Genomic DNA, 49,511 nt, shown 5'->3' with positions numbered 1-49,511 from the left:
TCGTCCGCGCCGTGAAGGCGATGCGCGTCCAAGCTTCGGCGACCGTGATCGTGATCGCAAACCGTTCGGTGATCGTCCGCGCCGTGAAGGCGATGCGCGTCCAAGCTTCGGCGACCGTGATCGTGATCGCAAACCGTTCGGTGATCGTCCGCGCCGTGAAGGCGATGGGGAGCGGCGCAGCTTCGGCGATCGCCCCGAGCGCGGTCCCCGCAAGTTCGATGGTCCACGTACCGAGCGGCGCAGCTTCGGCGGCGGATCTCGGGAGGATCGTCCCGCCCGGGTTCCGAACGCCGCGGATCTGCGCAGCGCCAACCGCCCGGACCGCGAGCGTTCTCCGGAGATCGACGACGACGTTACGGGCCAGGAGCTTGACCGGGCCACCAAGCACCAGATCAAGACCCTTGAGGGCACGAATGCCGATTGGGTTTCCAAACACCTCGTGATGGCGGGCCGCCTCATCGATATCGACCCCGAGATGTCCTTCCAGCATGCCTTGGCTGCCAGCCGAAGGGGCGGTCGCCTGGCAGCCGTCCGCGAAGCAGTGGGCCTGACCGCCTATGCCGCCGGCCACTACGGTGAGGCGCTTCGCGAATTCCGCACGTACCGCCGGATCAGCGGCTCCAACGTCCATTTGCCGCTCATGGCCGACTGCGAACGCGGCCTGGGGCGGCCGGACCGCGCGCTGGACGTTGTCCGCTCGCCTGAAGCACAGGACCTCGATGCTCCTGGCAAGGTTGAGTTGGCAATTGTGGCATCGGGAGCCAGGACCGACCTTGGCCAGTTGGACGCCGCGGTAGCCGAACTGGAGATCATTCAGCTCGACATCAACCGCGCCTTCTCCTACAGCCCGCGGCTGTTCCGTGCCTACGCAGACGCCCTCACCGCAGTGGGTCGCACGGAGGAAGCCGGCAAGTGGCAGCGCCAGGCAGTCGTGGCTGAAAATGCCCTCGGCGTAGGAGAGTTCGAAGACCCGGACATCATCGACCTCGGCGAGGACGATGAAAACGAAACCCGCAAACCTCGTTTCCGGGACTTCGACGAGACAGGGGAGCGGGCCGAAGAGAGCAAGCCCGAGGAAGCGCCCGCAATGGCGGAGTCCGTCGCCGCCGCCGAGCCCTCCGAACACGACGAGGTCGAACTGGACGACGTCGAGTCGGACTACTTTGAGTCCGACGACGCCGAGTCCGACCTCGATTCCGTAGAGGAAGACGAGGACGCAGGAAAAGACGGAGAAGAGGCTTCCGAGGACGGCGAAGAGACCAGGAATGACTGAGGCCTCGCTGGTTTCCCGTTTCGACGCCGTTCTGGCCGATCTGGACGGCGTCGTCTACACAGGTCCGCACGCCATTCCGGGCGCTGTGGAGGCCCTGAAGCGGCTCGAGTCTGTCGGCGTGCGCCTGGGATATGTCACCAACAACGCCTCGCGTACTCCGGCGCAGGTGGCCGCGCATCTTCGTGAGCTTGGTGCGCCTGCTGAGGATGACCAAGTGGTCAGTTCCTCGCAGGCGGCCGGCGATCTTTTGGCCGGGCTCTTGGCTCCGGGTTCACGTGTGATGATCACTGGAAGCGCGGCGCTGGCCCACGAAATCGAACTCGTGGGCCTCACTCCCGTGCACAGCGCCGAAGAGAAGCCTGTGGCTGTGGTCCAGGGCTTCAATCCGGAAATCGCGTGGAAGGATCTGGCCGAGGCGTCCTACGTTGTTGCGGCCGGCGCCCTCTGGGTGGCTACCAATACGGACATGTCCATTCCCCAGGCCCGGGGGATTGCTCCCGGGAACGGAGCCCTCGTGGCCGCCGTCGCGTCCGCCACCGGCAAAGAGCCGCGGGTCGCAGGCAAGCCGGAAGCCCCGCTTTTCCACTCTGCGGCCCGCCGGCTGAAGTCCCAGCGGCCGATCGTTGTCGGAGACCGCCTGGACACCGACATTTTGGGCGGCAACCGTGCGGGATTCGCGACGGCGGCCGTCCTCACGGGCGTCGACACGCCCGCGTCAATCCTGGCTGCGCGGAGTTCGGAACGCCCCGGCTACTTGCTGGCTGATCTGACGGAACTGTACGAGCCCTACCCCGAGATCGTCGAAGAGGACAGCGCATTCCGCTGCGGAAAGGCAACCGCGGAAGTCCAGGATGGCCTGATCACCGTGACCGGGTCCGAGAAGGACCTGGACGGCTGGCGTGCAGCATGCGCCGCCTGGTGGGCCGCAAATCCCGACGCGGCAGAGGCTACATCGCCGCGCCTTGAATGGCTGGAAAACTAGACTGGTCCAATGAGCGAGTTGAACGATCAGCCCGACGCCCCAGCGCCCGACGCCCCAGAGCCCGACGCCATCGAACCGCACGATGCGCCGTGGCCGGACGGCATGGCCACCACAGGTGACGCAGCGGTGGACTCCGCCTTGGCGCGATTGCAAGGGGTCTCGGCTGTACCAGTCGCCGAGCACAGCGCGATCTACGCCGACATCCACGACTCCTTGTTGGCGGCCCTCGACGCCGACGAACGCTGAGCATGGCCAGACTCGACCAGGAACTCGTCAACCGTGGATTGGCGAGATCGCGGACCCATGCCGCCAAGCTCATTGCGGACGGAAAAGTCAGTTCCGGGGGCAGCATTCTCGCCAAGGCAGCGCAGCAGGTCTCCGGGGAGACTGAAATTGATGTTCAAGCCCACGCCGAGGACGTTTACGTCAGCCGCGCCGGACACAAACTCGCCGGGGCGCTGGCAGCGTTCCCTTCCGTTGTTGTAGAAGGGAAGCGGTGCCTCGACGCCGGAGCCTCCACCGGAGGCTTTACTGACGTGCTGCTCCGGCACGGCGCCGCGCAGGTGGTGGCGGTCGACGTCGGGCATGACCAGCTCGTGCCGTCCCTGCGGAACGATCCCCGCGTCGAAGTCCATGAGGGCCTCAACGTGCGCTACATGACTCCGGAGCAGGTCGGCGGCCCGGCCGCGCTGACGGTGGCGGACCTGTCCTTCATTTCCCTGACCCTTGTCCTGGAGCCGCTCGCGGAATGCACCAAAGCAGGGGGAGACCTGGTGCTCATGGTGAAGCCTCAATTCGAGGTCGGCAAGGAGCGGCTGAGCCGCACCGGTGTTGTCACCTCGGACCATGAAAGGCGCCGCGCGGTGGCCCAAGTTGCCGCAGCGGCCGTGGACGCAGGGCTTGAACTCTGCGGCCTGGCACCGAGCCCGTTGCCCGGGCAGGACGGAAATGTGGAGTACTTCCTGTGGATAAAACGCAGGATGCAGGCGGACTTGCCTAAGATCGAAGAGCGGGACGAGCAAGTTACTGCACTGTTGGAACGAATCTGGACCACCCACTAGAAAGCAGAACACCATGAGCAGGCGCGTTTTGGTCCTTGCCCATACCGGGCGTGAGGACTCCCTTCGCGCGGCCTGGGATGCCTGCGGGCAGCTCCACTACTCCGGCTTGATCCCGGTGATGCAGAAGTCTGAACTGGACGATATCGAACGGTTCTATGGCGTGGTGGACAAACCGATCGAGATACTCCACGAGGATGTCCGCCTGGAGGACGTCGAACTTGTCATGGTTCTCGGCGGCGACGGCACCATCCTGCGCGCGGCCGAGCTGGTCCGCAACGTCGACGTTCCGCTGTTGGGCGTCAACCTCGGGCACGTCGGCTTCCTCGCCGAGAGCGAGCGTGCCGATCTTGCCCAGACGGTCGAATGGATTGCCAGCCGTGAATACACGGTGGAAGAGCGCATGACCATCGACGTCCAGGTGTGGGTCCGGGGCCAGAAGATCTGGCACACCTGGGCCCTCAACGAGGCTGCCATTGAAAAGGCCGACCGGGAGCGCATGATCGAAGTGGTGACCGAAGTGGATGAACGTCCGCTGACGTCGTTTGGCTGCGATGGAGTGGTGCTTGCCACGCCTACGGGCTCCACGGCCTATGCCTTCTCATCCGGCGGGCCGGTGGTGTGGCCCGAGGTGGAGGCGCTGGTGATTGTTCCCATTAGCGCCCATGCACTCTTCGCCAAGCCCCTCGTGGTTTCGCCGCGGTCCAGGCTGGCCGTGGAGATCCTCACCCGGACCGACGCCCAGGGCGTGCTTTGGTGCGATGGCCGACGTTCCGTGGACCTCCCGCCGGGCGCCCGGATCGAAGTTACCCGCTCCACCCGGCCTGTGCGGCTTGCCCGCACCCACCAGACCCCGTTTTCAGCGCGGCTCGTCCGGAAGTTTGAGCTCCCCATCCACGGCTGGAGGGGTCCGGCGCCCCGTTCGGCTGATATCCACACCGGTCCCACCCCCGTGATCAGGACCTTCAAGCCGAGCCCTTTGCCGACGCCCCAGGACGTGCGGACGGGCAGAGTGGCTGATCCCACGAAGGAGATGTAAACCATGATCGAGGAACTTCGGATCCGTGATCTCGGCGTCATCACCGACGCCACGTTGCCGTTGGGGCCCGGCCTGAGCGTCGTCACGGGCGAAACCGGTGCCGGCAAGACCATGGTGGTCACCGCCGTCGGCCTTCTTCTGGGGGCGCGGTCCGACGCCGGTGCTGTCCGCTCCGGTGCCAAGTCGGCTTCCGCGGAGGCCACCCTCTTGCTTGATCCGGCGCACGCCGCCGTGGAACGGGCCGTGGAGGCCGGCGGCGACGCGGAAGAGTACGACGGCGGCACACAGCTCCTGCTCGCCCGCACCGTCGGCGCAGACGGCCGCAGCCGTGCTTTCGTGGGCGGCCGGTCGGCGCCTGTGGGCGTGCTGGCCGAACTTGGCGAGAGCCTCGTGGTGGTGCACGGCCAGTCGGACCAGATACGCCTCAAGGGTGCCGCGGCGCAGCGGCACGCACTGGACCGCTTCGCCGGGGCCGACCTTGCGGCGACGCTCGCGGAATACCAGGAGCTTTACGGCCACTGGAAGTCCAGCCAAGCGGAGCTGGATACCCTCCGCAGCGAGGCCCGGGAACGGCTGCGCGAGGCGGAATCGCTCGCGGCCGCCCTCCGCGAAATCGACGACGTCGATCCCCAACCGGGCGAGGATGAATCCCTCAAAGCCGAGGCCATGAAGCTGGCGAACGTGGAAGAGCTCCGGGTTGCCGCCGCGGCAGCACACGAAGCGCTCATCTCGGAGGAATTCGGCGAGACAGCCGATGCCACGACGCTGATTGACTCGGCCAAACGGGCCCTGGAGCAGGTTTCCGAGCATGACGAAGCGTTGGCGGGAGCCGCCACACGGCTCGCCGAAATCGGCTTCCTCATCAACGACATCGCGGGGGAGCTGTCCAGCTACCAAGCCTCGTTGGACTCCGAGGGACCCGAACGCCTTTCGGAGATCGAGGAGCGGCGCGCGGCTCTGGCAAAACTCATCCGGAAATACGCTCCGAGCATCGACGAGGTCCTGGAATGGGCAGCGGTTTCGAGGACCCGGCTGGACGAACTGCAGGATGACTCGAGCCGGATCGAAGCCCTTGACGCCGAGGTGACGGCTGCGGAGGCCACGTTGCGGAAGCAAGCCGCGCGCATCTCGAAGTCGCGATCAAAGGCAGCCAAAGAGCTCTCCGCCCGCGTGAGCGCGGAACTTACCGCCCTTGCGATGGCCGACGCGACCTTGGTGATCCAGGTGGATAGCCAGGGAGAGTTGGGGCCGCACGGCGTCGATGACATCTCCTTCCTCCTGCAACCGCACTCAGGTGCCCCTGCCCGTCCCCTCGGCAAGGGCGCGTCCGGCGGTGAATTGTCCCGGGTCATGCTCGCCATCGAGGTGGTCCTCGCCGCCGTGGATCCGGTGCCGACCTTCGTCTTTGACGAAGTGGATGCCGGAGTAGGCGGGCGTGCGGCTGTCGAGATCGGACGCCGGCTCGCCATGCTGGCCCGCCATGTCCAGGTGCTGGTGGTGACGCACCTGCCGCAGGTGGCCGCCTTCGCCGACCAACACGTCCGGGTCACCAAGACCTCTGTCCGCGGAAGCGACGGCAAGACCGCCACTGGCTTCACGTCCAGCGACGTGCAGCTTCTCGATGACGAAGAACGGGTGAAGGAGCTTGCCAGGATGCTGGCGGGGCAGGAAGACTCCGAGTCCGCCCGTGCGCACGCCCAGGAATTGCTGGACGACGCGAAGCTTCTGCCGCAGCAGGCGTAGCAAACCCGCTGCCGGCCGGCCCACCGGTGACCTACGCCCACCCGGTCCGGCCGGTCCGGGTGGGCTTTACTCTTGATCCTTGCCCGATGGCAGGGGACTATTGAGCATTTGGGAAAACGGCTAGCGGATCCTTTGGAGGCGCAATTGATGATAGGCTCGAATTCCGTGGTGCAGCGATCAAATTCCCGTATAAATTCCCGGTTCCCGGGCTCGTCCAAGACGACCAAACACATCTTTGTCACCGGCGGTGTGGCGTCCTCGCTCGGTAAGGGACTGACGGCTTCGAGCCTCGGCCACCTGCTGCGGGCACGCGGTTTGTCTGTAACTATGCAGAAGCTCGATCCCTATCTCAATGTGGATCCGGGCACGATGAACCCCTTCCAGCACGGCGAAGTCTTCGTCACTGACGACGGCGCCGAAACCGACCTCGACATCGGACACTACGAGCGTTTCCTCGATGAGAACCTTGAAGGTTCGGCCAACGTCACGACCGGCCAGATCTACTCGACGGTCATCGCCAAGGAACGGCGTGGTGAGTACCTCGGCGACACCGTCCAGGTCATCCCGCACATCACGGATGAGATCAAGCGCCGCATGCGCCTCCCCGCTGAAGGCAAGAACGCTCCTGATGTCATCATCACGGAAATCGGCGGCACGGTTGGCGACATCGAGTCCCAGCCTTTCCTCGAGTCCGCCCGCCAGGTCCGCCAGGACATCGGCCGGAACAACGTCTTTTTCCTCCACGTCTCCTTGGTGCCTTACATCGGCCCTTCGCAGGAACTGAAGACCAAACCGACGCAGCACTCCGTTGCCGCCTTGCGTTCCATCGGCATCCAGCCGGAAGCGATCGTGATCCGCTCGGACCGCGAAGTGCCTGACGCCATGCGCGAGAAGATCGGCCGCATGTGCGACGTCGATATCGACGCCGTGGTCAACGCCGCCGATGCACCCAGCATCTACGACATCCCCAAGACGCTGCACTCCCAGGGTCTTGATTCCTACATCGTCCGCGCCTTGGACCTGCCGTTCAAGGACGTCGACTGGACCAGCTGGGACAAGCTCCTCGAAGCAGTCCACAATCCCAAGCACCAGGTTGAAGTTGCCCTCGTGGGCAAGTACATCGACCTCCCGGACGCTTACCTGTCCGTGACCGAGGCGTTGCGTGCCGGCGGTTTCGCGAACGAAACCAAGGTCAAGATCCGCTGGGTCCCGTCCGACGAATGCGAAACACTCGAAGGCGCCACCAAGTCCTTGGCCGGCGTCGACGCCATTTGTGTTCCCGGCGGCTTCGGTATCCGTGGCCTGGAAGGCAAGCTCGGCGCGCTTAAGTTCGCCCGCGAGACGAGGCTTCCGGTGCTGGGCCTTTGCCTCGGTCTTCAGTGCATGGTCATCGAATACGCCCGCAATGTGGTCGGCCTTGAGGGTGCATCCTCCAGCGAGTTCGAGCCTGACTCCAAGTACCCGGTCATTGCCACCATGGAAGAACAGCTGGACATCGTGGACGGCAAGGGCGACCTTGGCGGCACGATGCGCCTTGGCCTCTACGAGGCAAAATTGGACGAAGGCTCCGTCGTTGCGGAGACCTACGGTGCGACAACCGTTAGCGAGCGCCACCGCCATCGCTACGAGGTCAACAACAAGTACCGTGAGCAGATCGCAGCCGAGGGACTCGTGTTCTCCGGAACGTCTCCCGACGGCAAGCTGGTCGAGTTCGTGGAACTGCCGCGCGAAGTACACCCGTACTACGTCGCAACGCAGGCCCACCCCGAGCTCAGCTCCCGGCCGACGCGCCCCCACCCGCTGTTTGCCGGCCTCGTGAAGGCTGCGCTGGAGCGCCAGTCAGGCGTGGATTCGGTAGCAAAGTCAGCCCGCAAGGTCGCTGCGAAGTAATCGCTCACACAAACGAAGGACGGCGCGATGCCCGGTATTTCTGAAACCCCCAGCACTTTTCGGAAGGTTTCGGACATGCCGAGCCCGCGCCGTCTTTTGTCGTCCAACAAGGTCTATGAAGGCCGCATTTGGGATGTCGTCAGTGATGCCTTCGAGCTGGGCGAAGACACGGGGACCTTGGTCCGTGACTACATCGACCATCCTGGCGCAGTTGCGGTGCTGCCGATGAACGTTGACGGCGAAATCCTGTTGCTCAAGCAATATCGCCACCCCGTGGGGATGGATCTTTGGGAGATTCCTGCCGGTCTTCTTGATGTCGCCGGCGAAGACTTCGTGGTTGGCGCGGCCCGGGAACTCGCGGAAGAGGCCGACCTTACGGCGGCTACGTGGAATGTCCTCGCGGACTTCTTCAACTCGCCCGGGTCCTCGAGCGAGGCGGTTCGAATCTACCTGGCGCGCGGACTGGGAAGCGTTCCCGAGGCGGAACGGCACGTCCGCACGGATGAAGAAGCCGAAATCGAACTGGTGTGGGTCACCCTCGACGACGCTGTTTCGGCAGTGCTCGAAGGCCGTCTGCACAACCCGTCCGCCGTCGTCGGGATCCTCGCGGCGGCGGCCGCGCGCGCCGACGGCTTCAGGAACCTGCGCCCCGCCAACGCTCCCTGGCCTGCCCACCCGAGCCAGCGCTGACCGTGCCCCGGCTCGCGGAGACCCGGGTCCCGACCGCCATTGATCGGGCCGTTACGGACTACTTGCAGCACCTCGGCGTCGAACGGGGTCTCGCAAGCAACACCTTGTCCGCTTACCGCCGGGATCTGAACCGCTATTCGAACTTTCTGGCCGCGTCCGGAGTCGACAAGCCGGGCAACATCTCCCGCCGCGATGTCACTGCCTTCGTCCAGGCCTTGGCCGAGGGCTCCGATGGCGGGGCCGCACTCGGCGTCCGCTCTGCGGCGCGCACTGTGGTCGCCGTCCGGGGGCTCCACAAGTTCTGGGCCCTGGAGGGGACGACGACGACGGACCCCGCGAGCGATGTCCACCCGCCAATGCCAGGCAAACGCCTGCCGAAGGCCATCAGCGTCGGCGAAGTGACCCGGATCCTCGAAGCCGCCGGTGCCGATACCGCCACCGGCTTGCGGGACCGGGCTCTTTTGGAGTTCCTTTACTCCACGGGCGCCCGCATCAGCGAAGCCGTGGGGCTCGACGTCGACGATGTCTCGCTCGAAGCTGAAGCCGATGGCCCCGCGATCGTACGGCTTTTCGGAAAGGGCTCCAAGGAGCGCTTGGTGCCACTGGGGTCCTACGGTGCACGCGCCGTCGGCTCCTATGTGGTTCGCGGACGGCCCGCGTTGGCTGCCAAAGGAAAAGGGACCCCGGCGCTGTTCCTGAATGCCCGCGGGGGACGGATCAGCCGGCAGAGCGCGTGGACGATCCTGAAGACCGCGGCGGAGAAGGCCAACATCGCGAGGGACGTCTCCCCTCACACCCTCCGGCATTCGTTCGCCACGCACCTGCTTGAGGGCGGCGCCGATGTCCGGGTTGTGCAGGAGCTCCTTGGCCATGCCTCGGTGACAACCACGCAGGTGTACACCTTGGTCACTGCCGACACCTTGCGGGAAGTGTACGCGGCGGCCCATCCGCGGGCGCTCGGCTGACGCCTGCAGGGTTAGGCTTGGTCAATGACTGCAGCCCACGTCACCCTGTGCTTCCTGCTCCGCGACGGCGACGCTGGCCAGGAGGTGCTCCTGGGCCGGAAGAAGACCGGCTTCGGCACAGGGAAAATTGTGGGTATCGGCGGACATGTGGAGCCGGGAGAGACAGCGGCCGAAGCAGTATGCCGGGAAGTACAAGAGGAAATCTTCGTGGACGTGCAGGAACATCACCTCATTCCTGCCGGGACGGTGGATTTCGTCTTCCCTGCCAAGCCCGAGTGGAACATGTTCACCACCGTCTATCTGACTGGGACATGGACCGGCGAGCCAGCCGAAAGCGATGAGATCGCTCCACAGTGGTACCGGGTGGCGGGCCTTCCTGTGGAGAGGATGTGGGCCGACGCCGAGCACTGGTTGCCTGCCATGATTTCCGGCCAACGCATCGCGGTCGAGGTGGTGCTCGCCGAGGACAACGAAAGCGTCGCTGAAGTGCGCACCGCCGAGTGGTTGGATTCGGGAGCAACCCGCTAAATCACGGAAAGCAACAGCGACGAGAACGACGTCGGGCCGCTCACCTTATGAAGGCGAGCGGCCCGACGTCGTACTTTGGGAAGAACTACGGCAGGTGCCGTTCGTCAACGCCGTTGTATTCGCTGAGCGGACGGATCAGGGAATTCGATCCGAGCTGCTCCATGATGTGCGCGGTCCAGCCGGTGATGCGGCTTGCGACGAACAATGGGGTGAAGGTCGGAGTGTCGAAGCCCATCAGGTGGTAGGTAGGTCCCGCGGGGTAGTCGAGGTTGGGCTTGATGGCCTTGGCCTCGTCCATGGCCTGTTCAAGACCGTTGTACAGGCCCAGGATCTCTGGCCGGCCGTAGTGGGCGATCATCTTGTCCAGTGCGGCCTTCATGGTGGGCACCCTGGAGTCGCCGTGCTTGTAGACCCGGTGCCCGAATCCCATGACTTTCTTCTTTTCCGCGAGGGCACGCTCCATCCAGGTCTTCGCCCGGGCGGCCGCTTCCTCGAGGGATTCCTCGGTGCGGATGCCGATTTCCTCGAAGGTGTGCATGACGGCCTCGTTGGCGCCCCCATGAAGCGGACCCTTGAGGGCGCCGATCGCGGCGGTGACCGCGGAGTGCAGGTCCGAGAGGGTGGAGGTGACAACCCGGGCCGTGAACGTGGATGCGTTGAAGGAGTGCTCGGCGTAAAGGATCATCGAGACGTTGAAAGCCTTCACGACCTCTTCCACCGGGTCTTCGCCGAAGGTCATCCACAGGAAATTCGCGGAGTAGCCAAGCTCATCCCTGGGTTCGATGACTCCCTGGCCGCGCCGGCGGCGCTGGTCGTAGGCGACCACCGCGGGCATGGCTGCGAACAGGTCAATTGCCTTGGTCATGTTGGCTTCGGGCGTGGAATCCTCGGCCAACGGGTGCCGTGCTCCCAGGACGGAAGCGGCCGTCCGGCAGACATCCATGGGATGGGAGGTCGTCGGGAGCGCATCAATGACCTGCTTCACAATAGGGTCAAGGGCGCGGCCCGCGCGCTCGCGGGCTGTGAACTCCTCAAGTTCCTCCGGCGTGGGCAGCTCGCCGTTCCACAGCAGGTAGGCGACTTCTTCGAAGCTGCACTTGGCGGCGAGTTCCTGCACGGGGTAGCCGCGGTACAGCAGCGAGTTGGTGTCCGGGTTGACCTTGGAGATCGCGGTGTAGTCAACAATGACGCCGGCCAGGCCCTTCTTGATCTCAACAGCTACCATGCTGTCCTCCTTCGTTCATCGGCAGGCACTCCGGACTAGCCGGCGTGCCTGCATCCCTTGGTTGATCCAGTTACCGGCTGAGCCCAGGAATCTGGAAGTTGAAAACGCTTGTGTCGAAGTGGTTGTAAGCCTCGTAGTCCACCAGGTCATAGAGCCGCGCACGGGTGAGCATGCTCTCCACCTGTGCTTCCTGCGTTCCTGTGGCCTTGATCGTTTCCAGCGTACGCTCTGCAGCCCCCATGGCAATGCGGAGCAGGGTGACGGGGTAGATGACCATGTTCACACCGACGCCCTGGAGCTGTTCGGTGGTGAAGAGTTCGCTTTTGCCGAACTCGGTCATGTTGGCCAGGATGGGCACGTCCACTGCGTCCCGGATGGCTTGGAACTCGGACAGATCTTTCATGGCTTCGGGGAAGATCGCGTCGGCGCCGGCTTCGACGAGTGCCTGGGCGCGTTCCTGGGCTGCTTCGATGCCGTCGACGGCGCGGATGTCGGTGCGGGCCATGATGAGGAAGTTCGGGTCCCGTCGTGCGTCTGCTGCGGCGCGGATGCGTTTGGCGGCCGTGTCGGTGTCGACGACGTTCTTGCCGTCCAGGTGCCCGCAGCGTTTGGGGTTGAACTGGTCCTCGATGTGGCAACCGGCGAGCCCGGCGTTTTCGAGTTCCTGGATGGTGCGGGCTACGTTCATCGGTTCACCGAATCCGGTGTCGGCGTCAACGAGGGCCGGCAGTTCGGTCATGCGGGCGATCTGCCCTGCGCGGGTGGCGACCTCGGTGAGTGTCGTGAGCCCGATGTCCGGCAGGCCGAGGTCGTTGGCGAGGACGGCGCCGGAGATGTAGACGCCGGGGAAGCCTTTCTCCTCGATCAGCCTCGCCGAGAGCGGGTTGAACGCGCCGGGGAACTGGACGATGGTTCCGGAAGCGAGCATCTCGCGCAGGGCGAGGCGCTTCTGTTCCGGTGTGGTCTTGGAGTACAGCATTTAGAACAGCCCTTTCGGTGCTGCGGCGAGGTCGATGACGCCGGGTGCGGCCTGGATGTTGAGTTGGTCCAGTTCGCCCGCGCCGAGTTCGGGGAGGCGTTCGACGGCGGCGAGGAACCTTTCGATCTCGGCCTCCTCGACCAGACCGGACGCGAGCGTGCGGAACTTGTTGATGTATTGTTCGCGGGCGAACGGCCGGGCGCCGAGGGGGTGCGCGTCGGCGACGGCGATCTCGTCGGTGATGACGGTGCCGTCGTTGAGGGTGATTTCAACGCTGCCGCCGAAGGCTTTCTCGGCGATGTCCAGGGAGTGGTAGCGGCGGGTCCATTCCGGGTCTTCCACTGTGGTTACCTTGTGCCAGAGTTCCACGGTGTCCGGACGGGCGGCCCGTTCGGGGGCGTAGGAGTCCATGTGGTGCCAGGCGCCGTCCTGGAGGGCGACGGTGAAGATGTAGGGGATGGAGTGGTCCAGGGTTTCGCGGGAGGCGGTCGGGGAGTATTTCTGCGGATCGTTGGCGCCGGAGCCGATCACGTAGTGGGTGTGGTGGCTGGTCTTGATGAGGACGGAGGCCACGTTGGCCGGGTCCGTGGCCTCGGGGTGCTCTTTGTTCAGCTTGCGGGCGAGGTCGATCCAGGCCTGGGCCTGGTATTCGGCGGAGTGTTCCTTGGTGTAGGTGTCCAGGATGGCGCGCTTGGCTTCCCCGGCCTCGGGCAGCGGGACTTCGTAGGAGGCGTCCGGGCCGTCGAGCATCCAGGCGATGACGCCGTCTTCGCCTTCGTAGATCGGCACGGGGGAGGTCTGGCCGCGCATGGAGCGGTCGACGGCTTCGACGGCCATCTTGCCGGCGAACGCGGGGGCGTGGGCCTTCCAGGTGGAGATTTCGCCCTTGCGGGATTGCCGGGTGGCGGTGGTGGTGTGCAGGGCCTGCCCGACGGACTGGAAGATCGTTTCCACGTCCAGGCCCAGGAGGGTGCCGATACCGGCGGCGGCGGAGGGGCCGAGGTGGGCCACGTGGTCGATCTTGTGCTTGTGCAGGCAGATGGCCTTGACCAGGTTCACCTGGATTTCGTAGCCGGTGGCGATGCCGCGGATCAGGTCACGGCCGCTGGAGCCGACGTGCTGGGCCACGGCGAGGATCGGCGGGATGTTGTCGCCCGGGTGTGAGTAGTCCGCGGCCAGGAAGGTGTCGTGGTAGTCCAGTTCACGCACGGCGACGCCGTTGGCCCAGGCTGCCCACTCGGGGGAGACCTTGTCGCTGATCCCGAAGACACTGGAGCCTTTGCCGTTGGTGGTGGGCGCGTGGGTCAGGGCCTGCGCCCGGGCAGCGATGATCGGGGCCCGGTTCAATGACGCGACAGCAACGGAGGCATTGTCGATGATCCGGTTGATGATCATGTCCGTGACCTCGGGGGTGACCTCGACGGAGTCGGCGGCTACTGTGGCGATCTTGTGCGCCAGTTGCTCCTCACGGGCAAGGTTTTCTTCGCTCTTGTAGACGCGGACGTGGTTGTTCTTCACCATGGTGCTCCTTTAGTGAGGTGTGTGGGTGGCTTTGACGTGGGAAAGACTGCGGTGCAAATGCAGCGTGGTGGCGGCTTCGGCGAGCCGGGGGTTGCCTGCCGCGATGGCTTCGGCGATCGCCGCATGCTCTGACGCCGCGGCATGGAGGCGTTCGGCGTCGTCGGCCGCGAGGCGGCGGACCCGCACGAGGTGCACGCGGAGGCTGCGCATGGCCTGGGCGAGGTAGGAGTTGGAGATTGCTTCGTCGATCGCCTCGTCGAGCCGTCCCACCAAGGCGTAGTAATCGTGCCGCGCGGGGTCGCTGTCGTTGAGCATCTCCGGTGCGCGGAGGAGCTCGGCGTGGAGTTGCTCGAATACCGGGCGTTCACCGCGTTCCGCGGCGAGGGCGGCGGCCTTACCTTCCAGGGTTTCGCGCAGCTCGAAGAGTTCGTCGATGTCCTCCAGCGAGATATCGGTGACGACGACGCCGCGGCCGCCTGCCGACGTCGTCAGCCCTTCCGCGGTGAGCCGGCTCAGCGCCTCCCGGACAGGTGTCCGGGACACCCCCAGACGTTCGGATTGTTCCACTTCCGCGAGGACCGTTCCCGGCAGAAGACGCCATTCAATGATGTCTTCGCGCAGGGCCGCATAGGCTTTGTCGCTGGCACGCATGGACCCTCCTTCATTGGGCGGATGTCCTCAGTGTATACATAAAGCTCGATTCGGCCTACCCTTTCGACCATAAAATGCTGATTTATCGAGATGGACTAGAGTCACTTATCGAAGTGTGTGTATACATGCCTGCTGGAATCGAGGTCTAACTCCGATTCCAGCGGTATTCGTTCTCCGGCCGTCCCGGAGTGCCGTATCGCGGATTCCTCGTGACCATGCCGGCGTCGGCCAGGTACTCGAGGTAGCGCCGCACAGTAACCCGGGACATCCCCAAGGCCACAGTTGCCTCGCTTGCGGATACTGCCCGGCCAAGGCTGGCCAGGAGGTCTTTGACGGACTCCAGGCTATGGGCGGAAAGCCCCTTGGGCAGCGGGACTTCGCTGGGTGCGCGGAGGCTTGCAAACGCCTGGTCCACATCGCTTTGCGAGGCTCCGCTCGCCCGCGCGCCCGACGCCGGTGCGGCGAGCTGCTCGCGGAAGGTGCGGTAGCTGGCGAGTTTGTCCGCGAACGTTGCGAAGGTGAACGGCTTGATGAGGTATTGCACCACGCCGATCGACACCGCGCTGCGGACAATGTTCACCTCCCTCACCGCGGTGATGGCGATGATGTCCGCAAGCAGTCCGGAAGCGCGCATTCGACGGGCGACGTCCAGGCCGTGAAGATCCGGCAGGTTCATGTCGAGCAGGACGAGGTCCACTGGCTGCCCGGCAACGGCGAAATCGTTGAGTAGCCGCAGGGCCGACTGTCCGTCCGGGGCCGTTCCGGCTACGGTGAAGCCGTCGATTCGTCCGACGTAAACGCCGTGGGCATCGGCGGCGATGGGTTCGTCCTCGACGACGAGAACGCGGATATCGGTCATTCGGCTTCTTTCCAGGAGTCCGGGGCCGGGAGCACTACGCGGAAGAACGCACCGCCCAAGGCGCTTGTGGAGTCGCTGATGGACAGCGTACCGCCAAGCCGCTGCACCGCTTGCCGCACCAGGGCCAGCCCGACGCCGCGGGAAGGCGCTCCGGGTTGGCCGGCCTGTCCGATGCCGGCCGCCTTGGTGCTGAAGCCGTACTGCCAGACGTCGTCCACGATGCCTGGATCGATGCCGTGGCCGGAATCCATCACCGTGAAGGTGGTTCCGCCGGGTCCGGACTCGATGCCCAGTTCCACTTTGCGCGGCGGGGGAGCGGCAGCCGCGGCGTCGAGGGCGTTGTCCAGCAGGTTCCCCAAAATCGTCACCAGGTCCTGGACGGCCAGGCCCCGGAGGCCCTCCCCGCCGGTCACCGTGACGGTGAGCTCCGCCCCGCGTTCGTGCGCTTCAGCGGACTTCCCCATGATGAGCGCACTCAGGACAGGCTCGTCCACCGATGCCACGAGGTGGTCGGTCAGCTGTTGACTCAATTCAAGGTCCTTGGTGGCGAAGTCCAGGGCGTCGCTGGTGCGTCCGAGCTCCATCAGGGACACGATGGTGTGCAGCCGGTTGGCGTGTTCGTGCGTCTGGGCCCGCAAGGCGTCGGAGAGGGTTTTCATGGTTTCGAGTTCGCTGCCCAGGGACTCGATTTCAGTCCTGTCCCGGAGCGTGGCTACGGTCCCGAACACGGCTGGCCGCTGCCGGCCCCTCATTCCCGGCGGGCCCACGGCGGGGGCCTGGTTCACCACCAGGATCCGGGACCCGCTGAGGTGGATTTCGTCGTGCGCCGTCCGGCCGGACTCGAAAAGCCCCTGGAGGCTGGATTCCAGGGGGAGATCCGATAGGCGCGGTGCGGCCACCGTGACGGGATCGACGTCGGACCGTTCCAGTCCCAGCAAATCCGCGGCCTGGTCGTTGTACATAACGACGCGGCCGCCCGTGTCGATCAGCACCACGCCTTCGCGGACCGAATGCAGCACGGACTCGTAGTATGCGAACAATTGCGCCAATTGCTCCGGTCCCCAGCCGCGGGTGACCGAACGCAGGTACCGGCCCAGCAAGCCGGAGGCCAGGGAGCCTCCGGCGAGCATGGCCAAGGAGAAGGCGATGATCGTCGTGAGCCGCGCTGACACCGCGACGTCGACCGTCCGCACGGTGACGCCCGCGGCGACCAGGGCCCTGACTTTTCCGGATGAGTCCTCCACCGGAACGATGGTACGGACGGATGGGCCGAGCGTTCCGGCAGTGACCTCAGTGAATGTCTGGCCGTGGAGGGCGGGATCGATGGTGCCGATATAGGGCTTGCCGATTTCGTCCGGGTTCGCATGGGTCCAGCGCGTCCGGTCCGGGGCCATGATGGTGATGAAGTCGGTATGGGCGTTGGCCATGACCACTTGCGCGTAGGGCTGGAGGGCTGCGGATGGATTTGGCGCGCCGGCAGCCTGGAGGACGAGGGGATTGGCTGCGATCGCCGCGGCCACAGCCTGCATGCGCTGGCCGGCGTCGTTATAGGCCCGGTCCCTGGCGTCCACGAAGGCCACCGTTCCCACGATCGCGGTGAGCGCCAAGATGAACAGCAGGTTTGCCACGAAGAGCCTCCGGGCAATGCTCCAGCGTCGGATCGTGTCCTCCTTTCCGCGGCCAATCCTGTGACCAATATGAACGCAATAGTGATACATGTCACGCGGCGCCCAATGATGGATATCACAGCAGAGCGACGCAGGGACATTCCGCAGGAACCACGGCGCTTTCCAGAGTATCTATAAGGAGCAAAGCCATGACCTCTCAAAGAGGAGAGATTGCACCCGCAAAGGCCGGGCGCAAGGGGCTGGACAAGTCGCATTACCTCTACATCGCCGTGATCGCCGCAGTTGTGCTGGGCGCCGTCGTCGGCCTGCTTTTCCCCGAAGTGGGTAAATCCCTCAAGCCCTTGGGCGACGGCTTCATCAAGCTCATCAAGATGATGATCGCCCCGGTCATCTTCTGCACCATCGTCCTGGGCATCGGATCAATCGCCAAGGCTGCCACCGTCGGCAAGGTCGGCGGCCTCGCGCTCATCTACTTCCTGGTGATGTCCACCTTCGCGCTCGCCATCGGCTTGGTCGTCGGCAACGTCATCCATCCCGGCGAGGGACTGAAGCTGATCCCGTACAACCCGAACACGCCCACATCCACGAACAGCACCGCTGACTTCCTGCTGGGCATCATCCCCGCGGACATTCCCGTGCTGCCCACGCTCTTGGTAGCCATCCTGGTGGGCTTCGCGCTGCAGCGCATGGGTTCGCAGGGCCAGCCGGTGCTCAAGGCCATCCAGCACGGCCAGGCACTCGTCTTCCGTATCCTCATCATGATCATGTGGCTCGCGCCCGTCGGTGCATTCGGCGCGATCGCCGCAGTGGTCGGTGCCACCGGGGTGAAGGCAATCTTCGGCATGCTCACCCTGATGGTCGCTTTCTACATCACTTGTGCGCTGTTCATCGTGGTGGTGCTCGGCACCTTGCTGCGGGTTGTCGCCGGCGTCAGCATCTTCCAGCTGATGAAGTACCTGGCCCGCGAGTACCTGCTCATCTTCTCCACCTCCTCCTCCGAAGCGGCGTTGCCCAGGCTCATCGCCAAGATGGAGCACCTCGGCGTTTCCAAGCCGGTAGTCGGTGTCACGGTGCCCACCGGTTACTCCTTCAACCTCGATGGAACTGCCATCTACCTGACCATGGCCTCGCTGTTCGTCGCCAACGCCATGGGTATTCCGCTGGACCTGGGCGCCCAGGTATCGCTGCTGGTCTTCATGATCATCGCGTCCAAGGGAGCGGCCGGCGTTTCCGGGGCTGGCCTGGCCACCCTCGCAGCAGGCCTGCAGGCACACCGGCCCGAACTGCTGGGCGGTGTCGGTATGATCGTCGGGATCGACCGCTTCATGTCCGAAGCCCGCGCCCTCACCAACTTCACGGGCAACGCCGTCGCGACCGTGTTGATCGGTACCTGGGTCAAGGAAATCGACCGCAACCAGGTCACCAATGTCCTGTCCGGCGCTAAGCCGTTCGACGAGCTGACCATGATCAGCCACCACGCCGAACCCGAGGTGAAAGAGGCAGTGGCCGCATAGCCCGGCACGCTGCTTGGAAGCATCCGCGCAAGCAAGGCAGGAACCCGTTACAGGGGGCCTGCCTTGCTTGCTTTTCATTGGTACGAAGGACCAACCTTCTACTTCAGCTAGAAGGTAAAGGCTCAAATGGCGGGCAATGTCAAGTTCCGTGGAATGCCGTGTCGAGGGCTGTAGCCTAGGTGGGGAGCAGTGCAGGTGCTGGAGACAGCCGCAGGAAATGACCGTCGTGGAGAGAGTGGATAGATACGTGAGCAGCGAATGGGGAGCAACTACGCTGGAGGGCACGGATTTCGATCTGGAAGACGCCGTCATGGGGCCTACGGGCCGCCCGCACCGCGACTTCCCCGAACCCGCGCCACTGGCCTCTCATGGTCCGGCCCGCGTCATTGCCATGGTCAACCAGAAGGGCGGCGTGGGCAAAACCACGTCAACCATCAACCTCGCCGCTGCGCTCGCAGAGTTCGGCCGGCGCGTCCTGCTCGTCGATTTCGATCCGCAGGGAGCCCTTTCCGCGGGCCTGGGCGCGAACCCGCACGAGCTCGACCTCACCGTCTACAACGTCCTCATGGACCGCAAAGTGGACATCCGCGACGCCATCCAGAAGACCGGCGTCGAAGGCATCGACCTCCTGCCGGCTAACATCGACCTCTCCGCCGCCGAGGTCCAACTGGTCAACGAGGTAGCCCGCGAGCAGGTGCTGGACCGCGCGCTCAAGAGCGTCGAGGACGACTACGACGTCGTGCTCATCGACTGCCAGCCGTCCCTGGGCCTCCTGACCGTCAATGCCTTGACGGCTGCGCACGGGGTCATCATCCCGCTGATCTGCGAATTCTTCGCACTCCGGGCGGTCGCACTGCTCGTCGAAACGATCGAAAAGGTCCAGGACCGGTTGAACCCCCGCCTGCAAGTCGACGGCGTGCTCGCCACGATGTACGACGCCCGCACCCTGCACAGCCGCGAAGTCATCTCGAGGCTCGTGGAGGCGTTCGGGGACAAGGTCTTCGAGACCGTCATCAAGCGTTCCATCAAGTTTGCCGACGCCACTGTTGCCGCAGAGCCCATCACGAGCTACGCCGGGAACCACATCGGTGCAGACGCGTACCGCCGCTTGGCCAAGGAACTGATCTCGCGCGGCGGCGCACCCTAGCCCGCGTGGCAGAGCCAACCACCGCCGAAACAGCGCCGGCCCTGATGGCCGACGCGCCGCCGTCGAACTCTTCCATAAGCAACTCCGCAAGCGACGCGGAGGACGCCGGAACCTCGCCGTTGGGACGAAAGGCCGGCTTCGAAGTCCGGTTGGCGAACTTCACCGGCCCCTTCGATCTCTTGCTCGGCCTGATCTCCAAGCACAAGCTGGACATCACTGAGGTTGCACTGGCCACCGTTACGGACGAGTTCATCAAGTACATCCGGCGCCTGCAGGAACTGGGCGAGGACTGGGCCCTGGACGAAGCCAGTGAATTCCTGGTCATCGCCGCGACCCTCTTGGACCTTAAAGCCGCAAGGCTCCTGCCGGCCGGCGAAGTCGAAGATGCCGAGGACATCGCCTTGCTGGAGGCCCGGGACCTGCTCTTCGCCCGGCTCCTGCAGTACAAGGCGTTCAAACAGGTGGCCGCGATCATCTCCGGCACCTTGGATTCCGAAGCCCGCCGCTTCCCGCGGCAGGTTGCCTTGGAAGGGCATTTCGCGGCACTGTTGCCGGAACTCATTTGGCGCCACACGCCCGAACAGTTCGCTGCGCTGGCGGCCAAGACCTTGGCACCGAAGGACAAAACGCCAGAGGAAGTCGGGCTGGGCCACCTTCACGGAACACCCGTCAGCGTCAAGGAACAAGCCGAGATCATCGGGTACCGCCTGCAGCGGGGCCAGCCGCAATCCTTCAGGGCCCTGATTGCCGACGCCGAGTCCACGCTTGTTGTCGTGGCCCGGTTCCTGGCACTCCTTGAGCTGTTCCGCGACCGTGTGGTCGCGTTTGACCAGCCGGGGCCGCTCGCCGAACTGACTGTCCGCTGGACGGGGCGCCCCGAAGGCTGGACCAGCGACAACTTGAGCGACGAGTACGATTCCGAGCCCGGCACCGCTCCGATCTACGAAAATGAGGATGCACCTTGAACGCTGAGGAAACAGCCGGGGACGGCCTCGCCGAGCTTGAGGCGCTGCCCGGTGGCGCCCGCGCCGCACTGGAAGCTGTCCTGATGGTGATCGATGAACCCGCCACCGCGGAAGAGCTCGCTGCCGGGCTCAACGTGACAGTCGCCGTCGTCGAGGATTTGCTCGAGGGACTGCGGCAGGAGTATAGCGGCTATACTGTTAAAGCCCCGGGCAGGGACGCTGATGACTCGCAAGGTGAAATCCACACTGATGCAAGCGCCAGCGCTGCACCCCGGGGTTTTGAGTTGCGGAACGTTGCCGGAGGGTGGCGGATCTATTCACGCGCGGAATTTGCCGACGTCGTGGGCAGGTTCGTTCTCGAGGGCCAGACCGCGCGGCTGACGCAGGCAGCCCTTGAAACCATGGCGGTCATCGCGTACCGGCAGCCGGTTTCCCGGGCCAGGGTGTCGGCCATCCGCGGCGTCAATGTCGATTCAGTCGTGAGGACCCTCGTCCAACGCGGGCTGATCGAGGACTCAGGTGCCGATCCTGAGTCGGGGGCCATCCTTTACCGGACCACCTCGTACTTCCTCGAACGGATGGGCATTGGCTCGGTGGCCGAACTGCCTCAATTGTCGCCGCATCTTCCGGGGCTGGAGGGCATCGAGGAGTTCTTCGACCCAGAGCGCATGTAGTGCGTGAAACAACTCAATATCGCGGGGAATTGCAAGGATCTACAAACGCCCGGCTAGTAACGGGCAGAGTTCACACAGGGCAGATATCCTCTGCCCGGCTGGCTAATGTTGAGAAAGAACAAGCCGGCCAACATAATAAAAGGACGGGTCATGACACAGGCGGGACGCCAGGGTTCACCACGTAATAGTTCGGGACGAAACGGTTCCGGACGCAACGAGTCGCAAGACTCAGGCCGCGGCAACGCAGGCCGCAGCAGTGCCGGCCGCGCAGGCGGCAGTTTTGGTGCCGGCCGGGGTGGCGCAAGCCGTGCCAGCGGCGCCTCCGGAGGCAGCAAGCGCAGCTTCTCCCAGGGCGGAGAACGCCCCTTCAAACCCACTCGTCCGCGTGAAGAACGCCCTTTCGATCCGGACAACCCCACCTCGGCCGGAGGCTACGAGCGTCGTGAAGCCGCGAAGCCGGCAAGGGCCCCCCGCAAGCCAGGCTCCAACAAGCCCGGCTTCGGCAAGGCTCCGGGCACGCCGGGCGCATTGAAGCCCAAGCCCAGCAACAAGAAACAGTATGCTTCGCGCGCCTTCGGCAGCGAGCGCTTCGGCCAGAATCTCGGTCCGATCCGCAAGCCCAGCGGCCGCCGCGGCGAGGTGGCGCAGTCCGCGCAGCACGACGCCGATGGCGTGCGCCTTCAGAAGGTCATGGCCCAGGCCGGCGTGGCTTCCCGCCGCGTATGCGAGGAAATGATCGAGGAAGGCCGCGTCGAGGTCAACGGCCAGCTCACCACCGAGCTTGGCATGCGTGTTGACCCTGCTACCGCTGTGATCCACGTCGACGGCATCCGCATCCAGCTCGATGACACGATGCTCTACATGGTGTTCAACAAGCCCAAGGGCGTCGTTTCCACCATGGAGGATCCCGAGGGCCGTCCCTGCATCAGCGACTTCCTCAAGTCCGCCAAGAACAAGGGCGAGCGCCTCTTCCACGTTGGCCGTCTCGACGTCGCCACCGAGGGCCTGCTGCTTCTGACCAACGACGGCGAACTGGCCAACCGCTTGACGCACCCTTCCTATGAGGTGCCCAAGACGTACCTGGTACAGGTCCGCGGCCCGTTCCCGCAGGGCGTCGGCGCGCAGCTGAAGGCCGGCATCGAGCTCGAAGACGGCATCGCTTCGGTCGACTCCTTCAGGCTCGTGGACTCCACTCCGGGCCACGTGCTGATCGAGGTTGTGCTGCACTCCGGCAAGAACCGTATTGTCCGCCGTATGTTCGAAGCGGTCGGGTTCCCGGTGTTGCGGCTCGTGCGTGTCAAGATCGGTCCCATCGGGTTGGGCGACCAGCGCCAGGGCAGCATCCGCAACCTCGGCAAGCAGGAAGTCGGACACCTCCTGGCCTCCGTAGGACTGTAAGGGCATGTCGGCATTCCACTCGCACGGCCGGGGCCACCTTGACGGCCCGGTGGTCGTTTTCGGCACCGGACTGCTCGGAGCCAGCATCGGTCTCGGCCTCCGCGGCCGGGGTGTCCCGGTGTTCCTTTCGGACCCGTCGCCAACCAACCAGGCCGTGGCCGTGGATATCGGTGCGGGCAGGCCCCTGTCCGAGCTTGAGGACCCACCCCAGCTGGTTGTTGTCGCTGCGCCGCCGGATGTGACGGCCGACGTCGTCGAACGTGCACTGGGTGAATACCCCGATGCCGTCGTGGTGGACATTGCGAGCGTCAAGCTGGCCATCCAGGCCGATCTCCGCTCGCGTGGAGTGGACATGTCCCGCTACGTCGGGACGCACCCCATGGCGGGGCGCGAGAAGTCGGGGCCTGTCGCTGCCCGCGGCGAGCTCTTCACCTCCATGCCTTGGGTCCTTTGCCCTTCGGACGAAACCAGCTCCGATGCCCTGCAGACGGCACGTTCCCTTGCCGGGGACCTGGGGGCGATCGTCTCCCAGTTCACGGCGGAGGAACATGATGAAGCCGTTGCCTTGGTATCGCACTTGCCCCAGGTGATGTCCTCGCTTCTCGCCAGCCGATTGCAGGGAACACCGCTCCACGCGCTGTCCCTGGCCGGCAACGGGCTGCGGGACACCACCAGGATTGCGGCCAGCGATCCCACCCTTTGGGTACAGATCCTTGGCAACAACGCAGCCAAGATGGTGGATATCCTTCACGGCGTCCGAGAGGACCTGAACCGGCTGATCGGCACCTTGGAGGATCCCACGGCCCCCGGGGCGCGGCTGGACCTTGCCCAGCTCATCAGCGAAGGCAACGCCGGGCAGGCCAGGATCCCGGGAAAGCACGGCGGACCCCCGCAGGCGTATTCATGGCTTACAGTTCTGGTAGATGACCGGCCCGGGCAGATCGCCCGGCTGTTGACGGAGATCGGCGAGATCGGCGTCAACGTTGAAGACCTCCGCCTGGATCACTCCTCCGGGCAAAACGTTGGCATGGTGGAACTATCTGTCATGCCCAACAAGCACGACCTCCTTGTTGAAGCCTTGACCGACCGTGGATGGCGGGTACTCCAGTAATGACACGTGAACTTTTCGGTCCGGAGCCTGTAGTACGTCCGGGCAAGCCACTCGTGGTCGCCATCGACGGCCCGTCCGGTTCCGGCAAGTCCAGCGTCAGCAAGGAAGTTGCACGGCGCCTGAAGCTCGCCTATCTCGACACGGGCGCGATGTACCGTGCGTTGACCTGGTACTGCCTCAAGACAGGAATCGACCTCGCCGACGGTGCCGCCGTCGAGCAGGCCTCGAAGGATTTGCCGCTGGAACTCAGCACCAGCGCCAATGCCGAATACGTCAGTGTCGGCGGCGTGGACATCACGGAGGAAATCCGTGAGCCGCGGATCTCTTCCTCCGTCAGCGCAGTGGCAACCACCTTGGGTGCGCGCAACGAATTGATTCGTCGCCAGCGCCAGCTGATCGAGCAGCACCACCGCCGCATGGTGGTGGAGGGGCGGGACATAACCACTGTCGTCGCGCCCTATGCGGAGGTCCGCATGCTGCTGACCGCGAGCGAAGAAGCCCGGCTGCGCCGCCGCGGCCTCCAGCTGGGCGGAACGCAGAGCCAAGAGCAGCTCGCCGCCCAAGTGATCCACCGCGATGCCAAAGACTCCACTGTGGTGAACTTCAGCCGAGCGGCCGACGGCGTCGTTACCCTGGATTCCTCGGACCTGGACTTCGAGGAAACGGTTGAAACGGCCCTGAGCATTGTGGGCAAGGTCATCTACGGTGACTGAAGCCCGGCTCCCGGCGCGCTGGACCATGACGTGGAGCCGGCCGGTTGGCTGGCTGCTGGATCATGTTCTGTACCGGACGGTGATCACGGGGCGCTCCAATGTTCCCGAATCCGGCCCGGTCATTTTCGCGGGAAACCACATCAGCTTCCTGGATGGGCCAGTGATGTTCGGCGCGGCTCCGCGGCCCATGCACATCCTGGTCAAGAAGGAGATGTTCGGGGGCCTCCTGGGAAAGGTGCTTCGTGCCTCCGGGCAGATTTCCGTCGACCGCTCCGGCGACCGCGCGGCGCTCCAGCTCGGAAAGCAGGTGCTCGACGCCGGGCGTTGCGTGGGAATCCTCCCCGAAGGAACGCGGGGGAGCGGCACCGCCGGCAACATCAGCAACGGCGTTGCCTGGCTCGCCCTGATGTCCGGGGCAACAGTGATTCCCGTGGCGATCCTTGGGACGCGGATCCCGGATGAACACCGCGACTCCATTCCGAGGCCGCGCCGCCGCCTGCACGTCAGTTTCGGAGCTCCCCTCAAGGTGACCCGCAGAAATGGCGAGCCGGGGCGTGTTTCAATGGACAGGGCGGCCGCGGAGATCCGCGCTGCACTGGCTGGACACGTCCAGGATGCCATCAAGACCACCGATCATTCCCTTCCGGGGGACTAAATGAACCGGCCCACAGCCAATACAGCACCGCCAAGAAGAAGTAGCCGGGACGCCGGCAGATCACCACTAAGGAAAGTGCAATGAGCGATACGACTCACAAGTCCGGCAACATCGGAGCCGGCGACGACGAATACACGCCCACCGGCACCGACCAGGTGGCTGAAAACCTCGCCGCCCTGGACGACGACGAAGCCGAACTCCGCGCAGCCTCCCTCCGGGCAGGCCTGGAAGACTATGACCTCGACGAAGACGACGCCGCGCTGCTGAGCGGGCTCTACGACGACGAGGGCGAAGACGGCCCCCTCAAGCTGGACCCGGTCCTGGCGATCATTGGCCGTCCCAACGTCGGCAAGTCCACGCTGGTGAACCGTATCCTGGGCCGCCGCGAGGCCGTCGTCGAGGACACCCCCGGCGTCACCCGCGACCGTGTCATGTATTCGGCCCACTGGAACGGGCGCAACTTCACGCTGGTGGACACCGGCGGCTGGGAGCACGACGCCCGGGGCATTCACGCCCGCGTCGCCGAGCAGGCCGAGATGGCCGTGGAACTGGCCGACGCGGTGCTCTTCGTGGTGGACTCCGCTGTTGGAGCCACTGCCACGGACGAAGGCGTCATGAAGATGCTGCGCAAGTCCAAGAAGCCCGTCATCATGGTGGCCAACAAGGTTGACGACTTTGCGCAGGAAGCCGACTCGGCTGCCCTTTGGGGCCTCGGCTTCGGCGAGCCCTACCCGGTGTCCGCCCTCCATGGCCGCGGCGTTGCCGACCTCCTTGACCACGTCATGGACACCCTGCCCGAGTTCTCCACCGTGGAAGGCGTCGAACGCTCCGGCGGACCCCGCCGTATTGCCCTCATCGGCCGTCCGAACGTCGGCAAGTCCTCCTTGCTGAACAAGTTGGCCGGCTCCGAGCGCGTCGTCGTTGATACCCTCGCCGGGACCACCCGCGACCCCGTGGACGAGTTCATCGAACTCGGTGGCCGCACCTGGCGCTTCGTGGACACCGCAGGCATCCGCCGCCGCCAGCACATGGCGCAGGGCGCGGACTTCTACGCTTCCCTGCGTACGCAGGCCGCGCTCGAAAAGGCGGAAGTCGCCGTCGTGCTCCTGGCCGTTGACGAGGTGCTCAGCGAGCAGGACGTCCGCATCCTCCAACTCGCCATCGAGTCGGGCCGCGCGCTGGTGCTCGCGTTCAACAAGTGGGACCTGCTCGACGACGAACGTCGCCGCTACCTCGAGCGTGAGATCGAGCAGGACCTGGCACACGTTGAATGGGCTCCGCGCGTCAACATCTCGGCCAAGACCGGCTGGCACAAGGACCGCCTGGTGCCCGCACTGGACCTCGCCTTGGAGAGCTGGGACAAGCGCATCCCCACAGGGCGCCTCAATGCGTTCCTGGGCGAACTCGTCGCTGCCCACCCGCACCCGGTCCGCGGTGGCAAGCAGCCCCGGATCCTGTTCGGCACCCAGGCATCCAGCCGTCCGCCGAAGTTCGTGCTGTTCACCACGGGCTTCCTGGACCCCGGATACCGCCGATTCATCACGCGCCGCCTGCGCGAAACCTTCGGCTTCGACGGCACGCCCATCGAGGTCAGCATGCGCGTCCGTGAAAAGCGCGGCAAGAAGCGCTAAGTGAGACGCGCATCACAAATGACACCCGCCAAGGTGTCATTGGGAACCTCGAACATCGTGTAAGCTTTTTGAGGTGGTTCGGCCGGACTGCTTAGGTGAAAACCTAGGCGGAGAACGGCAGGACTGACGGGCTGTAGCGCAGCTTGGTAGCGCACTTGACTGGGGGTCAAGGGGTCGCAGGTTCAAATCCTGTCAGCCCGACCGCAAGGTATGGAAAGCAAAGCCGCGGGAACTCAAGGGTTCCCGCGGCTTTTGCGTTTAAACGTTGGCCCCGCCGCTCCGGGGCGGTTCCCTGGTTCCGGGCGGGCCGTCAATGCCTGAATGATGGATCCTGCTCAATCATTCGACTGGATAAAATCCGGATCCGCGGAATCACGCGGGCAGGCACAACCGGCGAAGGGAATGATCCAGCAGAATCCGACGGTGTGCGCGGATCGCCCGAGCCTGACGCGCCGTGCTGACCTTGTTTGAAGGGCCAGAGCCTTGAAGCGACGTGACTTGCCGTGTCGTAGGCGATTTCCCAAAGCAAAGAAGGTCAGGACGGCGCACTTGCGATTTCCAGCGGCCTCAGGCCCCCTACAGCGCCCCTAGCGCTTTCACCAGTGGCTCAAGCTCCGGCACCGATTCTGCCGCGGCCAACGATTGCGCCAGGGTTTGGTCGTGCACCGGGCGGGCGGCCAGCAAAAGCTTCTGGCCGGCGTCGGTAAGCTCCGTGTAGATGCCCCGGCGGTCGTCGGCGCACAAGATGCGGGTCAGCAGCGCGCGGTCTTCGAGCCGGTTCACCAAGCGCGTGGTGGCGCTGCTGGAAAGTGCCGTGGCGCGGGCGAGTTGCTGCATGCGCATGTGCCAGCCGTCCTGGCGGCTCAAGGCGTCGAGCACTGTGTACTCGACCACCGAAAGATCCGCGGCAGCTTGCAGGGCCTTCTCCAGTGCCGCCTCGATATTCCCGTGCAGCGCAGCGAGAGTCCGCCACCCCTGCGCGCGCACCTCAACGGCGTCGTCCTTGATGCCCATGTCTCCCGAAACTCCTGCCGATCGTTGAAAGCGCAGACGCAACGCAAAGTAGTTGTTTGCGCAATTACATGGCGTGTGCAACTATATATAGAGCGTCTGCAACTAATATTCTACGGTTCTCGGCGACGCACTTCCACTCTCCCGGAAATCCATCCCCCAAAGGAGCAACAAAATGCCCGCAGGGTTGATCGCCCTTGCCCTCGGAGGATTCGGCATTGGCCTGACCGAATTCGTCATTATGGGCCTCTTGCCGGAGATTGCCACCGACTTCGGAGTAAGCGAAGCAGCGGCAGGCTGGTTCATCACCGGCTATGCGCTGAGCGTCGTTGTCGGTGCCCTCCTGGTCACGGCGGCAGTAACGCGGCTGCCCCGCAAGCCTGTGCTGATCGGACTCCTCGTCCTGTTCATCGCGGGAAACTTCCTCTCCGCAGTCGCGGACAGCTACCAGGCTATGCTGACCGGCCGCATAGTCGCGGCCCTCTGCCACGGAGCCTTCTTCGGGATCGGCTCAGTGGTCGCAGCCGGCCTGGTCCCTTCCCACAAGAAAGCCGGAGCCATCGCCATCATGTTCACGGGCCTCACCGCCGCCAACGTGCTGGGCGTGCCTTTCGGAACCTTCCTTGGCCAGAACCTCGGCTGGCGATCCACTTTCTGGGCCATCACCATCATCGGCGCCGCCGCCCTCGCCGGCATCGCCCTCCTGATCCCGCGCACCAAGGACGGCGCCGCTACCAGCAGCCTCCGCAGCGAGCTTGGCGCTTTCGCCTCCGGTCAGGTGTGGCTGTCCCTCATCGTTACGATTCTCGGCTTTGGCGGGATGTTCGGCGCCTTCACCTACATCGCCTTCACCCTGACGGACGTCTCCGGATTTGATCCCCACGCCGTCCCTTGGCTCCTCATCCTGTTTGGCGCCGGGCTGTTCGTCGGCAATATCGCCGGCGGCAAGGCGGCCGACAAGTCCATCGACAAAACCCTCGTGATCATCCTCGCGGGGCTCGTGCTGGTGCTCGTGTTCTTCGCGCTCACCGCCGCGAGCCCGGTGGCCACACTGTTCTCGCTGGCTCTTATGGGCGGCTTCGGCTTCGCTACTGTGCCGGGCCTGCAGATGCGCGTCATGCACTTCGCCACCACTGCCCCCACTTTGGCCTCGGGCGCGAACATCGGCGCCTTCAATCTGGGCAACGCCCTGGGCGCCTGGCTGGGCGGCGTCACCATCACCATGGGACTGGGTTACACCTCACCGATCTGGGCCGGGGCCGGCATCACCGTAGCAGCCCTGCTCGTGATGATCGCAGCCGCGGCAGCGGCCCGGCGCGGGGGAGGGGCGCACACCGGTTCCGAGCCGCAAGCAGCGCCCGACGTCGCGCGCGAACCTGAGGGGGCACCGCTCACCTAGGCGACGACCGGTTCTTTGGGATCAGCTTTCGCCCGCACCCCGTTTGGCAAGTACCTCACCGTTCGTCTGGCACGTGGGGCAATACTGAAGCGAGGTGCCCACGAAGGCAATCTCCCGGACGGTGTCCCCGCAGACCGGGCAATCCTCGCCGGTCTTTCCGTGCACGCGCATCGACGCTTTCTTCGCTGGCTTCAGCTCACTGGGTCCCTTGCCGGCGAGTTCATCGATCGCGCCTTGGAGGATCTCCTTCATGCTCCTGAAAAGGCGCTCTACGGCGTCGGGCTCCAGCCGGGAGGCAATGGCGACGGGCGACAGCTTCGCTGCATGGAGGATTTCGTCGCTGTAGCCGTTCCCGATGCCCGCGATGCGTTTCTGGTCCCGCAGCAGCCCTTTGACCTGCTGCCTCTTCGTGAAAAGCCGATGGAATTCCTCGAGGTCGAAGGCCGGGCTGAGGGCATCCGGCCCGAGCTCGGCTATGCCGCGGACTTCCGTGGGTTGGCGCACGATGTAAAGGGCCAAGCCCTTCCAGGAGCCATCGTCGGTCAGCGTGATCTCGTAGTCGTGCCCACTGTTCGAAAAACCCAACTGGGCTGCGAAGTAGCCCTCAGGAGAGGTTCCGGGCTGCGTATCGGAGAACTTCAGCCAGCCGTCCTTCGCGAAGCTGACGATCAAAGAGAGCGGTCCCTCCGCGGGAACCGCCTCGGGCGCGGACTTTATCGTGAAGGCGAGGTACTTTCCGTGCCGGCCGACCGAAAGTACCGTTCGCCCGACGAGCGATTCGGGGGAAACAACCGCTACTTTCAAGGCGGACGCCGATGGAAGCATGAACCGGGTGAGCTGCGACCCGGATAGCCGCTGGTCCAGAAAGTCGGCTAAAGCAGTGATTTCGGGCAGTTCCGGCATGATCGCGCTCCCTCGACGGCGTAGCAGGACTTGCGGCTCGGGTCTGCTTCCAATCATTCCAGACACCTGTGGGGAGGAGGCATGGATGTGCTTATACTTTCAGCGGTGGCCGGATGACCGGGCCGCCGTCGTGGTCCGAAATGTCCCGATGAAAGGCGACTCATGAGCAACATTCCTGCCGATCTTTCCTACACCGCCGAACATGAATGGGTCAGTGCCCCGAATGCAGACGGAGTTGTTCGCGTCGGCATCACGGACTTCGCCCAGGATGCACTCGGTGATGTTGTCTACGCCCAGTTGCCAGAGCCCGGCACCACGGTCAAGGGCAACGACGTCGTGGGTGAAGTGGAATCAACGAAGAGCGTGAGCGACATTTACGCCCCGGTGAGCGGTGAAGTTGTCTCCCGCAACGAGGCCCTCGACACTGATTCTGCCCTGATCAACTCGGATCCCTATGGTGACGGCTGGCTGTTCGAAGTCAAGCTTTCGGAAGCTGACGCCATCGAAACCCTTCTCAGTGCATCAGAGTACGAACAACAGGTAGGCTAATTGGTATCTGGCCCGCCCAGTCGGTTCTCCCCGGAACAGGGGTGCGACGGCGGCGGGCCAGCGACCTGTTTGGCCCGGCGGAACTGGGCAGATGCGTAACCGGCGGTTGACGGCAACCTCCGGCGGATGAGGAGGATTTCCATGGTTGGCGGCAAGCGGAACCACGCCCGGAACGAGCACCGTGCTGGAGAACAGCCAACCTCGGAGACCACCTCGATCCAGCTCGCTCCTGTGCGACACCACGAGCCGGACGATCGGCCGCCGCTGGCAGCAGAGGAACGCGCCGCGGTCCAGGCCTTGCCTCCGGGATCGGCCCTCCTGATTGCCCACTCCGGTCCCAACGCGGGTGCCCGTTTCCTTTTGGACTCTGACGTCACTACTGCTGGCCGCCACCCGGATGCGGACATCTTCCTCGATGATGTGACAGTTTCGCGCAAGCATGTGGAATTCGTGCGCACACCCGAGGGCTTCGAAGTGGTGGACACCGGCAGCCTCAATGGCACCTACGTCAACCAAGACCGGGTGGATAATGTCCTGCTGAAGAACGGCAGCGAGGTCCAGATCGGGAAGTTCCGCCTCACCTACTACCTGAGCCCTGCCCGCGCAGCAGGCCAAGACTGATTCCGGATACGCCTGTGGCAATGCCCCAGCCGGAACGGCGAGGACCGCAGGTCCTCAACATTGGGGAAGTCCTCGCTCAGCTCAGCGACGACTTTCCCACCATGACGGCGTCCAAGATCCGTTTTCTTGAGGAAAAGGGACTGATCAATCCGAAGCGCACGCCTGCCGGGTACCGGCAATACGCCGAGAGCGACGTCGAACGCCTGCGCTTCGTGCTGGCCCTCCAGCGTGACCAGTACCTGCCGCTGAAAGTCATCAAGGATTACCTGGACGCGATCGATCGCGGCGAGCGTCCCGAAAACCTTCCGGCGGGGGTGTCGGTTTCCCCTCGGATTGTCTCGGACGAACTTGCGGCTGAGCTGCAGGGGCACGCACGCGCCTTGAGCGAGGAACAGCTGCGGGCGGAATCGGGGGCCAGCGTCCCGTTGTTGCAGTCCCTCCTCAGCTTCGGGCTCATCAGCCACGTCAACGGCAAATTCGACGAACACGCCCTGCAGGTTGCCCGTGCGTGTGTCCAGCTTGAGGGCCACGGTCTCGAACCGCGGCACCTCCGTCCGTTCCAAGCGGCGGCCGAGCGCGAATTCGGCTTGGTGGAGCGAGTGGTCGCTCCTCTGATGTCCCGCAAGGACGCGGCATCGCAATCCCGGGCTGCGGAAGCCGCCCGCGAAATCAGCGAACTCTGCCTCAGCCTGCATCGCGCCCTGGTGCAGGACCGTATCTCCCGTATGGACGCATGATGATTGAGGTCGAGATCGTTGGAGTGCGGATAGAACTGCCTTCAAACCAGCCGTTGGTCCTCCTGCGTGAGATGCACGGGGAACGCCATGTTCCTATCTGGATCGGCACACCCGAAGCCAGTGCCATCGCACTGGCGCAGCAAGGAGTGGTGCCGCCCCGGCCCATGACCCACGATCTGATGATCGACGTGGTGGAGGCGCTCGGCCACGCGATCATCAGCGTGAACATTGTGGCGGTCGAGGACAACATCTTCTACGGCCAACTCCAGTTCGACGACGGCACTGTGGTGAGTTCCCGCGCTTCCGACGCGCTGGCCCTTGCGTTGCGGGCGAAATGCAGGATCTGGTGTGCCGACGCGGTGATGGATGAAGCCGGCGTGCGGATCACCGAACACGACGAAGGCGAAGACGCCGAGCCGGGTCCCGAAGTCGACGAGGAACGTGAATTGCGCCGTTTCCGGGAGTTCCTTGACGATGTGGAGCCAGAGGACTTCGAAGGCTGAAGGGCGGGCTAAGGTTAAAGTTGAGGGTGAAAGTTTCGACACGATCCGAAAATCGCCCGGACGTCTTTGACCTGAGGCTTCCGCACGCCTAACGTCGAAGATATCAAGTTCCCGTTGCATACAGGACCCGCGCAAGTCACACTGAAAGGTGCGGACGCGTCGAAATTACACGAGTGCACTTCCCCTTTTCGTGTCAGTCGCCGTATGCACCATCCCCAAGGGAACTTCTGACAAGGAGGGTCACGTGAGTCCCAAAGGCGAAGCAGGCGAGCTAAAGCAGGCCTCGACAGGCATTGCTGTACCCGCAAGCGGTGCCCAGGGTCTGCTTTTCACCGAGGACCTTCCGGTCCTGGATGAAGATGCCGGCTACCGTGGTCCCACTGCTTGCAAAGCGGCGGGGATTACCTACCGCCAGCTGGACTACTGGGCACGCACAGGACTCGTTGAACCCGCAGTGCGAGGCGCCGCCGGTTCCGGATCGCAGCGGCTCTATGGCTTTCGGGACATCCTGGTCCTGAAAGTCGTCAAGCGCCTCCTTGACACGGGTGTATCCCTCCAGCAGATCCGCACGGCCGTTGAACATTTGCGTGAACGAGGAGTGGAAGACCTGGCGCAAATCACGCTCATGAGCGATGGAGCGAGTGTCTATGAATGTACTTCCGCTGACGAAGTCATTGACCTGGTGCAGGGTGGCCAGGGCGTATTCGGCATCGCAGTAGGCCGTGTGTGGCGCGAGGTCGAGGGCAGCCTTGCTGCGCTCCCGAGCGAGCACGCCGCAGAACAGTCCTTTCCCGACGACGAGCTCAGCAAGCGCCGTTCAGCGCGCCGCACCGGCTGAACCGCCGTCGGGATCGGAGCGAACAGCCGCTGAAGACCAATGAAGCCGCCTTCCAACAGGAAGGCGGCTTCATTGTTTTTCTCGGCGCGGAACGGCCGCTGCCTGCAGATTCTGCGTCAGCGCTTGCGGCGTTCCCGCGTGCCGTTGTTCGAGGACAGCATGTTCTCCAGAAGCGAGTCAAAAAGCTTCGCGGTGTTCTTTGCGGAGTCGCCGGGCCAGTGATGCACGGCATGTGCCGCGCCCTGGATTTGCTGCCAGTTCGCCTGCTCCGGAATATGCGGTGCCAGCAAAAGCTCGCCGAACATCGATTCCATCTCGGCGAGCCGGAACGTGTGCTCGGAGGAGGCGGGCCGGACCCTGTTGGCAACAATCCCTGCCGGAGCCAGCTGGGGAGCGAACTCCTGGCGGAACAGTTGGATGGCGCGCATGGTGCGTTCGGTGCCGGCCACCGAGAAGAGCCCTGGTTCGGCGACGAGGACAACGCGGTCGCTCGCGCTCCAGGCCATGCGGGTGAGTCCGTTCAGCGACGGGGGACAGTCGACGAGCACCAGCTCGTACTTTTCGGCCGGGGCAAGGACCGCAGTCAGGCGACGGAGATCGCGTCGCCCAAGATCCGGCCGATCGTAGATACCGGTGTAGGCGGACCCGACGGCGACATCAAGGGCGGACCCTCCACCATTGCCGCGCGGGTGGTCAACCCAGCCGCTGCTGACCACGTTGTCCGAGATTCTCGCCTTGCGGGGGTTTTTCAACATGCGGCCAATGTCGAGCTGGTCGCCGGCCCGGACGCCGAGGGCCGTGGTGGCATCGGCGTGGGGATCCAGGTCCACAACAAGGGTGGGGATGCCTGCCGCCAATGCGGCCGAGGCTAGCCCTGTGGTTACGGATGTCTTGCCCACGCCGCCTTTAAGGCTGCTGATGCTGACTACTTGCACTTGAAAACCCAAAACCTAACGCCGGTTGCCGTGTCGCGGTGCTTGCGTTCCGGCGTTGCCGGAACCGGGGCTCTGCCGCTGCCCTTCAACATCATATGTTGACTGGCCCCCGATTCCCGCCTTATCGGCCCGGCACGGCTTGGGCCGCCTGTAGCCGATCATCTTTTAGCAGGTGAAACTGCATCCTGCGCGAAGGTACACTGCTCGTGACGAATTCCTGTGTGACTGTCACCACAAAGATTTGTGTTTGGGTATGGAGGTCTTACACACTGTGACCACCGACCGTTACACCCGCAATGATGCAGGAGAAGCATGTTTTCCAAGATTCTGGTGGCTAATCGCGGCGAGATCGCGATCAGGGCCTTCCGCGCTGGCTATGAACTCGGCGCCAAGACCGTAGCGGTCTTCCCGCATGAGGATCGCAATTCGATCCACCGGCAGAAGGCCGACGAGGCCTATCTGATTGGCCAGGAAGGTCATCCGGTCCGTGCTTACCTGGACGTGGACGAAATCGTCCGTGTCGCCAAAGAAGCGGGCGCAGACGCAATTTACCCGGGCTACGGATTCCTGTCCGAAAACCCGGACCTCGCCCGTGCGGCCCAAGAGGCAGGCATCACATTTATCGGTCCTCCGGCGGAGGTGCTGGAGCTTGCCGGCAACAAGGTAGCCGCACTCGAAGCAGCGCGCAAAGCCGGCGTGCCGGTCTTGAAGTCCAGCGCACCCTCCCGCGACATCGACGAGCTTATCGCCGCAGCGGACGAGATCGGATTCCCGATTTTCGCCAAGGCCGTTGCCGGTGGCGGTGGCCGCGGCATGCGCCGGGTGGAGAATCGTGAAGACCTTCCGGACGCCCTGCAGTCAGCCATGCGCGAGGCGGACGCTGCGTTCGGCGATCCCACCATGTTCCTGGAGCAGGCTGTGCTGCGTCCTCGTCACATCGAGGTGCAGATCCTGGCCGATGCCGAGGGCAACGTCATGCACCTTTTCGAGCGCGACTGCTCCCTGCAGCGCCGCCACCAGAAAGTCGTGGAAATCGCTCCGGCACCCAACCTGGACGAGTCCATCCGCCAGGCCCTCTACCGGGACGCCGTGGCTTTCGCGAAGGCCCTGAACTACGTGAACGCCGGAACGGTCGAGTTCCTCGTGGACACCGAGGGTGAACGAGCCGGCCAGCACGTCTTCATCGAGATGAACCCGCGCATCCAGGTTGAGCACACCGTCACCGAGGAAATCACGGACGTGGACCTCGTCCAGGCACAGATGCGCATCGCATCGGGGGAGACCCTTGCAGATCTCGGCCTGAGCCAGGAGACGGTAGCCATCAAGGGTGCCGCCCTGCAGTGCCGCATCACCACGGAAGATCCCGCCAACGGTTTCCGGCCCGACGTCGGAAAGATCACCGGCTACCGTTCCGCGGGTGGCGCGGGTGTCCGTCTCGACGGCGGCACGGTCTACTCGGGTGCCGAGATCAGCCCGCACTTCGACTCCATGCTGGTCAAGCTGACCTGTCGCGGGCGCGACTACCCGGCCGCGGTTGCCCGTGCCCGGCGCGGCCTGGCGGAGTTCCGCATCCGCGGCGTGTCCACCAACATCCCCTTCCTCCAGGCCGTCCTTGCCGACCCGGACTTCATTGCGGGCAACGTGGCCACCGACTTCATCGACAAGCGACCTGAACTGCTTAAGTCGCACGTCTCCGCGGACCGCGGAACCAAACTGCTGACCTGGCTGGCGGATGTCACGGTGAACAAACCCAACGGCGAACTCAAAGTCCATTCGGACCCGGCATCCAAGCTTCCTTCGGTTGCCGGAATTGTTGCGCCGGCCGGCTCACGCCAGAAGCTGCAGGAGCTGGGCCCGGAAGCCTTCGCGAAGGCGCTGCGCGAGCAGCAGGCGGTGGCCGTCACGGACACCACGTTCCGCGATGCCCACCAGTCGCTGCTTGCCACCCGTGTCCGCACCCGCGACCTCGTCGCGGCCGGCCCTGCGGTCTCCGCGCTGCTGCCGGAACTGCTGTCAGTCGAAGCCTGGGGCGGTGCAACCTACGATGTCGCGCTGCGCTTCCTCGGCGAGGATCCTTGGGACCGGCTGGCCGCCCTGCGCAAGGCCCTGCCGAATGTCTGCCTGCAGATGCTGCTTCGCGGCCGCAACACGGTGGGCTACACGCCCTACCCGGAGGAAGTCACCGAGGCATTCGTCAACGAGGCGGCGGCAACCGGCATCGACATCTTCCGTATCTTCGACGCCCTCAACGACGTCAGCCAAATGGCACCGGCAATCCGCGCGGTGCGGGCCACCGGAACCGCGGTAGCGGAGGTAGCGCTCTGCTACACCGGCGACCTCCTTGACCCGAACGAGAAGCTGTACACCCTCGACTACTACCTGGACCTGGCCCAGAAGATCGTCGACGCCGGTGCGCACATCCTCGCGATCAAGGACATGGCCGGTCTGCTTCGCCCGGCGGCCGCCGCCAAGCTTGTCAGCGCCTTGCGTGAACGCTTCGACCTTCCGGTCCACCTGCACACGCACGACACGGCAGGCGGCCAGCTGGCCACCCTGCTCGCAGCCGTGGAAGCCGGCGTGGACGCCGTCGACGTCGCTTCTGCGTCCCTCGCCGGGACGACGAGCCAGCCGTCCGCCTCTGCCCTTGTGGCGGCCCTGGCGCACACCCCGCGCGACACCGGGCTCAGCCTGGCCGGCGTCAGCTCCCTGGAGCCCTACTGGGAAGCGGTCCGCCGGGTGTACGCGCCGTTCGAGTCGGGCCTTCCCGGTCCCACAGGCCGTGTCTACCAGCACGAAATCCCCGGCGGCCAGCTGTCCAACCTGCGCCAGCAGGCCATCGCGCTGGGCCTTGGCGAGCGTTTCGAGGCCATTGAGGACATGTACACCGCCGCGGACCGCATCCTGGGCCATTTGGTCAAGGTGACGCCGTCCTCCAAGGTGGTGGGCGATCTCGCGCTGCACCTTGTGGGAATCCATGCGGATCCCGCGGACTTCAACGAGAACCCGCAGAACTACGACATTCCGGATTCCGTCATCGGCTTCCTGTCGGGTGAACTGGGCGATCCTCCCGGAGGATGGCCGGAGCCGTTCCGCACCAAGGCGCTCCAGGGCCGCAGCATCAAGGTCCGCGACGTGGAACTGAGCGCCGAAGACAGTGCGGCGCTCAAGGGCGATTCGAAGCTGCGTCAGCAGACCCTGAACCGCTTGCTGTTCGCAGGTCCCACCAAGGACTACCTCAAGAGCGTCGAGACCTATGGAAACCTTTCGGTCCTCGATACTCGTGACTACCTGTACGGTCTGCAGCTCGGTGCCGAACACGTCGTGGAGCTCGAAAAAGGCGTACGCCTGATTGCCTCCTTGGAAGCCGTTTCGGAGCCCGACGAGAAGGGCATGCGCACCGTTTTGTGCAAGCTCAACGGCCAGTCCCGCCCCGTAGTGGTTCGCGACAAGTCGGTCGTCAGCAACGTGAAGGCTGCGGAGAAGGCGGATGCGTCCCAGCCGGGCCAGGTCGCGGCGCCGTTCGCAGGTGCCGTGACCCTCACCGTCAAAGCGGGCGACGCCGTCAAGGCCGGCGATACTGTCGCCACCATTGAGGCGATGAAGATGGAGGCATCCATCACGACGCCGGTGCCCGGCAAGGTCTCGCGCCTTGCCATCAACAACGTGGAGCAGGTCCAAGGCGGCGATCTGTTGATCGTGGTCGAATAGCCGCTCTCGCCGCCGCGGAGCGCACAGCAAGGTCCCGGGCCGTCAGGCCCGGGACCTTGCTTTTTGCTTGCCGGATGCTTCCGGCGTGAAGTGCTTCGGGGTGGAGTGTTTCGGGTGGAGGGTCAGGACGCCTTGGGCGCCGAGTACATTTCCTCGATCACGGCGTCGAAGTCCTTCATGACCTGGGCGCGCTTGACCTTCAGCGACGGCGTGAGGTGGCCGGAAGCCTCGGTGAAGTCGGACGGCACAATCCGGAACGACTTGATCGCCTCCGCATGGGAGACGGACTTGTTGGCGTGGCTGATGAGTTCCTGGACGGCGGCCCGGACGAGGGCGTTGTCTGCGGCATCGGTGATCGTCGTGGAGGAGGGGAGGCCGTGGCGCTCGAGCCATCCGGGCAGGGCTTCCTCGTCGAGGGTGACCAGCGCGCCGATAAAGGGCCGGTTGTCGCCGATGACAAGGACTTGGGACACCAGGGCGTCTGCACGGATTTGGTCCTCCAGCAGGGCAGGTACAACGTTCTTGCCGCCGGCTGTGACGATGATTTCCTTCTTGCGGCCCGTGATCTTCAGGAACCCTTGCTCGTCCAGTTCGCCGATGTCACCCGTGCGGAACCATCCGTCCACGAAGGTCTCCGAGGCGAGGTCCTCCCGCTTGAAGTAGCCCTTCATGACGCAGACGCCCTTTGCAAGGATTTCGCCGTCGTCGGCGATCCTGACAGCATTGCCGGGGAGCGGGGCTCCCACCGTGCCGATCTTGATCAAGGACGGTGTGTTGACAGTGATGGGGGCCGTGGTCTCGGTCAGGCCGTAGCCTTCAAGGATCTGCAGGCCGATACCGTGGAAGAAGTGGCCGAGGCGTTCGCCGAGCGGGCCGCCGCCGGAGACGGCGTGGCTGACCTGGCCGCCCATCGCGGCGCGCAGTTTCCCGTACACCAAGCGGTCGAAAACTGCGTGCTTGACCCTGAGCACCAAGCCGAGCGATCCCGACTGCCGCGCCTTGGAGTAGGCGATCGCGGTGTCCACTGCTTTGTGGAAGATGGCGCCTTTGCCACCGTCCTCCGCCTTGGTAAGGGCCGAGTTGAAGACCTTCTCGAAGACGCGGGGAACCGCCAGGATGAACGTCGGCTGGAAGCTCTGCAGGTCCGCCAGCAGGTTCTTGATATCAGGCGTGTGTGCCACTTTGGCGCCGGCAGCGACGGCAAGGACCGAGATGAAACGCGCAAAGACGTGGGCCAGCGGGAGGAACATGATGGTCTTGGCGTCCTCATTGACGACATTGCCGAGGGAGGCCAGTGCGTTCTCGGAGAGTTCCACGAAGTTGCCGTGCGTGAGTTCGCAACCCTTGGGACGTCCCGTGGTACCGGAGGTGTAGATGATGGTGGCGACGTCGGCCAATGCCGCGCTGCTGCGGCGCGCCTCGAGTTCCTGGTCGCTGACACCGCTGCCGGCGGTGCGGAGCACGTCAAGTCCGCCACCTTCGAGTTGCCAGACATGGCCGACGGAGTCGAGGCCTTCCGCATTGACCGCCTGGCGGATGACGTCCTCGTGGTGTGCCGACTCGGCGAAGGCCGCGACCGCGCCGGAATTGCCGAGGTTCCAGGCCACTTGCGACGGCGATGACGTTTCGTAGATCGGCACGGAGATGCCGCCGGCAAACCAGATGGCGAAGTCCACGAGCGACCACTCGTAACGGGTCCTGGACATGATGCCCACACGGTCGCCCACGCCGACTCCGCTCGCGATGAGGCCTTTAGCCAGGGCCGATACGTCCGTGAGGAAGTCTGTTGCCCGGATGTCCTCCCATTGGCCGCTGCTGTTGAGCTTGGCAAACAGTGCAGGGTTGGACGGGTCCGCGGCCTGACGAACCACGAAGTCCGTGATGTTGGTTTCGGGGGCAACATTCACCAGGGGCGGAACACTGAATTCACGCACGATAGCTCCTTCGATATCAACAGACCATTGCGGGGCTGCTCTAACTCTATACGGCCCGGTAATGGGTGTGTCGCAATTCACCTTACTTAAGTTACTGATGAGTAACTTTACGTGAAGCGCGGGATTCCGCCAATGCCGGCGTGGGCACTCCGCCAGCAGGGCTTGCATGTCAGTACATATGCGGCACTCGGAATAAGATGTCGACATGCCACTGAATTCATCCAACGACCAGAGCCCGGCAAGAGTTCGGAAGATGTCCTGGTCCGGTTCGGCCGCAACCCGCCGCCGCCCCGGCTCGACACACGGTGGCCCTCGTTGGGAGTCGGTGCCCTGGGCCGCGCGCCATTCGCATCTCGGCCGCAGGGGGCTGGCAATCGGGATCGACATCGGCGGCACCAAAGTGGCAGCGGGAGTTGTGGATCCCGCGGGCCGCGTAATCGAGGAAGCGCGGCGCTCCACGCCGGGCAATGACGCCCGCGCAGTAGAGCGCGTCATCGTGGAGCTTGTCCAGGAATTGGGCAGAAGCCACCGGATTGCCTCTGTGGGAATCGGAGCCGCCGGTTGGATGGATCTCGACGGCGGCACGGTGCTGTTCAGCCCGCATCTCGCCTGGCGTAATGAGCCGCTGCGCGAAAACCTGCAGAGCCTGTTGCGGCGTCCGGTCCTCGTCACCAACGACGCCGACGCTGCCGCCTGGGCCGAATGGCGCTTCGGCGCAGGCCAGGGCGAGAGCCGCCTCGTCTGCATCACCCTCGGCACGGGCATCGGTGGTGCCATGGTCATGGACGGGCGCGTGGAGCGTGGGCGTTTCGGCGTAGCGGGGGAGTTCGGCCACCAGATCGTGGTGCCCGGCGGCCATCGTTGCGAATGCGGCAACCGCGGCTGCTGGGAGCAATATGCTTCCGGTAACGCGCTCGGCAGGGAAGCCCGGGAACTGGCCCTGCGTAACTCACCGGTTGCCTTCGAATTGCTCAAGGCTGCCGGGGGCTCCCCAGCGGACATCACCGGGGTCACCGTGACGGAGCAGGCAAGAGCCGGGGATTCCGCTTCCATGGAGCTGTTGGAAGAAGTGGGACACTGGCTCGGGCTCGGCCTGGCAAACCTGGCGGCTGCCCTTGACCCGGGGACGTTCGTCATCGGCGGTGGGTTGTGCGACGCCGGTGAGCTACTTGTGGGCCCCGCGCGGACATCGTTCACCCGGAACCTCACCGGCCGCGGTTTCCGTCCCGCGGCCGACATCAAGCTGGCCGCACTGGGACCGCGGGCCGGGATGATCGGTGCAGCCGACCTATCCCGGGTCAGCGGTAGGGCGCGCGGCTAGTCCGAGCCTCTCGGCGATTCGAAGCGAGGCAACTCGAGGTGAGGGAGTCCAGGATGAGGGAGCCCGAGGTGAGTGAGTCCAGGGTGAGGGAGCCGGCTCAGACGCGGGCGCCGTCGTCGTTCTCGTCCTTTTCCTGGGGCAGCTTCATGATGAGGTAAACCACTGAGGCGAGGAAGATCGCCAGAATGCCCATCACCGCCAGGAGCGGCGCGGAGCGCCAGAACATGGCGATGAAGAGCAGCGCAAGCGGGCCGCCCACGGCTCCGAGCCATGCGAGCATGGTCAACGGTTCGGTGCCGGCCAGGCTCGGCGGGTCCTCCGGCACGAACCCGTTCTCGTCCTCGACGTCGTAGTCACGCGGACCTGAGGCTCCGCTGCCCTCCCCGCTGCCCGTGGGTTCTTCCGCGGCGCCTCTTTTCGACATTCCAGCCAAGCCAAGGGGGTCGAAGTCCTGGAAGGAACGGGACGACGAGCCGCCTGGAACGTTGTCCGGCGCCGAACCGGGCTCTGTTCCTGAATCGCGTGCGGGCTCCTCCGGTGCCGGCGCCTCGTCCAGCGCCGACGACGGCATCGACTCAAGCCGGGCCACCAAATCGAGCCAGACGGCGTCGTCGTCTTTGTTGGCACTCTGGTCGGGGGAATCGGGCCCCGGCCTATTCATGGGGTGAATCCCGGAGCTCGGTGCCGGACGGCATGGCCGGAGCGGAACTGCTTGCCAGTCCTGCCATCGTTTTCCTGATGAACTCCGCCGACCCCCGGAAGATGTCCGAGGCATCGTTGTCCAGCGTGGCCACGTGGTAGCTGTTCTCCAAGGTGCTGACCTCCAGGGGTGCTGTGACCCGGTCCGACAACTGTTTGACGCTTCGAGCCGAAACCACGTGGTCCACAGAGGAACGGAAGACGCGTATCGGTGCCGAAATCCGGGGGAGCAGGGCGACGGTGTCCTTATACATCTTTTTCAACTCATGGGCCGCCGCGACCGGTGTCCGGGGGTACGCTCCCTCGTCCACGCCTGGTTTGAGGATGTCGTTGGCAATGGCCGGGGTGGATTTCATGACGTATTTGAGGACGCCAACCACGGCGGCACGGGGATCATCGATCACCAGTCCCGGATTGACGACCACGGTACCGGCCACGGGCCGCGTAGCCGCGATCCGAAGAGCCAGGGTCCCTCCCATCGACAGGCCGGCGGCGAAGACGAAGTCGCACTCGGCCTGGAGCTCGAGATACGCCGCATCCACCGCATGGTGCCACTCCTGCCAGCGCCGCGTAGCCATGTCCTGCCAAGTGGTGCCATGGCCCGGAAGGAGGGGGAGGCGGACGGCGTAGCCCTCCGCCGCGAGGTACTCGGCCCAGGGGCGCATGCTGTGCGGGCTGCCAGTGAAGCCGTGGCTCATCACGACGCCGATGCTGGGTCCACTGCCGGTGAAGTCGCTGGCGTACGGCGAGGGATCGGGGAGAGGGTTCATGATGGCTCCGAGGCTATTGAAGTTGGCGGCACTGCTTTCCGTGATGAGTCCATCGTGTCACTGTTCGGGACTTTTCTCACTGGAGTAGGGTGGCTTCTGAATGCGGGCCGGGACCGTCCGGACGCCTTGCAGACGCCGCCCCGGAGAGGAACCAAAGTGTTCTATTGGGTCATGAAACGGATCTTTTTGGGTCCGCTTCTCAAATTGCTGTTCCGCCCTTGGGTCAAGGGCCTTGACAATGTTCCCCAGGATGGCGCCGCGATTCTCGCTTCCAACCATTTGTCCTTTTCAGACTCCATCTTCATGCCGGTGATGGTGCCCCGGCGCGTCAGCTTCCTCGCCAAGTCCGAGTACTTCACGGGCACAGGACTGAAGGGCAGGCTGACGGCCATGTTCTTCCGTCTCACCAACCAATTGCCCATGGACCGTTCGGGCGGGGCTGCGTCCGAGTTGTCCTTGCAGGCCGGGAGGGACGTGCTGGCCTCCGGGGGCCTGCTGGGCATCTATCCGGAGGGGACCCGGAGTCCCGATGCCAAGCTCTATAAGGGCAAAGTCGGGGTCGCCAAACTTGCACTCCAAACCAGGGTGCCAGTTGTTCCCGTAGCGATGATCGGCACGGAGAAGGTCCAGCCCATCGGCAAGCGTTTGCCAAATATCCGCCGTATCGGGATCATTTTCGGCCAAGCGATGGACTTCAGCCGGTACTACGGCCAAGAAGAAGACTATTCCGTTCAACGGGCCGTGACCGACGAAATCATGTACGAACTCATGCGGCTCTCGGGGCAGGAATACGTGGACGAATACGCCTCAGTCGTCAAGCAGCGAATGGCGGGGCAGCTGCCCGAGCCGGCGGCCGGAAGCGCAGCGAATCCGGCCGGGGCCGGTAACGGAGGAGGGATCCGGCCCGCTGACGGTTCCGGGCCGGACGGCGACGGGCCAGTGGCCGGGAAAGTGTGACGGCCCGGGAATAACGGTTACGGGAGCGGTGCCCCGAACCGGGGGCAAGGCAACTACTCTTGGAGAGTGACTGAGCTATCCGCGAACCCCGCACCGTCCGTGACCGGCCCCCTGACCAGTTCCCTGGGCAGCCCCTTGACCAGCACCGCGCAAAGCGGCGCGGCAAACTATCCCGGCTTGGACGACTGGCGCCAGCTGCCTATCTCGCAGCAACCCACGTGGACCGACAGGGGCGTTTTCGATGCCGCCGTCAAGGAACTTTCCGGGCTTCCGCCGCTGGTCTTCGCGGGCGAGGTCGACATATTGCGCGAGCGTTTGGCCGCGGCAGCACAAGGCAAGGCATTCCTGCTTCAAGGCGGCGATTGCGCGGAGACTTTCGAGGACGCCACAGCCGACAAGATCAGTGCACGGGTCCGCACCATCCTGCAGATGGCGGTTGTCCTCACCTATGGCGCGGCCATGCCTGTCATCAAGATGGGCCGCATGGCCGGCCAGTTCGCCAAGCCACGCTCGTCGAACGAAGAAACGCGCGACGGCGTGACCTTGCCCGCCTACCGCGGCGACATTGTCAACGGCTACGATTTCACCCCGGAGTCCCGCGCCCACGACGCCAGCCGCATGCTGAAGGCCTACCACACCTCGGCTTCAACGCTGAACCTCATCCGCGCCTTCACACAGGGGGGCTTCGCCGACCTTCGCCTGGTGCACCTCTGGAACAAGGGCTTTACCGAGAACCCCGCCCATGCCCGCTACGAATCGTTGGCGCGGGACATCGACCGTGCCATCAAGTTCATGGCATCCTGCGGTGCGGATTTCGAAGCCCTCAAGCGCGTGGAATTCTTCGCAAGCCACGAGGCATTGCTGCTGGACTACGAGCGTGCCCTGACGCGCATCGACTCCCGCACGGGTCTTCCCTACGACACGTCCGGGCACTTCCTCTGGATCGGGGAGCGCACGCGTGAACTCGACCACGCGCATGTGGACTTCCTGTCCCGCGTGCGCAACCCGATCGGCGTCAAGCTCGGTCCCGGGACCTCCGGGGACGACGCGTTGCGGCTCATTGACAAGCTGGACCCGAACCGCGAGCCCGGCCGCCTCACCTTCATCACCCGGATGGGTTCGAAGAACATCCGCGAGAAGCTGCCCGCCGTCGTCGAGAAGGTCACTGCCTCCGGCGCGCAGGTTCTCTGGGTCACGGACCCGATGCACGGGAACACCGTCACCTCGCCGAACGGGTACAAGACCCGCAACTTCGACGACGTCGTGGACGAAGTCCGCGGGTTCTTCGAAGTCCACCACGGGCTGGGTACCGTTCCCGGTGGCCTGCACATGGAAATGACCGGCGACGACGTCGCGGAATGCCTTGGCGGGGCCGATCCCATTGACCAGGACGCCTTCCTCGACCGCTACGAGTCTGTGTGCGATCCGCGCCTGAACCACATGCAGTCCCTCGAGATGGCATTCCTCGTCGCTGGAGCCCTCACCAAGCGTTAGTCCGGCGGCCGTCCTACACGACGGTCAAAGTGACGACGGAGCCCTCCGGGGCGTCGCTGTCGACGGGGTTCTGGTCACGGACAGTGCCGAAGAACCCGCCCAGGATGTTGTTGATCTTGACGTCGAATCCGAGCGACTCCAAGGCTTTGCGTGCGGCGTCGGCCTGCTTGCCGATGAAGTTCGGGACGTGCACCATTTTCGGCCCCTTGGACAAGGTCAACGTGACGACGTCGCCGCGGACCAAGGTGCCGTCGGCAGGCGTCTGGCTGACCACAGCCCCCGCGGGGACCTTTTTGTCGTTGACGGGTTCCGGCGCAATCTTCGCGGTCAGCCCGGCGTCGTTGATCGCTTGGACGGCTGCTTGCTGGGTCATACCGCGGACATCGGGCACCGGGAGCGGCTGCGGTCCCTTTGACACCACCAACGCCACGGGGGTGCCGTGCCGGACCGCGGTGTCCTGGGGCGGGGACTGGGAGATAACAGTGCCTGAAGGCACATTGTCGTCATACTGCTCGGTGACTTTGCCGAGGGCCATTCCCGCCGCGTTCAGGGCATTCTTTGCCTGGTCGAGCGTCAAGCCCGACATCGCGGCAAGCGGAAACAACTGCGGCCCCTTGGAGACGAAGAGGGACACCGTTTGGAACTTCCGGACCACTTGGCCGGACGCGGGCTCCGTTCCAACTGCCAAGCCGGCTGTGACGTCATCGTCGAACACGTCTTTTGGCTCGGACTGGAAGCCTGCGGTTCTCAGCAGCTGTTGTGCCTCCGCAACAGTCTTGTTCCTGGTGTCCGGAATGGTTCCGGGCGAGCCGGGGCCCATGCCGAAGAACCAGCCTGCCGCAGTGGCCAGGATCGCCAGGACAATTACGACAACCGTCCAGATCACCGCCCGGCGGCGCGGATTGCCTTCCCGCAAAGAGCGCGACGGCGTGGCCGCCGCCCGGGCGCGGTCCTTCTCTTCCTGGCGCTCCATCCGCTTGAGGTCGCGTTTGCTCGCCGGGGTTCGTGCCCCGGCCTCGGGTTCACGGTCCTGTGGCACCTGGAGGTCGAAAGCCGCCGCGCCGGGGGAGAACCCCGAGGGTGGAAGCACCGTGGTTGGATTGCGCTGGCTGGAGAGGATCTCCGTCGGGCGGCCTATCCGCTCCAAGGGCTCCGTACGTTCGGCATGGAAAGGGGCGACCACCGCGGTTGCCCCGTCCGCTTCATTTTGCGCTTCCGGCGTTGGCGCCTTGGCGGCCGGCGGGTTGATGTCCAGTTGCGCGTCGCTCAAGGTTGTACGGATATGCCGCAGTTCCGACAAAAGTGCAGAACCGTCCACAGGACGCTCTTCGGGTTCCTTCGCGGTGCACCACTGGACGAGTTCGTCGACGTCCGCGGCAAGTCCTGGCACGGCGAGGGACGGCGGGGCGACGGCCGCGTTGACGTGTTGGTAGGCAACCTGGATGGGAACGTCGCCGGCATAGGGTTGGCTCCCGGTAAGCATTTCGTAAAGCATGATGCCGGTGGAGTAGATGTCGCTCCGGGCGTCCGCGGCTTTGCCGAGGACGAGTTCCGGAGCCAAGTACGCGACCGTGCCGATCAAGGCGCCGGTGCTGGTTGTGGCGGTGACCGCCCGGGCCAAGCCGAAATCGCCCACCTTGATGCGGCCGTCGTCGGCGATGAGGACATTCTCCGGCTTCACGTCGCGGTGGATAAGCCCCGCGGCGTGGGCCGCTGCGAGACCTTCGATGACGGGGTCGATCAGTGCAAAGGCCAGCCGGGGCGGGAGCGCAGCCTTCTCGTTGAGGACGTCGCGCAGCGTGCGGCCTTTGATGTATTCCATGACGATGTACGCAATGTGGCCGTCCTGGCCCTGGTCGAGGACCCCTACGACGTGCGGGTGGGAAAGGCTGGCCGCGGCCCGGGCCTCACGCTGCAGCCGGTCGAGGAAATTTTGGTCATTGGCCAGGTGCGGATGCAGCACTTTGAGCGCAACGTCGCGGTCGAGGCGCTCGTCCGTGGCGAGGTAGACGGTCGACATCCCGCCGCCTGCAAGGCGCGACCGCACCAGGTAGCGCCCGTCCACGAGGGATCCGAGGAGATGGTCCGAAACTTGTTCCTGCACTCTACGATCCTAATTGAGCAGAACATTGAGCAGAACATTGAGCAGAACTCGGGCAAAAACACGGGCCCGGATCGACATGCGATCCGGGCCCGTGGAATCTCGAGGTGACTTAGCTGAAGCTCTTCTTCAGGGCCAGGATCGAGGCGACATAGGCCTTGGTGTCGTCGTACATGCCGTGCTTGCTCACAGAGTACTGGCCCTGGTAGTAGCCGGCGATCGCGGTGTTCAAGTCCTTGCTCGTGTTCACGAGCGCCCGGATGATGGCCACACCGGCGGTCACGTTGTCATAAGGGTCCAGGATGTTCAGCTTGCGTCCCACCAGCTGGGAAGCCCACTCGCCGGAAGAAGGAACCACCTGCATCGTGCCGATGGCGTTGGCGGGAGAGACCGCACGCTGGTTGAATCCGGACTCCTGGTACGCGAATGCCATGGCCAACGACGGATCCACGCCCATCCGACGAGCGGTATCGGCCACGATCGCCTTCATCTGGGACGTGCTGGGGACCGGGGAAGCGTTGAGCAGGGCCTTGTTCGCATTGGCCGAACTGACCACCGCGGCCGGGTAGGTGTAGCCCAGGAACGTGCTCGGAACCAAGGGGGTGCTGACGGGAGCCTGGGCGGGGGCCGGGGCCGCAGAAGCGCCTGGGATGACGAGCTTCTGCCCCGGGTAAATGATGCTGCTCATTGACAACTTGTTGGCCGAGAGCAGTGATGACAGGGAGACGCCAACGCGGGCTGCGATGCCGCCCAGGGTGTCACCTGACTTGATGGTGTACGAGCCGGTGTTGGCGAGCGCCGGTGTTGCCGGCGCGGCAGCACGGGCGGGGGCGGCCGGGGCCGGCGCGTTCGTTCCCGAACCCAGCTTGATCTTCTGTCCCGGGTAGATGATGGACCGGCCATTGAGGCCGTTCCAACTGAAGACGTCGGACAGAGCCACGCCGTGGCGGGCGGCAATGCCGCTCAGGGTGTCCCCGGGGACCACGGTGTAGGTGGCCGCGGACGACGACGGCGCCGGGCTGGGTGCCGTCTTCGGCGCGGGTGCCGGCGCACTGGGGGAGGTCCCGGAACCGGACAACTTGATCTGCTGTCCCGGGTAGATGATGGTGTTGGCCGAGAGCCCGTTGAGCTGCAGGACGGTGTTGGTGTCCAACCCGTAGCGGGCGGAAATGCCGCTGATGGTATCGCCCCGCACGATGGTGTACGTGGCCGGAGCCGACGGTGCCATGGGCTGAATGGCAGCCGGGATAGTCGCGGCGACCGCGGACGCGGGGATGACGTTTGCGGCGACAGTCGAGGCCTCTGCCTGGGCCTGCATGGCTGCAGCCAAGGATGCGGGGAGCTTCTGGGTTTTTACCCCCGGAAGCGCAGTTGCCGGCTGGGCGATTGCCAATGAAGAGAGCATGACTGCGGGCAGTGCCGCCGTGGTGGCCGCAATTATGGGCATGCTCGTTGTCTTCTTGGGCGAGCGGGGCGTCGTCATGGGAGCAATCCTCATCTCAGCAGCGGATGTCGGGGATACCGCTGTTGCCAGTGTTACTAAAGTTAGTAGTGATGCAAATGTGATCAATGCGAATCTCTCACATTTTTCGATTACGCACAAGAAATCCCGGCTCATTCGATTCCTGGGCAATTCGAGGACACAAATTCCGGCCCGGCTCTCCGTCTGGCTAGGCGCGAAGCGCGCGGGCGTGGCAATCTTGATCCGTGAGTAATGTAGAAAGCCTCGTTTCCGAATGGCTGCCGCTGCCCGATGTAGCAGAGCTGCTGAACGTTTCAATCACCAAGGTCCACGGTCTTCTGGATGAGCGTGCAGTGGTGGCCGTGAGGGTGGGCGAACGCAACATCCGTTCGATTCCTGCCCTCTTTATCCAGGACGGTCATGTGGTGGATAGCCTGAAAGGCACCATCGCAGTGCTTGGCGATGCCGGGTACACGGATGAGGAGCTCATTGCGTGGCTTTTCACTCCGGATGAGTCGCTGCGTGGCCGCCCTGTCGACGCGCTCCGCGAAGGGCGCAAAACTGAAATCCGACGCAGGGCTCAATCGCTTGCCTGGTAAAGGTCTCCTGCCTTAAATACAGTGGTGGGGGGGGGGGGGGGGGGGGGGGGGGGGGGGGGGGGGTTGGATTGGTTTGTTTTGTGTTTAAAGTTTTTTTTGTAGGTTTTGTGGAGGGGGGGGGGGGGGCCGGG

43 protein-coding genes, 1 tRNA gene and 2 pseudogenes are annotated in these 49,511 nt (G+C 64.5%); 31 read left to right on the top strand and 15 right to left on the bottom strand.

Annotated elements, in window-relative coordinates; all coding sequences use genetic code 11:
- The coding region (locus tag J2S96_RS18855) for a hypothetical protein (protein ID WP_306866958.1) at positions 1-436 on the bottom strand (436 nt) is incomplete at its 3' end.
- Between the two features lie 6 nt (positions 437-442).
- Here J2S96_RS18855 and J2S96_RS18850 point away from each other — a divergent pair.
- The 10 genes from J2S96_RS18850 (at position 443) to J2S96_RS18805 (ending at position 10,168) form a co-directional block, all read left to right on the top strand.
- Entirely contained in the window at positions 443-1,273 is an 831-nt protein-coding gene (locus J2S96_RS18850) for a hypothetical protein (RefSeq protein WP_306866972.1), read from the top strand.
- The gene (locus J2S96_RS18845; RefSeq protein WP_306866955.1) at positions 1,266-2,255 is read left to right on the top strand and encodes an HAD-IIA family hydrolase; all 990 of its coding nucleotides are present in this window, start codon (positions 1,266-1,268) and stop codon (positions 2,253-2,255) included. Before J2S96_RS18850 ends, J2S96_RS18845 begins: the two co-directional genes overlap by 8 nt.
- A gap of 9 nt (positions 2,256-2,264) precedes the next feature.
- A complete protein-coding gene (locus J2S96_RS18840) occupies positions 2,265-2,501 on the top strand; it encodes a hypothetical protein (protein WP_306866953.1) in 237 nt (78 codons plus the stop codon).
- 2 nt (positions 2,502-2,503) lie between these two features.
- On the top strand, positions 2,504-3,316 hold the full coding sequence (locus tag J2S96_RS18835) for a TlyA family RNA methyltransferase (protein WP_306866948.1): 813 nt from the start codon (positions 2,504-2,506) through the stop codon (positions 3,314-3,316).
- 13 nt (positions 3,317-3,329) lie between these two features.
- Entirely contained in the window at positions 3,330-4,352 is a 1,023-nt protein-coding gene (locus J2S96_RS18830) for an NAD kinase (RefSeq protein ID WP_306866946.1), read from the top strand.
- 3 nt (positions 4,353-4,355) lie between these two features.
- On the top strand, positions 4,356-6,095 hold the full coding sequence (recN, locus tag J2S96_RS18825; RefSeq protein ID WP_306866943.1) for a DNA repair protein RecN: 1,740 nt from the start codon (positions 4,356-4,358) through the stop codon (positions 6,093-6,095).
- A 147-nt stretch (positions 6,096-6,242) separates the two neighbouring features.
- A complete protein-coding gene (locus tag J2S96_RS18820; protein ID WP_306866940.1) occupies positions 6,243-7,985 on the top strand; it encodes a CTP synthase in 1,743 nt (580 codons plus the stop codon).
- Between the two features lie 27 nt (positions 7,986-8,012).
- Positions 8,013-8,675, top strand: coding sequence for an NUDIX domain-containing protein (locus J2S96_RS18815; protein WP_306866938.1), 663 nt, complete (start codon positions 8,013-8,015; stop codon positions 8,673-8,675).
- Positions 8,648-9,640 carry a site-specific tyrosine recombinase XerD gene (gene xerD / locus J2S96_RS18810; protein WP_370873162.1) on the top strand — a complete coding sequence of 331 codons (993 nt, stop codon included), beginning with the start codon at positions 8,648-8,650 and terminating at the stop codon, positions 9,638-9,640. Before J2S96_RS18815 ends, xerD begins: the two co-directional genes overlap by 28 nt.
- A gap of 24 nt (positions 9,641-9,664) precedes the next feature.
- On the top strand, positions 9,665-10,168 hold the full coding sequence (locus J2S96_RS18805; RefSeq protein WP_306866931.1) for an 8-oxo-dGTP diphosphatase: 504 nt from the start codon (positions 9,665-9,667) through the stop codon (positions 10,166-10,168).
- Positions 10,169-10,253: 85 nt separating this feature from the next.
- Here the strand turns inward: J2S96_RS18805 and J2S96_RS18800 are convergent, their stop codons facing one another.
- The 6 genes and pseudogenes from J2S96_RS18800 to J2S96_RS18775 form a co-directional block, all read right to left on the bottom strand.
- Positions 10,254-11,393 (bottom strand): bifunctional 2-methylcitrate synthase/citrate synthase, encoded by a 1,140-nt coding sequence (locus tag J2S96_RS18800; RefSeq protein ID WP_306866928.1) that lies wholly within the window; start codon positions 11,391-11,393, stop codon positions 10,254-10,256.
- A 70-nt stretch (positions 11,394-11,463) separates the two neighbouring features.
- Positions 11,464-12,372 (bottom strand): methylisocitrate lyase, encoded by a 909-nt coding sequence (gene prpB / locus J2S96_RS18795; RefSeq protein WP_306866924.1) that lies wholly within the window; start codon positions 12,370-12,372, stop codon positions 11,464-11,466.
- On the bottom strand, positions 12,373-13,893 hold the full coding sequence (locus J2S96_RS18790) for an MmgE/PrpD family protein (RefSeq protein WP_306866920.1): 1,521 nt from the start codon (positions 13,891-13,893) through the stop codon (positions 12,373-12,375). It lies immediately after the preceding gene.
- A pseudogene (locus J2S96_RS18785) lies at positions 13,838-14,544 on the bottom strand (GntR family transcriptional regulator). The gene J2S96_RS18790 and the pseudogene J2S96_RS18785 overlap by 56 nt, the downstream one beginning before the upstream one ends.
- A 145-nt stretch (positions 14,545-14,689) precedes the next feature.
- Complete coding sequence (locus J2S96_RS18780; protein WP_306866914.1) at positions 14,690-15,403, bottom strand: response regulator; 714 nt, start codon at positions 15,401-15,403, stop codon at positions 14,690-14,692.
- On the bottom strand, positions 15,400-17,121 hold the full coding sequence (locus J2S96_RS18775) for a sensor histidine kinase (protein WP_306866911.1): 1,722 nt from the start codon (positions 17,119-17,121) through the stop codon (positions 15,400-15,402). The genes J2S96_RS18780 and J2S96_RS18775 overlap by 4 nt, the downstream gene beginning before the upstream one ends.
- 98 nt (positions 17,122-17,219) lie before the next feature.
- Here J2S96_RS18775 and J2S96_RS18770 point away from each other — a divergent pair, with 98 nt between their 5' ends.
- From J2S96_RS18770 to J2S96_RS18725, 10 genes and pseudogenes are all read left to right on the top strand, one after another.
- Positions 17,220-18,545 carry a cation:dicarboxylate symporter family transporter gene (locus tag J2S96_RS18770; RefSeq protein WP_306866909.1) on the top strand — a complete coding sequence of 442 codons (1,326 nt, stop codon included), beginning with the start codon at positions 17,220-17,222 and terminating at the stop codon, positions 18,543-18,545.
- A gap of 247 nt (positions 18,546-18,792) precedes the next feature.
- Positions 18,793-19,692, top strand: a complete 900-nt coding sequence (locus J2S96_RS18765; RefSeq protein WP_306866907.1) for a ParA family protein — start codon at positions 18,793-18,795, stop codon at positions 19,690-19,692.
- Between the two features lie 44 nt (positions 19,693-19,736).
- On the top strand, positions 19,737-20,657 hold the full coding sequence (locus J2S96_RS18760; protein WP_306866969.1) for a segregation and condensation protein A: 921 nt from the start codon (positions 19,737-19,739) through the stop codon (positions 20,655-20,657).
- A gap of 83 nt (positions 20,658-20,740) precedes the next feature.
- The gene (gene scpB, locus J2S96_RS18755; RefSeq protein WP_370873161.1) at positions 20,741-21,331 is read left to right on the top strand and encodes an SMC-Scp complex subunit ScpB; all 591 of its coding nucleotides are present in this window, start codon (positions 20,741-20,743) and stop codon (positions 21,329-21,331) included.
- 150 nt (positions 21,332-21,481) lie between these two features.
- On the top strand, positions 21,482-22,729 hold the full coding sequence (locus tag J2S96_RS18750) for a pseudouridine synthase (protein WP_306866900.1): 1,248 nt from the start codon (positions 21,482-21,484) through the stop codon (positions 22,727-22,729).
- Positions 22,730-22,733: 4 nt separating this feature from the next.
- Positions 22,734-23,840, top strand: a complete 1,107-nt coding sequence (locus J2S96_RS18745) for a prephenate dehydrogenase (protein ID WP_306866898.1) — start codon at positions 22,734-22,736, stop codon at positions 23,838-23,840.
- A complete protein-coding gene (cmk, locus tag J2S96_RS18740; RefSeq protein ID WP_306866896.1) occupies positions 23,840-24,553 on the top strand; it encodes a (d)CMP kinase in 714 nt (237 codons plus the stop codon). The genes J2S96_RS18745 and cmk overlap by 1 nt, the downstream gene beginning before the upstream one ends.
- Positions 24,554-24,578: 25 nt before the next feature.
- Positions 24,579-25,278, top strand: a pseudogene (locus tag J2S96_RS18735) (lysophospholipid acyltransferase family protein).
- A gap of 10 nt (positions 25,279-25,288) precedes the next feature.
- Entirely contained in the window at positions 25,289-26,839 is a 1,551-nt protein-coding gene (der, locus tag J2S96_RS18730; RefSeq protein WP_306866893.1) for a ribosome biogenesis GTPase Der, read from the top strand.
- Between the two features lie 127 nt (positions 26,840-26,966).
- Positions 26,967-27,040, top strand: a tRNA-Pro gene (locus tag J2S96_RS18725).
- Between the two features lie 375 nt (positions 27,041-27,415).
- Here the strand turns inward: J2S96_RS18725 and J2S96_RS18720 are convergent.
- Positions 27,416-27,853 carry a MarR family winged helix-turn-helix transcriptional regulator gene (locus J2S96_RS18720; RefSeq protein WP_306866891.1) on the bottom strand — a complete coding sequence of 146 codons (438 nt, stop codon included), beginning with the start codon at positions 27,851-27,853 and terminating at the stop codon, positions 27,416-27,418.
- A 172-nt stretch (positions 27,854-28,025) separates the two neighbouring features.
- Here J2S96_RS18720 and J2S96_RS18715 point away from each other — a divergent pair, with 172 nt between their 5' ends.
- Positions 28,026-29,249 carry an MFS transporter gene (locus tag J2S96_RS18715; protein ID WP_306866888.1) on the top strand — a complete coding sequence of 408 codons (1,224 nt, stop codon included), beginning with the start codon at positions 28,026-28,028 and terminating at the stop codon, positions 29,247-29,249.
- Positions 29,250-29,270: 21 nt separating this feature from the next.
- On the opposite strand, the gene J2S96_RS18710 is transcribed toward J2S96_RS18715, so the two are convergent.
- Positions 29,271-30,152 carry a DNA-formamidopyrimidine glycosylase family protein gene (locus tag J2S96_RS18710; RefSeq protein WP_306866885.1) on the bottom strand — a complete coding sequence of 294 codons (882 nt, stop codon included), beginning with the start codon at positions 30,150-30,152 and terminating at the stop codon, positions 29,271-29,273.
- Positions 30,153-30,314: 162 nt separating this feature from the next.
- Between J2S96_RS18710 and gcvH the strand changes: the two genes are divergently transcribed.
- The 5 genes from gcvH to J2S96_RS18685 all read left to right on the top strand — a co-directional run bounded on the left by gcvH (position 30,315) and on the right by J2S96_RS18685 (position 33,400).
- Positions 30,315-30,701, top strand: coding sequence for a glycine cleavage system protein GcvH (gene gcvH, locus J2S96_RS18705; RefSeq protein WP_306866882.1), 387 nt, complete (start codon positions 30,315-30,317; stop codon positions 30,699-30,701).
- 141 nt (positions 30,702-30,842) lie between these two features.
- Positions 30,843-31,322 (top strand): FHA domain-containing protein, encoded by a 480-nt coding sequence (locus J2S96_RS18700; RefSeq protein ID WP_306866879.1) that lies wholly within the window; start codon positions 30,843-30,845, stop codon positions 31,320-31,322.
- Positions 31,323-31,342: 20 nt separating this feature from the next.
- Positions 31,343-32,059 (top strand): transcriptional regulator FtsR, encoded by a 717-nt coding sequence (gene ftsR, locus J2S96_RS18695; RefSeq protein ID WP_306866965.1) that lies wholly within the window; start codon positions 31,343-31,345, stop codon positions 32,057-32,059.
- Entirely contained in the window at positions 32,059-32,562 is a 504-nt protein-coding gene (locus tag J2S96_RS18690) for a bifunctional nuclease family protein (RefSeq protein WP_306866963.1), read from the top strand. The genes ftsR and J2S96_RS18690 overlap by 1 nt, the downstream gene beginning before the upstream one ends.
- Before the next feature lie 244 nt (positions 32,563-32,806).
- Positions 32,807-33,400, top strand: a complete 594-nt coding sequence (locus tag J2S96_RS18685) for a MerR family transcriptional regulator (protein ID WP_269996843.1) — start codon at positions 32,807-32,809, stop codon at positions 33,398-33,400.
- Between the two features lie 116 nt (positions 33,401-33,516).
- Here J2S96_RS18685 and J2S96_RS18680 read toward each other — a convergent pair whose 3' ends face one another.
- Positions 33,517-34,335 (bottom strand): ParA family protein, encoded by an 819-nt coding sequence (locus tag J2S96_RS18680; protein WP_306866876.1) that lies wholly within the window; start codon positions 34,333-34,335, stop codon positions 33,517-33,519.
- A gap of 312 nt (positions 34,336-34,647) precedes the next feature.
- On the opposite strand from J2S96_RS18680, the gene J2S96_RS18675 reads away from it, so the two are divergent.
- Positions 34,648-38,043: a pyruvate carboxylase gene (locus tag J2S96_RS18675; RefSeq protein ID WP_306866875.1), complete on the top strand. Its 3,396-nt coding sequence runs from the start codon at positions 34,648-34,650 to the stop codon at positions 38,041-38,043.
- Positions 38,044-38,165: 122 nt separating this feature from the next.
- On the opposite strand, the gene J2S96_RS18670 is transcribed toward J2S96_RS18675, so the two are convergent.
- Positions 38,166-39,977, bottom strand: a complete 1,812-nt coding sequence (locus J2S96_RS18670; protein ID WP_306866873.1) for an AMP-dependent synthetase/ligase — start codon at positions 39,975-39,977, stop codon at positions 38,166-38,168.
- Positions 39,978-40,182: 205 nt separating this feature from the next.
- On the opposite strand from J2S96_RS18670, the gene J2S96_RS18665 reads away from it, so the two are divergent.
- Positions 40,183-41,298, top strand: coding sequence for an ROK family glucokinase (locus tag J2S96_RS18665; RefSeq protein ID WP_306866871.1), 1,116 nt, complete (start codon positions 40,183-40,185; stop codon positions 41,296-41,298).
- Between the two features lie 97 nt (positions 41,299-41,395).
- Here J2S96_RS18665 and J2S96_RS18660 read toward each other — a convergent pair whose 3' ends face one another.
- Together J2S96_RS18660 and J2S96_RS18655 are read right to left on the bottom strand one after the other, a co-directional pair.
- Positions 41,396-41,959, bottom strand: a complete 564-nt coding sequence (locus J2S96_RS18660) for a hypothetical protein (protein ID WP_306866869.1) — start codon at positions 41,957-41,959, stop codon at positions 41,396-41,398.
- A complete protein-coding gene (locus tag J2S96_RS18655; protein ID WP_306866866.1) occupies positions 41,952-42,767 on the bottom strand; it encodes an alpha/beta hydrolase in 816 nt (271 codons plus the stop codon). Before J2S96_RS18655 ends, J2S96_RS18660 begins: the two co-directional genes overlap by 8 nt.
- Positions 42,768-42,923: 156 nt before the next feature.
- Here J2S96_RS18655 and J2S96_RS18650 point away from each other — a divergent pair, with 156 nt between their 5' ends.
- Together J2S96_RS18650 and J2S96_RS18645 are read left to right on the top strand one after the other, a co-directional pair.
- Complete coding sequence (locus tag J2S96_RS18650) at positions 42,924-43,724, top strand: lysophospholipid acyltransferase family protein (RefSeq protein ID WP_306866863.1); 801 nt, start codon at positions 42,924-42,926, stop codon at positions 43,722-43,724.
- Positions 43,725-43,790: 66 nt separating this feature from the next.
- A complete protein-coding gene (locus J2S96_RS18645) occupies positions 43,791-45,218 on the top strand; it encodes a class II 3-deoxy-7-phosphoheptulonate synthase (protein WP_370873160.1) in 1,428 nt (475 codons plus the stop codon).
- Positions 45,219-45,231: 13 nt separating this feature from the next.
- Here J2S96_RS18645 and pknB read toward each other — a convergent pair whose 3' ends face one another.
- Positions 45,232-47,322 carry a Stk1 family PASTA domain-containing Ser/Thr kinase gene (gene pknB / locus J2S96_RS18640; protein ID WP_306866861.1) on the bottom strand — a complete coding sequence of 697 codons (2,091 nt, stop codon included), beginning with the start codon at positions 47,320-47,322 and terminating at the stop codon, positions 45,232-45,234.
- Between the two features lie 109 nt (positions 47,323-47,431).
- Positions 47,432-48,802: a LysM peptidoglycan-binding domain-containing protein gene (locus J2S96_RS18635; protein ID WP_306866858.1), complete on the bottom strand. Its 1,371-nt coding sequence runs from the start codon at positions 48,800-48,802 to the stop codon at positions 47,432-47,434.
- A gap of 224 nt (positions 48,803-49,026) precedes the next feature.
- On the opposite strand from J2S96_RS18635, the gene J2S96_RS18630 reads away from it, so the two are divergent.
- Complete coding sequence (locus tag J2S96_RS18630; protein ID WP_236816870.1) at positions 49,027-49,380, top strand: Rv2175c family DNA-binding protein; 354 nt, start codon at positions 49,027-49,029, stop codon at positions 49,378-49,380.
- Positions 49,381-49,511: the final 131 nt, after the last annotated feature.

It is taken from the genome of Arthrobacter bambusae, from assembly GCF_030812595.1.
GTDB classification, from domain to species: Bacteria; Actinomycetota; Actinomycetes; order Actinomycetales; family Micrococcaceae; genus Arthrobacter; species Arthrobacter bambusae_B.
Note: the sequence above shows the minus strand (reverse complement) of the source record. Positions and strands in the feature narration are given on the sequence as shown.

Coding starts and splice junctions, on each gene's coding strand:
- J2S96_RS18850 (WP_306866972.1), top strand. CDS start 443: ATGGCGGGCCGCCTCATCGATATCGACCCCGAGATGTCCTTCCAGCAT.
- J2S96_RS18845 (WP_306866955.1), top strand. CDS start 1,266: ATGACTGAGGCCTCGCTGGTTTCCCGTTTCGACGCCGTTCTGGCCGAT.
- J2S96_RS18840 (WP_306866953.1), top strand. CDS start 2,265: ATGAGCGAGTTGAACGATCAGCCCGACGCCCCAGCGCCCGACGCCCCA.
- J2S96_RS18835 (WP_306866948.1), top strand. CDS start 2,504: ATGGCCAGACTCGACCAGGAACTCGTCAACCGTGGATTGGCGAGATCG.
- J2S96_RS18830 (WP_306866946.1), top strand. CDS start 3,330: ATGAGCAGGCGCGTTTTGGTCCTTGCCCATACCGGGCGTGAGGACTCC.
- recN (WP_306866943.1), top strand. CDS start 4,356: ATGATCGAGGAACTTCGGATCCGTGATCTCGGCGTCATCACCGACGCC.
- J2S96_RS18820 (WP_306866940.1), top strand. CDS start 6,243: ATGATAGGCTCGAATTCCGTGGTGCAGCGATCAAATTCCCGTATAAAT.
- J2S96_RS18815 (WP_306866938.1), top strand. CDS start 8,013: ATGCCCGGTATTTCTGAAACCCCCAGCACTTTTCGGAAGGTTTCGGAC.
- J2S96_RS18805 (WP_306866931.1), top strand. CDS start 9,665: ATGACTGCAGCCCACGTCACCCTGTGCTTCCTGCTCCGCGACGGCGAC.
- J2S96_RS18800 (WP_306866928.1), bottom strand. CDS start 11,393: ATGGTAGCTGTTGAGATCAAGAAGGGCCTGGCCGGCGTCATTGTTGAC.
- prpB (WP_306866924.1), bottom strand. CDS start 12,372: ATGCTGTACTCCAAGACCACACCGGAACAGAAGCGCCTCGCCCTGCGC.
- J2S96_RS18790 (WP_306866920.1), bottom strand. CDS start 13,893: ATGGTGAAGAACAACCACGTCCGCGTCTACAAGAGCGAAGAAAACCTT.
- J2S96_RS18780 (WP_306866914.1), bottom strand. CDS start 15,403: ATGACCGATATCCGCGTTCTCGTCGTCGAGGACGAACCCATCGCCGCC.
- J2S96_RS18775 (WP_306866911.1), bottom strand. CDS start 17,121: ATGTATCACTATTGCGTTCATATTGGTCACAGGATTGGCCGCGGAAAG.
- J2S96_RS18770 (WP_306866909.1), top strand. CDS start 17,220: ATGACCTCTCAAAGAGGAGAGATTGCACCCGCAAAGGCCGGGCGCAAG.
- J2S96_RS18760 (WP_306866969.1), top strand. CDS start 19,737: ATGGCCGACGCGCCGCCGTCGAACTCTTCCATAAGCAACTCCGCAAGC.
- scpB (WP_370873161.1), top strand. CDS start 20,741: ATGGTGATCGATGAACCCGCCACCGCGGAAGAGCTCGCTGCCGGGCTC.
- J2S96_RS18750 (WP_306866900.1), top strand. CDS start 21,482: ATGACACAGGCGGGACGCCAGGGTTCACCACGTAATAGTTCGGGACGA.
- J2S96_RS18745 (WP_306866898.1), top strand. CDS start 22,734: ATGTCGGCATTCCACTCGCACGGCCGGGGCCACCTTGACGGCCCGGTG.
- cmk (WP_306866896.1), top strand. CDS start 23,840: ATGACACGTGAACTTTTCGGTCCGGAGCCTGTAGTACGTCCGGGCAAG.
- der (WP_306866893.1), top strand. CDS start 25,289: ATGAGCGATACGACTCACAAGTCCGGCAACATCGGAGCCGGCGACGAC.
- J2S96_RS18720 (WP_306866891.1), bottom strand. CDS start 27,853: ATGGGCATCAAGGACGACGCCGTTGAGGTGCGCGCGCAGGGGTGGCGG.
- J2S96_RS18715 (WP_306866888.1), top strand. CDS start 28,026: ATGCCCGCAGGGTTGATCGCCCTTGCCCTCGGAGGATTCGGCATTGGC.
- J2S96_RS18710 (WP_306866885.1), bottom strand. CDS start 30,152: ATGCCGGAACTGCCCGAAATCACTGCTTTAGCCGACTTTCTGGACCAG.
- gcvH (WP_306866882.1), top strand. CDS start 30,315: ATGAGCAACATTCCTGCCGATCTTTCCTACACCGCCGAACATGAATGG.
- J2S96_RS18700 (WP_306866879.1), top strand. CDS start 30,843: ATGGTTGGCGGCAAGCGGAACCACGCCCGGAACGAGCACCGTGCTGGA.
- ftsR (WP_306866965.1), top strand. CDS start 31,343: ATGCCCCAGCCGGAACGGCGAGGACCGCAGGTCCTCAACATTGGGGAA.
- J2S96_RS18690 (WP_306866963.1), top strand. CDS start 32,059: ATGATTGAGGTCGAGATCGTTGGAGTGCGGATAGAACTGCCTTCAAAC.
- J2S96_RS18675 (WP_306866875.1), top strand. CDS start 34,648: ATGTTTTCCAAGATTCTGGTGGCTAATCGCGGCGAGATCGCGATCAGG.
- J2S96_RS18665 (WP_306866871.1), top strand. CDS start 40,183: ATGCCACTGAATTCATCCAACGACCAGAGCCCGGCAAGAGTTCGGAAG.
- J2S96_RS18660 (WP_306866869.1), bottom strand. CDS start 41,959: ATGAATAGGCCGGGGCCCGATTCCCCCGACCAGAGTGCCAACAAAGAC.
- J2S96_RS18655 (WP_306866866.1), bottom strand. CDS start 42,767: ATGAACCCTCTCCCCGATCCCTCGCCGTACGCCAGCGACTTCACCGGC.
- J2S96_RS18635 (WP_306866858.1), bottom strand. CDS start 48,802: ATGACGACGCCCCGCTCGCCCAAGAAGACAACGAGCATGCCCATAATT.